Annotated in this window: 43 protein-coding genes and 2 pseudogenes; 28 read left to right on the top strand and 17 right to left on the bottom strand. The window is 72.2% G+C overall.

Annotation, left to right across the window (positions count from 1 at the left end; all coding sequences use genetic code 11):
* The 7 genes and pseudogenes from ACWCXX_RS31555 to mug form a co-directional block, all read left to right on the top strand.
* A pseudogene (locus tag ACWCXX_RS31555) lies at window positions 1-141 on the top strand (transglycosylase SLT domain-containing protein); the annotation flags it as partial.
* Window positions 142-208: 67 nt separating this feature from the next.
* On the top strand, window positions 209-646 hold the full coding sequence (locus tag ACWCXX_RS31550; protein WP_451133222.1) for a GNAT family N-acetyltransferase: 438 nt from the start codon (window positions 209-211) through the stop codon (window positions 644-646).
* Between the two features lie 173 nt (window positions 647-819).
* Window positions 820-2,157 (top strand): hemolysin family protein, encoded by a 1,338-nt coding sequence (locus ACWCXX_RS31545; protein WP_451133220.1) that lies wholly within the window; start codon window positions 820-822, stop codon window positions 2,155-2,157.
* Entirely contained in the window at window positions 2,154-3,173 is a 1,020-nt protein-coding gene (locus tag ACWCXX_RS31540; RefSeq protein WP_451133218.1) for a hemolysin family protein, read from the top strand. Before ACWCXX_RS31545 ends, ACWCXX_RS31540 begins: the two co-directional genes overlap by 4 nt.
* A gap of 169 nt (window positions 3,174-3,342) precedes the next feature.
* A complete protein-coding gene (locus ACWCXX_RS31535; RefSeq protein ID WP_451133216.1) occupies window positions 3,343-4,191 on the top strand; it encodes an SGNH/GDSL hydrolase family protein in 849 nt (282 codons plus the stop codon).
* Between the two features lie 59 nt (window positions 4,192-4,250).
* On the top strand, window positions 4,251-5,693 hold the full coding sequence (gene purB / locus ACWCXX_RS31530) for an adenylosuccinate lyase (protein WP_451133214.1): 1,443 nt from the start codon (window positions 4,251-4,253) through the stop codon (window positions 5,691-5,693).
* A gap of 30 nt (window positions 5,694-5,723) precedes the next feature.
* Window positions 5,724-6,299, top strand: a complete 576-nt coding sequence (gene mug / locus ACWCXX_RS31525; RefSeq protein WP_451133212.1) for a G/U mismatch-specific DNA glycosylase — start codon at window positions 5,724-5,726, stop codon at window positions 6,297-6,299.
* 325 nt (window positions 6,300-6,624) lie between these two features.
* Here mug and ACWCXX_RS31520 read toward each other — a convergent pair whose 3' ends face one another.
* A complete protein-coding gene (locus tag ACWCXX_RS31520) occupies window positions 6,625-7,362 on the bottom strand; it encodes an ABC transporter permease (protein ID WP_451133210.1) in 738 nt (245 codons plus the stop codon).
* Window positions 7,363-7,364: 2 nt separating this feature from the next.
* Entirely contained in the window at window positions 7,365-8,303 is a 939-nt protein-coding gene (locus ACWCXX_RS31515; protein ID WP_451133208.1) for an ATP-binding cassette domain-containing protein, read from the bottom strand.
* A 107-nt stretch (window positions 8,304-8,410) separates the two neighbouring features.
* Between ACWCXX_RS31515 and ACWCXX_RS31510 the strand changes: the two genes are divergently transcribed.
* From ACWCXX_RS31510 to ACWCXX_RS31500, 3 genes are all read left to right on the top strand, one after another.
* Window positions 8,411-9,583: a sensor histidine kinase gene (locus tag ACWCXX_RS31510; protein WP_451133206.1), complete on the top strand. Its 1,173-nt coding sequence runs from the start codon at window positions 8,411-8,413 to the stop codon at window positions 9,581-9,583.
* Window positions 9,584-9,587: 4 nt separating this feature from the next.
* On the top strand, window positions 9,588-10,238 hold the full coding sequence (locus ACWCXX_RS31505; RefSeq protein WP_451133204.1) for a response regulator transcription factor: 651 nt from the start codon (window positions 9,588-9,590) through the stop codon (window positions 10,236-10,238).
* A 98-nt stretch (window positions 10,239-10,336) separates the two neighbouring features.
* Complete coding sequence (locus tag ACWCXX_RS31500) at window positions 10,337-11,494, top strand: ROK family transcriptional regulator (RefSeq protein WP_451133202.1); 1,158 nt, start codon at window positions 10,337-10,339, stop codon at window positions 11,492-11,494.
* A gap of 216 nt (window positions 11,495-11,710) precedes the next feature.
* Here the strand turns inward: ACWCXX_RS31500 and ACWCXX_RS31495 are convergent, their stop codons facing one another.
* Together ACWCXX_RS31495 and sigJ are read right to left on the bottom strand one after the other, a co-directional pair.
* The gene (locus ACWCXX_RS31495; RefSeq protein ID WP_451133200.1) at window positions 11,711-12,478 is read right to left on the bottom strand and encodes a GntR family transcriptional regulator; all 768 of its coding nucleotides are present in this window, start codon (window positions 12,476-12,478) and stop codon (window positions 11,711-11,713) included.
* 305 nt (window positions 12,479-12,783) lie between these two features.
* Window positions 12,784-13,677, bottom strand: coding sequence for an RNA polymerase sigma factor SigJ (gene sigJ, locus ACWCXX_RS31490; protein WP_451133198.1), 894 nt, complete (start codon window positions 13,675-13,677; stop codon window positions 12,784-12,786).
* 153 nt (window positions 13,678-13,830) lie between these two features.
* Here sigJ and ACWCXX_RS31485 point away from each other — a divergent pair, with 153 nt between their 5' ends.
* A complete protein-coding gene (locus ACWCXX_RS31485) occupies window positions 13,831-14,661 on the top strand; it encodes an alpha/beta fold hydrolase (protein WP_451133196.1) in 831 nt (276 codons plus the stop codon).
* Between the two features lie 495 nt (window positions 14,662-15,156).
* Here the strand turns inward: ACWCXX_RS31485 and ACWCXX_RS31480 are convergent.
* Window positions 15,157-15,573, bottom strand: a pseudogene (locus ACWCXX_RS31480) (EamA family transporter); the annotation flags it as partial.
* A gap of 47 nt (window positions 15,574-15,620) precedes the next feature.
* On the opposite strand from ACWCXX_RS31480, the gene pdxR reads away from it, so the two are divergent.
* The 5 genes from pdxR (at window position 15,621) to ACWCXX_RS31455 (ending at window position 24,678) form a co-directional block, all read left to right on the top strand.
* On the top strand, window positions 15,621-17,114 hold the full coding sequence (gene pdxR / locus ACWCXX_RS31475) for a MocR-like pyridoxine biosynthesis transcription factor PdxR (protein ID WP_451133195.1): 1,494 nt from the start codon (window positions 15,621-15,623) through the stop codon (window positions 17,112-17,114).
* Between the two features lie 153 nt (window positions 17,115-17,267).
* The gene (locus ACWCXX_RS31470; protein ID WP_451133193.1) at window positions 17,268-18,848 is read left to right on the top strand and encodes an alkaline phosphatase D family protein; all 1,581 of its coding nucleotides are present in this window, start codon (window positions 17,268-17,270) and stop codon (window positions 18,846-18,848) included.
* Window positions 18,849-18,917: 69 nt separating this feature from the next.
* Window positions 18,918-20,291, top strand: a complete 1,374-nt coding sequence (locus ACWCXX_RS31465) for an SWIM zinc finger family protein (protein ID WP_451133191.1) — start codon at window positions 18,918-18,920, stop codon at window positions 20,289-20,291.
* Window positions 20,288-22,927 (top strand): DUF7825 domain-containing protein, encoded by a 2,640-nt coding sequence (locus ACWCXX_RS31460; RefSeq protein ID WP_451133189.1) that lies wholly within the window; start codon window positions 20,288-20,290, stop codon window positions 22,925-22,927. The genes ACWCXX_RS31465 and ACWCXX_RS31460 overlap by 4 nt, the downstream gene beginning before the upstream one ends.
* Before the next feature lie 269 nt (window positions 22,928-23,196).
* Window positions 23,197-24,678, top strand: coding sequence for a GNAT family N-acetyltransferase (locus ACWCXX_RS31455; RefSeq protein ID WP_451133187.1), 1,482 nt, complete (start codon window positions 23,197-23,199; stop codon window positions 24,676-24,678).
* 48 nt (window positions 24,679-24,726) lie between these two features.
* On the opposite strand, the gene ACWCXX_RS31450 is transcribed toward ACWCXX_RS31455, so the two are convergent.
* A complete protein-coding gene (locus ACWCXX_RS31450; RefSeq protein ID WP_451133185.1) occupies window positions 24,727-25,962 on the bottom strand; it encodes a trans-sulfuration enzyme family protein in 1,236 nt (411 codons plus the stop codon).
* A 59-nt stretch (window positions 25,963-26,021) separates the two neighbouring features.
* Here ACWCXX_RS31450 and ACWCXX_RS31445 point away from each other — a divergent pair, with 59 nt between their 5' ends.
* Complete coding sequence (locus tag ACWCXX_RS31445; protein ID WP_451133183.1) at window positions 26,022-26,519, top strand: Lrp/AsnC family transcriptional regulator; 498 nt, start codon at window positions 26,022-26,024, stop codon at window positions 26,517-26,519.
* A gap of 49 nt (window positions 26,520-26,568) precedes the next feature.
* Window positions 26,569-28,254 carry a DUF885 domain-containing protein gene (locus tag ACWCXX_RS31440; RefSeq protein WP_451133181.1) on the top strand — a complete coding sequence of 562 codons (1,686 nt, stop codon included), beginning with the start codon at window positions 26,569-26,571 and terminating at the stop codon, window positions 28,252-28,254.
* Between the two features lie 91 nt (window positions 28,255-28,345).
* Here the strand turns inward: ACWCXX_RS31440 and ACWCXX_RS31435 are convergent, their stop codons facing one another.
* Complete coding sequence (locus ACWCXX_RS31435) at window positions 28,346-28,831, bottom strand: rhodanese-like domain-containing protein (protein WP_451133179.1); 486 nt, start codon at window positions 28,829-28,831, stop codon at window positions 28,346-28,348.
* 93 nt (window positions 28,832-28,924) lie between these two features.
* Between ACWCXX_RS31435 and ACWCXX_RS31430 the strand changes: the two genes are divergently transcribed.
* Entirely contained in the window at window positions 28,925-29,371 is a 447-nt protein-coding gene (locus ACWCXX_RS31430; RefSeq protein WP_451133177.1) for an Lrp/AsnC family transcriptional regulator, read from the top strand.
* On the opposite strand, the gene ACWCXX_RS31425 is transcribed toward ACWCXX_RS31430, so the two are convergent.
* The 3 genes from ACWCXX_RS31425 to ACWCXX_RS31415 all read right to left on the bottom strand — a co-directional run bounded on the left by ACWCXX_RS31425 (window position 29,361) and on the right by ACWCXX_RS31415 (window position 34,430).
* A complete protein-coding gene (locus ACWCXX_RS31425) occupies window positions 29,361-32,411 on the bottom strand; it encodes an AAA family ATPase (protein ID WP_451133175.1) in 3,051 nt (1,016 codons plus the stop codon). The genes ACWCXX_RS31430 and ACWCXX_RS31425 overlap by 11 nt on opposite strands.
* Window positions 32,408-33,574, bottom strand: coding sequence for an exonuclease SbcCD subunit D (locus ACWCXX_RS31420; protein WP_451133173.1), 1,167 nt, complete (start codon window positions 33,572-33,574; stop codon window positions 32,408-32,410). Before ACWCXX_RS31420 ends, ACWCXX_RS31425 begins: the two co-directional genes overlap by 4 nt.
* Window positions 33,575-33,803: 229 nt before the next feature.
* Window positions 33,804-34,430: a YigZ family protein gene (locus ACWCXX_RS31415; RefSeq protein WP_451133171.1), complete on the bottom strand. Its 627-nt coding sequence runs from the start codon at window positions 34,428-34,430 to the stop codon at window positions 33,804-33,806.
* Between the two features lie 58 nt (window positions 34,431-34,488).
* On the opposite strand from ACWCXX_RS31415, the gene ACWCXX_RS31410 reads away from it, so the two are divergent.
* Both ACWCXX_RS31410 and ACWCXX_RS31405 read left to right on the top strand, forming a co-directional pair.
* Window positions 34,489-34,899, top strand: coding sequence for a CoA-binding protein (locus tag ACWCXX_RS31410; protein WP_451133169.1), 411 nt, complete (start codon window positions 34,489-34,491; stop codon window positions 34,897-34,899).
* A gap of 93 nt (window positions 34,900-34,992) precedes the next feature.
* Window positions 34,993-35,844, top strand: a complete 852-nt coding sequence (locus ACWCXX_RS31405) for an aminoglycoside N(3)-acetyltransferase (protein ID WP_451133167.1) — start codon at window positions 34,993-34,995, stop codon at window positions 35,842-35,844.
* Window positions 35,845-35,875: 31 nt separating this feature from the next.
* Here ACWCXX_RS31405 and ACWCXX_RS31400 read toward each other — a convergent pair whose 3' ends face one another.
* Both ACWCXX_RS31400 and ACWCXX_RS31395 read right to left on the bottom strand, forming a co-directional pair.
* Window positions 35,876-36,436 (bottom strand): YbaK/EbsC family protein, encoded by a 561-nt coding sequence (locus ACWCXX_RS31400; RefSeq protein WP_451133165.1) that lies wholly within the window; start codon window positions 36,434-36,436, stop codon window positions 35,876-35,878.
* Window positions 36,437-36,609: 173 nt separating this feature from the next.
* Window positions 36,610-37,365: an acyltransferase gene (locus ACWCXX_RS31395; protein WP_451133163.1), complete on the bottom strand. Its 756-nt coding sequence runs from the start codon at window positions 37,363-37,365 to the stop codon at window positions 36,610-36,612.
* 181 nt (window positions 37,366-37,546) lie between these two features.
* Between ACWCXX_RS31395 and ACWCXX_RS31390 the strand changes: the two genes are divergently transcribed.
* On the top strand, window positions 37,547-38,077 hold the full coding sequence (locus tag ACWCXX_RS31390) for a gamma carbonic anhydrase family protein (RefSeq protein WP_451133161.1): 531 nt from the start codon (window positions 37,547-37,549) through the stop codon (window positions 38,075-38,077).
* 125 nt (window positions 38,078-38,202) lie between these two features.
* Here the strand turns inward: ACWCXX_RS31390 and ACWCXX_RS31385 are convergent, their stop codons facing one another.
* Entirely contained in the window at window positions 38,203-38,862 is a 660-nt protein-coding gene (locus ACWCXX_RS31385; protein WP_451133159.1) for a DedA family protein, read from the bottom strand.
* A 158-nt stretch (window positions 38,863-39,020) separates the two neighbouring features.
* Complete coding sequence (locus ACWCXX_RS31380; protein ID WP_451133224.1) at window positions 39,021-39,458, bottom strand: DUF4442 domain-containing protein; 438 nt, start codon at window positions 39,456-39,458, stop codon at window positions 39,021-39,023.
* Window positions 39,459-39,601: 143 nt separating this feature from the next.
* Here ACWCXX_RS31380 and ACWCXX_RS31375 point away from each other — a divergent pair, with 143 nt between their 5' ends.
* Both ACWCXX_RS31375 and ACWCXX_RS31370 read left to right on the top strand, forming a co-directional pair.
* A complete protein-coding gene (locus ACWCXX_RS31375; RefSeq protein ID WP_451133157.1) occupies window positions 39,602-40,657 on the top strand; it encodes a hypothetical protein in 1,056 nt (351 codons plus the stop codon).
* Between the two features lie 61 nt (window positions 40,658-40,718).
* A complete protein-coding gene (locus ACWCXX_RS31370) occupies window positions 40,719-42,038 on the top strand; it encodes an MFS transporter (RefSeq protein WP_451133155.1) in 1,320 nt (439 codons plus the stop codon).
* On the opposite strand, the gene ACWCXX_RS31365 is transcribed toward ACWCXX_RS31370, so the two are convergent.
* The 3 genes from ACWCXX_RS31365 to tuf form a co-directional block, all read right to left on the bottom strand.
* Window positions 42,000-42,845, bottom strand: coding sequence for a spermidine synthase (locus tag ACWCXX_RS31365; RefSeq protein ID WP_451133153.1), 846 nt, complete (start codon window positions 42,843-42,845; stop codon window positions 42,000-42,002). The genes ACWCXX_RS31370 and ACWCXX_RS31365 overlap by 39 nt on opposite strands.
* Window positions 42,846-42,867: 22 nt before the next feature.
* Entirely contained in the window at window positions 42,868-43,713 is an 846-nt protein-coding gene (locus ACWCXX_RS31360; RefSeq protein ID WP_451133151.1) for a patatin-like phospholipase family protein, read from the bottom strand.
* Window positions 43,714-43,780: 67 nt separating this feature from the next.
* Entirely contained in the window at window positions 43,781-44,950 is a 1,170-nt protein-coding gene (gene tuf / locus ACWCXX_RS31355) for an elongation factor Tu (RefSeq protein WP_451133150.1), read from the bottom strand.
* Window positions 44,951-45,402: 452 nt separating this feature from the next.
* Here tuf and ACWCXX_RS31350 point away from each other — a divergent pair, with 452 nt between their 5' ends.
* The 4 genes from ACWCXX_RS31350 to ACWCXX_RS31335 form a co-directional block, all read left to right on the top strand.
* On the top strand, window positions 45,403-46,116 hold the full coding sequence (locus ACWCXX_RS31350) for a TVP38/TMEM64 family protein (RefSeq protein ID WP_451133149.1): 714 nt from the start codon (window positions 45,403-45,405) through the stop codon (window positions 46,114-46,116).
* A 233-nt stretch (window positions 46,117-46,349) separates the two neighbouring features.
* Window positions 46,350-47,222, top strand: a complete 873-nt coding sequence (locus ACWCXX_RS31345) for an undecaprenyl-diphosphate phosphatase (protein ID WP_451133147.1) — start codon at window positions 46,350-46,352, stop codon at window positions 47,220-47,222.
* 515 nt (window positions 47,223-47,737) lie between these two features.
* Complete coding sequence (locus tag ACWCXX_RS31340) at window positions 47,738-47,986, top strand: helix-turn-helix domain-containing protein (RefSeq protein ID WP_451133145.1); 249 nt, start codon at window positions 47,738-47,740, stop codon at window positions 47,984-47,986.
* 29 nt (window positions 47,987-48,015) lie between these two features.
* A partial coding sequence (locus tag ACWCXX_RS31335; RefSeq protein WP_451133143.1) for a helix-turn-helix domain-containing protein occupies window positions 48,016-48,318 on the top strand: 303 nt, incomplete at its 3' end.

Genomic DNA, 48,318 nt, shown 5'->3' with positions numbered 1-48,318 from the left:
GTGATCCAGCCGACCTTCGACGCCTACCACGTCGCCGGCACCGCCAACAGCCTCACCGACCCCGTCGCCAACATCACCGCGGCCGCCAACTACGCCGCCGACCGCTACGGCTCCATCGACAACGTCAACTCCGCCTACTGATCACGCTCCACCCCTCCCCCGGCACAAATCGATCGCGGGCGGACCGGCACTCTGCTTGGCTCGCCCGATGAACGATCACCGAAGTGACCTCCGCATCCGCCACGCCGACCTCCCGGACATCGACGCCGTACTGGGCTTCTGGAGCGAGGCGGCGGAGGGGACGAGCATCAGCGACGACCACGACGGGGTGGCCCGACTGCTGTCGAGGGACCCCGAGGCCCTGCTCCTGGCGGAGCGGGAAGGTCGGCTCGTCGGAACGGTCATAGCGGGTTTCGACGGCTGGCGGTGCTCCGCCTACCGCCTGGCCGTGCACCCGGACTCGCGCCGACAGGGCATCGCCGCGGCCCTGATGGCAGCGGCGGAGCAGAGGTTCACCGCTCTGGGTGGGCGTCGCGTTGACGCCATGGTCCTGGAGGCCAACGAGCAGGCACATCGCACATGGGCCGCGGGCGGCTATCACCGCGAGGATCACTGGCGACGCTGGGTGAAACCGCTCACGAAGTGAGACGATCACCGCAAGAGTGGGCGACTTTGCCGATCCTTTACGATGGATGTTCTTCTGCCCGCCCCTTCCGAAAGGTGTGAGCGTCCTTCCATGGGCGAACCTCCCAGTAGCCGTTCCTCCCGGCACCGAGCGATCCTCCTGCCCCTGCCCGATCATGGGACGGAGGTGAACCGATGACCGAAGTGCTTCTCCTGCTCGTGGCGGTGCTGCTCTCGCTCGCCTGTGGCGCCTTCGTCGCGGCGGAGTTCTCGCTGACGACGGTCGAGCGCGGACAGCTGGAGCGGGCCGTCGAGCGGGGCGAACGGGGTGCGGCGAGCGCCCTGAAGGCCGTTCGCAGCCTCACCTTCCAGCTCTCCGGCGCGCAGCTCGGCATCACCGTCACCAACCTGGTGGTCGGCATGCTCTCCGAACCGTCCATCGCGAAACTGATCCGCGGTCCGGTGGAGGCCGTCGGACTGTCCCCGGGCCTGGCGTCCTCCGTGGCCCTCGTCCTGGGAACCGCGCTGTCCACCGTCTTCCTGATGATCGTCGGCGAACTGGTCCCGAAGAACTGGGCGATCTCCTCCCCCCTCGCCGTGGCGAAGGCCGTGGCCACCCCTCAGCGGATCTTCACCGCGATCTTCCGGCCGTTCATCAGCCACCTCAACAACACCGCGAACCGGACCGTACGTCGCTTCGGCCTGGAACCGGCCGAGGAGCTCGCATCGGCGCGCAGCCCCCAGGAGCTGGCCGCGCTGGCACGGCACAGCGCGAAGGAGGGCGCGTTGGAGGCGGACACCGCGGAGCTGTTCGTCCGCACCCTCAACCTGGCGGAGCTCACGGCGGAGAACGTGATGACCCCCCGGGTCCAGGTCACCGCCCTCGAAGCGCAGGCGACGGCCGAGGACGTGGCGAACGCCACCCGTGCGACCGGCCTGTCCCGCTTCCCCGTCTACCGCGGCAGCCTCGACACCGTCGTGGGCGTCGCACACATCAAGGACGTGCTGGCGATCCCCGCCGGGCAGCGGCCCCGTACACGCGTCTCGGAGATGCTGCGCGAGCCCCTGCTCGTGCCGGAGACCCTCACCGTGGACCGGCTCCTGGACCGGTTGTCCGGCAGGCTCACGATGGCCGTCGTCATCGACGAGTACGGCGGTACGGCCGGAGTCGTGACGCTGGAGGACATCGTCGAGGAAGTGGTCGGTGAGGTGCGTGACGAACACGACCCGCACGAGACGCCGGACCTCGCACCGGCCGGCGAGGACGCCGACGGGCGGATCCTGTGGTCGGCCGACGGCGCCGCGCGCGTCGACCAGCTGAGGACGATCGGACTGCGGGTGCCCGACGGGCCGTACGAGACCCTCGCCGGACTGGTCGCCACCGAGGTGGGCCGCATTCCCGCCGTGGGTGACGCGATCGAGCTGGCGGGCTGGCGGATCGACGTGGTCGACGCGTCCGGACGCCGTGCCGCGCGGGCCCTGCTCCACGCGCCACCGGCCGGGAGCGACGAGCGGACGGAGGACGGGCGATGACCGCCGTTCAGCTCCTCATCGGATTGGCGACCCTGGTCGTCAACGCCTTCTTCGTCGGCGCGGAGTTCGCTCTGATCTCCGTGCGACGCAGCCAGATCGAGCCCGATGCCGAGGCCGGGAACCGGCGGGCGCGGAGCGTCGTCTGGGGCCTCGAACACGTATCGGCGCTGCTCGCTGCGGCGCAGCTGGGCATCACCCTGTGCACGCTGGTGCTCGGCATCGTCGCCGAACCGGCCATCGCGCACCTGCTGGAGCCCGTCTTCGACACGGTGGGGGTGCCGCACGGGCTGGTCCATCCGATCTCGTTCGTGATCGCGCTGTCCCTGGCGACGTATCTGCACATGCTGCTCGGCGAGATGGTCCCGAAGAACATCGCACTGGCCGAGCCCGTGCGGGTCGCGCTGCTGCTGGGACCGCCGCTGGTGGCGCTCGCCAGGGCGCTGCGCCCGGTGATCTTCGCGATCAACGCCTTCGCCAACGCCTTGCTCAAGATCCTGCGCGTCGAGGCGAAGGGCGAGGTGGCGGCGACCTTCTCCGACGACGAACTGGCCCGGCTGGTGAAGGACGCCGGCGACGCCGGGCTGGTCGACAACCGCTCGGCCGAGCGGCTGCACCACGCTCTCGAACTGGGCCGCCGCCCGGTGCGGGACGTGGTGATGCCAGTGGACCGCGTCGTGTACGCCAGGGCCGGGACCACGCCGGAGCAGCTGGAACAGCTCTCGTACGAAACCGGCTTCTCACGCTTCCCCGTGCTGGACGGCGAGGAACGGATCCTGGGCTACCTCCATGTGAAGGATGCCCTCGATGTCGTGCCGCGCGACGTCCCGTTCCCGGTGACGGCGATGCGGCCGATCGCCCGGGTCCGGGCCGACACCCCGCTCGACGACGTACTGACCGCGCTGCGGCGCAGTCGTACGCATCTGGCGGCGGTTCTCGACGAGGAGGACCGGCTGGCCGGAATGGTCACCATGGAGGACGTGCTCCGCGAACTGGTGGGTCGTCCCAAGGCCCGCTGATCCGCCGGTCCGACGCTCCGCGGCCCCGACGGGCCGGTGCCGCCTCCGCCCGGGGCGCCACCGGCCCGAGCCCGTCCCGCCCCGGCACGGCGGGGCCGAGAGCTCGGGAAGGGACCGGCTCCACGAACCCGGGGAGGGGCCGGATCCACCGCGATACGATCACATCGCCATGGAAATGAATGCCTCCTGCAACAGTCTCGTCGCGGTCGGCGACTCGTTCACCGAGGGCATGTCGGACCTGCTGCCCGACGGTTCCTACCGCGGCTGGGCCGATGTCCTCGCCGGACGGCTCGCCACCCGCGCTTCGGGGTTCCGCTACGCGAATCTCGCCGTGCGGGGCAAGCTGATCGGCCAGATAGTCGACGAGCAGGTCGACGCGGCAGCGGCCATGCGCGCGGATGTGGTCACCCTCGTCGGCGGGCTCAACGACACCCTGCGGCCCAAGTGCGACATGGGCATGGTGCGGGGGCGGCTCGAAGAGGCGGTGGAGCGTCTCGCTCCCTCCTGCAAGAAGCTCGTGCTCATGCGGAGCCCCGGCCGGAACGGCCCGGTGATGGAGCGTTTCCGTCCACGGATGGAGGAGCTGTTCTCCCTGGTCGACACGTTGGCGGACCGGCACGGGGCGGTGGTCGTCGATCTGTACGGGGCGCCGGCCCTGGGCGATCCCCGGTTGTGGGACGTGGACCGGCTGCATCTGACGGCCGACGGGCACCGCCGGGTCGCCGAGGCCGTCTGGCAGGCACTGGGACTGCCGCCGGAGAACGACTGGCGTACCCCGCTGCCGGCCGCGGTGCCGCCGAAGTGGGCGAAGCGGCGCGTCGACGACCTCCGTTTCGCCCGTGAGCACCTGATGCCGTGGATCGGCCGCCGGCTGACCGGCCGCTCGTCCGGAGACGGCCGGACCGGCGCCCAGTACAGCTCCGAACTGGGCAGAGCGTTCTGGGTCACCCCCGAGGACGCCCGTGACCCCGGGCCGGTGGCGGGGTGGCGCCCAGTGGACGCGGATTCGCTCTCGTAGCAACCCACAAACCGGACCGCGGCGCCGGCCTGCACAAATCGCCAGTAGAATCTGGCCACGTGACTGCTGTGTCTGCGAAGCCTCGCATCCCCAATGTCCTGGCCGGCCGCTACGCCTCCACGGAGCTGGCCGTCCTCTGGTCCCCCGAGCAGAAGGTGAAGCTGGAGCGCCGGCTGTGGCTGGCGGTGCTGCGCGCTCAGAAGGACCTCGGGATCGAGGTACCGGACGCCGCCCTCACCGATTACGAGCGTGTCGTCGACCAGGTCGACCTGGCCTCGATCGCAGAGCGCGAGAAGGTCACCCGTCACGACGTCAAGGCCCGGATCGAGGAGTTCAACGCCCTCGCCGGCCACGAGCAGGTCCACAAGGGCATGACCTCCCGGGACCTCACCGAGAACGTCGAGCAGCTGCAGATCCGGCTCTCCCTGGAGCTGATGCGCGACCGTACCGTGGCGGTTCTGGCCAGGCTCGGCAAGCTGGCGGGCGAGTACCGCGAGCTGGTCATGGCCGGGCGCTCCCACAACGTCGCCGCGCAGGCGACCACGCTCGGCAAGCGCTTCGCGACGGCCGCGGACGAACTCCTGGTGGCCTACGGACGACTCGAGGACCTGCTGGGCCGCTACCCGCTGCGCGGCGTCAAGGGCCCCGTGGGCACCGCGCAGGACATGCTCGACCTGCTGGGCGGCGACGCCGGGAAGCTCGCCGAGCTCGAACAGCGCATCGCCGCGCACCTCGGCTTCACCCAGGCCTTCACCTCGGTCGGCCAGGTCTACCCCCGCTCCCTCGACTACGACGTGGTGACCACCCTGGTCCAGCTGGCCGCGGCGCCCTCGTCGGTCGCGAAGACGATCCGTCTCATGGCCGGGCACGAGCTGGTGACCGAGGGCTTCAAGCCGGGCCAGGTCGGCTCGTCCGCGATGCCGCACAAGATGAACACCCGCTCCTGCGAGCGCGTCAACGGCCTGATGGTGATCCTGCGCGGCTACGCGTCGATGACCGGCGAGCTGGCGGGCGACCAGTGGAACGAGGGCGACGTCTCGTGTTCCGTGGTCCGTCGGGTGGCGCTCCCGGACGCCTTCTTCGCATTCGACGGCCTGCTGGAGACCTTCCTGACGGTGCTCGACGAATTCGGGGCGTTCCCGGCCGTCGTGGCCCGTGAGCTGGACCGCTACCTGCCGTTCCTCGCCACGACCAAGGTCCTGATGGGCGCGGTGCGTGCGGGGGTCGGCCGTGAGGTCGCCCACGAGGCGATCAAGGAGCACGCGGTCGCCTCGGCACTGGCCATGCGCGAGCAGGGCGCCGAGCGCAACGAGCTGCTCGACAAGCTGGCCGCCGACGAGCGCATTCCGCTGGACCGCACGGAGCTGGACGCGCTGATGGCCGACAAGCTCTCCTTCACCGGGGCCGCGGGCGACCAGGTCGCCTCGTTGGTCTCCCGCATCGAAGAGATCGTCAAGCAGCACCCCGAGGCTGCCGCCTACACGCCGGGCTCCATCCTGTGACGACCGCATCCGCAGCCGGATGAGACCCGGATGACACCCGAAGAGCTCCGGGCCGCCCGTGACCACACCGTTCCCGATGTGGTCGCGGGCGGTCTGCGTGTGCTGTTCTGCGGGATCAACCCGAGCCTGACGACCGGCGCCACGGGACACCATTTCGCCCACCCCGGCAACCGTTTCTGGCCCGTCCTCCACCAATCCGGCTTCACCCCACGTCAGTTGAAGCCGGCCGAGCAGACCGAACTGCTGCGCTACGGGCTCGGCATCACCAACGTGGTCGCTCGGGCCACCGCTCGGGCGGACGAGCTGTCCGCCGAGGAGTTCCGCGAGGGCGGCCGGATTCTGGCGGCCAAGGCCGAGCGGTTGGGACCGCGGTGGCTGGCGGTCGTAGGGGTCACGGCGTACCGCACCGCCTTCAACCGGCGCACCGCCCGGATCGGCCCGCAGGACCACGTCATCGGCGGCGCCCGGGTCTGGGCCCTGCCCAACCCCAGCGGCCTGAACGCCCACTGGACCACCCTGACGATGGCGGAGGAGTACGCACGTCTCCGCGCCGCCGTCGACCGTGACGGACCCCATCCCCGTCCCTTTCCCGTCGAAGATCCCTGACCCTGCCGTCTTCGCCCGGGGCCCCCACGGCTCCGGGCCCGCGCCTCCGGCATCTCCTCATCGGCGGCCGCCCCTTCCTGCACGCTCCACGGGCCGACTCTTCACGGCCCGCCCCACCGGCCGGTGAGCGACATCGGCAGCGCACCGTGCCCCGCGAGGTAGCGCACCGTGCCCCACGAGGTACTGTGCTCTGCGCTCCGGCGGAGGCGATGTGCGGTGGTCATGCCGCCAGTGCGCCTCCCGGCGCCGACAAGCCGCCCCATGCCGGGCGTTGCGCGATGGCCTTCGGCCGCACGAGGTTCCGTGTGGGAGGGCCGGCAGCGGGTCACGCGTCCCGGCGTCTGATCGCCCACCAGCCGGCCAGCACCGCAGCCGCCGCCCAGGCCGCTGCCACCGCGAGCCCGCCCCACGGGCCGAGACTGCCTTCGGGGTTCTGGTGGAGCACCAGCTGTCCCGCACGGTCCGGCAGATACTGCGCGACGCTGCCCGCGACGTCTCCGACCACGAAGGAGACGATGAGGATGAACGGTATGAGCAGGCTGAGTACGGCGACGGCGCTGCGCAGTACCACTGCCAGTCCAGCGGCGAGCAGAGCCATCAGGGCCAGGTACGTCCCGCCTCCGAGGACCGCTCGCAGGGCTCCCGGCTCGCCGAGGCCGATCGCGTACTTCCCCATGAACATCTGGCCCACCAGGAAGGAACTGAAGCTGGTGGTCAGACCGACGACGAGGGCCACTGCTCCGATGAGCGCAAACTTGACGGCGTAGAAGAGGTTGCGACGCGGCACGGCGGCGAGCGATATCCGCAGAGCCCCGTTGAGGTACTCGGACGAGATCGCGGTCGCGCCGAAACTGATGGCCGCGATCTGACCGAAGTTCAGCGCGTAGAAGGCGTTGAAGACCGGATCGGCGCCCGGGTTGTCCGCTTCGGCCTGACCGACAGTGGCAAAGGCCAGCACGGTGACGGCGAGCGTCACGAGAAGGACTGCGGCCAGGGATCCCGCGACGGACCGCACCGATCTGATCTTGATCCACTCGGAGTGCAGCACTGCGATGGTCGACATGGTCAGCGCTCCCGACGGTCAGCGGTTGAGGTGGACACCGATGCAAATTCCGTGGCATCGGCGGTGAGATCGAGGTAGGCCTGTTCCAACGTGACCTGTTCGTCGACGAGTTCGAGAACCGCGATGCCTTCGGCTGCGGCCAACGCGCCTATCTCCCCGGCCTTCGCGCCCTCCACAGTCCAGCGGCCGTCGCCGTCCTGCGTCGGCTCATGTCCCTTGCGGAGCAATATGTCGCGCAGCCGGGTGGGCTCGGTCGTGCGCACCCGCACCCGGGGCCGGCTGCGGGACTCCAGGAATTCCTGCATCGGCAGGTCGGCGAGGAGTCGGCCCCGGCCGAGCACCACCAAGTGGTCGGCGAACGAGGAGGTCTCGTTCATCAGATGGCTGGAGACCAGGACCGTCCGGCCCTCCCGGGCGAGTCGCTTCATCAGCTCCCGGATCCAGATGATGCCTTCCGGGTCCAGACCGTTCGACGGCTCGTCCAGCATCACGGTCTCCGGATCGCCCAACAGGGTAGCCGCTATGCCCAGCCGCTGGCGCATGCCGAGCGAGAAGGTCTTGATCCGCGCTCCGCCGACCTCGCCGAGCCCCGCCTCCTCCAGAACCTCCTCGACCCTGCGCGCGCCCAGGCCGTTGCTGACCGCGAGGGCCAGCAGGTGGTTCCGGGCGGTGCGCGAGCCATGGGCGGCCTGGGCGTCGAGCAGGGCGCCCACACGGCGCAGCGGGTTGTCGAGCGTGGTGTAGAGCTGCCCGCCGATCGTGGCCCTGCCGGCAGTGGGCCGGTCGAGACCGAGGACGAGTCGCATGGTGGTGGACTTGCCGGCGCCGTTGGGGCCGAGGAAACCGGTGACGCGTCCGGGTCTCACACTGAACGTGAGACCGTCCACGGCACGGTTCGCACCGTATTCCTTGGTGAGTTGCTGGACGTCGATGTTGGTCATGTCCTCAGCCTCGCGGCCACGCCTCGGCCCTCACCTCCCCCGCCGGTGGGGATGATCTCCCTCGCTCGGGGGAGCCGCCCGGTGGCGCGGGCTGACACGATGGCGGCATGTTCCGTCTTCTCCACCCGCTCGCCTCGTCCGTCACCTACACCCGATGGCTGCATCTCGTCCTCCCCGGTGCGGTCTACAGCGTGTGGGTGTTCATCTCACCGGACACGCCGTGGGTGCCCATGGTCTTCGCCGTTCCGGTCGGGATGCTGCCCGGGATGCGGCTCGCCGAGGGGGTTCAGGCACAGCTTCTGCTCACCCCCGGCGAGCGGGGCAGAGCCGATGCCTCGATCTCCGCGAGTCCTGCGACCACGTGGGCGGATCGCTGGAGAACCGTGGTGTGGCTGGAGGCACGGCTGGTGTTCGCCGCTGTCGTGTGGATGGCCACCGTGTGGCTGCCCGCGACCGCGGTCGACCTCGCCGTGGCCGCTTCCGGCTCCCGCCCGAGCGGCGATTGGCTGGTCCGAGGAGCGGAGCCGCACTGGTGGTACGCCCTGCTCATCCCTGTTCCCCTGCTGGCTCTGCTCGCCTTCGTCGTGGTGAGCGGCCGGTTGGTCACCACGACCGCCCGATGGCTTCTCGGTCTCTCGCCGGTGCAGCGGCTGACCGCGTTGGAGGAGCGCACGGAGCAGCTGCTGGAACGCAACCGCATCGCCCGTGAGCTGCACGACTCGATCGGGCACGCGTTGACGGTCGCGGTCGTGCAGGCGGGCGCGGCCCGAGCTGCGCAGAACCCGGAGTTCACCGAACGGGCGCTGACCGCGATCGAGGAGACCGGTCGCGACGCGCTCGACGACCTGGAGCGGGTCCTGCGGGTGCTGCGTGAATCGGGAGGACCGGTGGGTCAACGGCCGACGCTGGTGGAAGCGGATCGGCTGCTGGACTCCGCACGCGGTTCGGGCGCGAAAGTCGACGCGGAGGTGTCCGGCCCTCTGGAGCAGCTTCCGGGGGCGGTCTCCCGCGAGGGATACCGCATCCTCCAGGAGTCCCTCACCAACGTGCTGCGCCACTCGGGGGCGGTTTCCGTTCGGGTGCGGATCAGCATCACGAACGGGCGGCTGGAGTTGGAGGTCACCAATCCACTCACGGATTCGACGCGCAAGCCGGGCAGGGGGAGCGGGCTGCGGGGGATCCGGGAACGGGCCGCGTTGCTGGGCGGGAAGGCCAAGACGGGGCCGCACGGGGACGAGTGGCGGGTGCACGCGAGTCTTCCGTTGAACGGGCTGGGGTGATCCGATGCCGATCCGTGTTCTTCTGGTCGACGACGAACCCCTTGTCCGGGCGGGGCTGCGTGCGGTCCTCGACGCCCAGCCCGACATCGAAGTGGTGGGCGAGGTGGGCGACGGTGCCGCCGTGATTCCGTTGCTGCGTCAGCTGCGCCCCGACGTGGTCGCCATGGACGTCAGGATGCCGCTGATGGACGGCATCGAAGCCACGCGGGTGGTGCTGCGCACGGTGCCGGACCCGCCGAAGATCCTGGTGGTCACCACCTTCGAGAACGACGAGTACGTCTACGAGGCGTTGCGTGCCGGTGCGGACGGTTTCCTCCTCAAACGTTCCCGTCCCGCCGAGATCGTGCACGCGGTGCGTCTGGTGGCCGAGGGCGAGTCGTTGCTGTTCCCGGCGGCGGTCCGGCAGCTCGCCGCCGAGTACGGCACCAGCAAGGCACGGGCGGTCATGGACCGGGCGGCTCTCACCGATCGGGAGTCCGCTGTCCTGCGCCTGATGGCCCGCGGCCTGTCGAACGCGGAGATCGCCGCCAAACTCGTGGTCGGGGTCGAGACGGTGAAGACCCATGTGAGCGCCGTACTCACCAAGTTGGGGGCGCGGGACCGTACCCAGGCGGTGATCGCGGCCTACGAATCCGGGTTCGTGGCTCCGGGGTGACGGCCCCGCTCCGGGTATCCGTCGCGGCCCGCGGTCGCCCCGCACCCGGCCAGCGAGTACCATCCGCCTGACATGCGCTCGAGCAGGGAGGACACACCGTGGGCCGGCTGACCGGTGGGGATCCGTCACTGTTGCGGCGCATCAATTCCGCAGTGGTGCTGCACGCTCTCCGGGGCGCCGACTCCCCCACGCTCACGGACCTGACCCGTATCACGGGCCTGTCCCGGCCGACGGTCGAGGGCGTGATGGAGGGGCTCTTCGAGGCCGGGCTGGTCGTCGAGTCGGTGCCCGACGGGGCCGGGGCCCGACGGCAGGGCCGACCGGCCCGCCGGTTCCGGTTCCACGCCGAGGCCGGGCACCTGCTCGGCGTCGAGATCGGCCCACACCGGGTGTCCGCCCTGCTGTCCGGGCTGGACGGCCGGATCATCGGCTCCGGCTCGCGCGAGGTGTCGGAGACCGCGAGCGCCGACGAGCGGCTCGACAAGGTCAGGGCCGTCGTGGCCGACCTCCTGCGGCGGACGGGGGTGGCCCGGAGCAGTCTGCGGGCGGTGGGGGTCGGCAGTCCCGGCATCGTGGAGGCCGACGGGACGGTACGGCTCGGCACCGCGCTGCCGGGCTGGACGGGGCTGGCGCTGGGCGAGCGGCTGAGACGGTCCTTCCGCTGTCCGGTCCTCGTGGAGAACGACGCCAATGCGGCGGCGGTGGCGGAGCACTGGAAGGGTTCCGCCACCGAGTCCGACGACATCGTCTTCGTCCTGGCGGGGCTGAGCCCCGGTGCCGGGTCCTTGATCGGCGGGCGGCTGCACCGCGGTTTCGGCGGTGCGGCCGGCGAGATCGGCGCACTGCATCTGCTGGGTCGCGAAGTCACCCCGGAACGGCTGCTGTCCACGACGGACACACCGCTGGATCCGTTGGACGAACCCGCCGTGGCCGATGTGTTCGCGAAGGCCCGCCAGGGCGATCTCCGGGCCCAGGCGGCGGTCGAGCGGTTCATCCAGCGCCTGGTGCACGATGTCGCGGCACTGGTGCTGGCGCTGGACCCGGAGCTGGTGGTGGTGGGCGGCTGGGCCACCGGACTGGACGACGTGCTGGAACCGCTCCGCCACGAGCTGGCCCGCTACTGCCTCCGGCCGCCCCGGGTCACGCTGTCGTTGCTCGGGGAGGCGGCGGTGGCCACCGGTGCGCTGCGGCTGGCTCTCGACCATGTGGAGGAGCAGCTCTTCGCGGTGGAGGGAACGGTGACGGCCCGCCGCTGAGTGCGACGGGCCGTGCGTATCGGCGTACCGGTGAGGGGCGCCGGCAAAGCCTGCTGTCTCCGGGAGTCCGGCATGCGCTTCAGGACTCCCGGGGCTCCCGGGACGGCAGCCCGTCCCCGGGGGCGGGGCCGCGGGACGTCCAGTGCCCCTGGGCAATGTCCGGTACCCCTGGGCAGAGGTACCGGTCGTCCGACGCTCCCGGGCCCGAGCGGGGGCTCAGGAGGCCTGGCGCTGCTGGGCGTGGTGGCTGATCTCCAGGTCGCCCGAGTCGCCGAAGGTGAGCCGGCAGGTGTCCGCCCGGTACGTGGCGACGGAGAGCGCGGCGGTGCCTCCTGCGGCGAGGTAGCGGGTGGTGACGACGAGCACGGGGGCGCCGGGGAGCCGGTCGAGTTCCTTGGCGTCGTCCACCCGCGCCGATCCGAGCTCCACCGACCGGTCCTGGCCCTCGAGGCGGAGGCGGTGCAGTTCGCGCAGGACGCCGCGGGCCCGGACGGCGCCGGAGGGGGTGTCGATCGCAGAAAGTTCGGGCACGGACGAGGCCGGGACGTAGAGGAGTTCCGCCGCGACCGCCTGTCCGTGGGTCACCCGGATCCGGCGCACGATGTGCACCGGCTCGTCGGCGTCCACGTCGAGCGCAGCCGACACCGATGCCGGTGCCACGGCCGTCGTGCAGTCCACCGGCTGCCACGCCTCGGCCGTACCGCCGCCGGACCAGTCCCGCTGCGCGGTGGAGACGGCGACCCCGACGCGCGGCGGGGCGACGGTGGTCCCGACACCGCGGCGGCGCTGCAGCCTTCCTTCGAGTTCGAGCTGTTCCAGAGCCTGCCGGAGCGTGGCTCGGGCGACTCCGAACCGGGCGGCGAGCTCACGCTCGTTGGGCAGGATCTCGCCCACCGCAAAGTCCGAGTCGAGTGCCTCACTGAGCACGGTCTTGAGGTGCCAGTACTTCGGCTCCTGCACCGATTCCAGCTGCGTGGTCCCCACCCTGTCCTCCGCAATCGCCCAGCGGCTTTTCCGCGACGTTATTTATTAAAGGTTCCTGTCTTAACGGTGAGACCATAGGACGGGACACCCCCTTGGTCAAGACCAATCCTCGGGCGGTCACGCAGCGGAACGGGGCTCTGCCGCAGAGCGTTCACAGGATGTTCGTGACCCCGTGAGCCGGGCACAGCAAGAAGCCCCACGCCGACGGGGGCGTGGGGCTTCGCGCAGGGGGTGAGGGTGCCGGAGGGGCGGCCGGGTCCGTAGGGACCGACCGAACGGGCAGTGACCGGGGAGGGCCGGGCCCGCTACTCCGTCGCGAGAGCGGAGAGGTGGGCGACCTTGTCAGGGTTGCGCACGATGTACACGCACTGGACGAGTCCGTCCCTGACGTCCACCTGAAGAACCGAGTCGGCCTTTCCGCCCAGGAGCACCAGCAGGCCCGGCCCGCCGTTGAACTCCAGGAATCTGACGTCGGAGCCCGGCGCCTGGTCACGGGCGACGGCGACGAGGAACCGGCCCACCTTGTCGGCGCTCTCGATGATCCGCAGCGGGGCCCTGGACTTCCCGCCGCTGTCGCCGACGAGCCGCACGTCGGGCGCTAGCAGGGCCAGCAGCCCCTCGATGTCACCGCCCGCCGCTGCGGCGAGGAACCGTTCCGTGAGGTCGCGGCGGTGTGCCGGATCGACGTCGTAGCGAGGTTTGCGCTCCTCCACGTGGTGCCGCGCACGCCCCGCGAGCTGGCGCACCGCGGCCTCGCTCCGGTCCAGGGCGGCGGCGATCTCCGCGTACGGGAAGCCGAACGCCTCGCGGAGCACGAAGACGGCCCGTTCCAGCGGGGAGAGGGATTCCAGGACGACGAGTACGGCGATCGACACGGAGTCGGCCAGAACGGCCCGTTCCGCCGTGTCGGGCACGGCCGGGCCGAAGTCGGTGACCACGGGTTCCGGCAGCCACGGGCCGACGTACGCCTCGCGGCGCGACTGCACCTGTCGCAGCCGGTCGATGGCGAGGCGGGTGACGATCCTGACGAGGAAGGCGCGCGGTTCGCGCACGTCCGCGCGGGATGCGGACGACCAGCGCAGCCATGCCTCCTGCACCACGTCCTCGGCGTCGGCAATCCTGCCCAGCATGCGGTAGGCGACCCCGGTGAGCACGGGGCGGTGGTCCTCGAAGACGTCGGTCACGGTGTCGGCTGTCACCGCTCCATCCCAGCCCACCCGTCGCACCCTGTCCAGCGCGAATCGCCCAGCCCCTTGAACCGCGGGCTACTGAACGGTAATTGTTGTTGACAAGACGTCTAATTCGCCTTCAGGCATGGCTCTTTCATGCCGGATCACCCGGGGAGCAGCAGCATGGCCACCACGGTCTCGTTCAGTGTCGAATCACCACAGGGGCCCCGGACCGTGTCCGTGGAGTACGAACGGACCGGCACCGGCGAACCGTTGCTCCTGCTCCACGGCATAGGCCACCACCGGCAGGCCTGGGACCCGGTGCTGCCCCTCCTGGCCGTGGAACGGGACGTGACAGCCGTGGATCTCCCCGGCTTCGGCGTCTCCCCCGCACTGCCCGACGGTCTGTCGTACGACTTGCCGACCGTGGTCACGGTGCTCGGCGCGTTCTGCGAGGCGATCGGCGTGGACCGGCCGCACGTGGCGGGCAATTCGCTCGGCGGTCTGCTGGCGCTGGGGCTCGGCCGGGAGAAGCTCGTCCGGTCGGTGACGGCGCTGTCGCCCGCCGGTTTCTGGACCCCGGGCGAGCGGCGCTACGCGTTCGGAACGCTGCGGGCCATGCGGCGGGCCGCCCTGGCGATGCCGATGCCGCTGATCGAGCGGCTGTCGCGCAGCGCGGCCGGACGCACGACGCTGACCAGCACCATCTACGCCCGGCCCGGCCGCCGTTCACCCGGTGCCGTGGTCGCCGAGACCGTCGCCCTGCGTGAGGCGACCGGATTTCACCGGACGCTCGACGCCGGCCGGGACGTGCTGTTCACCGACGACGTGCCGGGGCTGCCCGTGACCGTCGCCTGGGGCAGCCGGGACCGGATCCTGCTGCGCCGGCAGGGAGTCCGGGCCAAGCGCATCGTTCCCGACGCCCGGCTGGTCCGGCTTCCGGGATGCGGTCATGTACCGATGAACGACGATCCGGCGCTGGTGTCCCGGGTGATCCTCGACACCGGCCGCTGAGCCCGCGCCGCCGGTCCCCACCGCCGCTTTTCGGGACAGGACACCCGATCCGAGGGCGACCCCGAGCCCCACCAGAAGGCTGCCGCCGGCCTGTGCGACCCCGTACGAACCGGCGCCGACCCACGGTGCGGTGAGCGCGGCGGAGACCGGGATCAGGCCGGAGAAGAGGGTGGCGCGCTCGGCACCGATGCGCTGCATGCCCATGTACCAGCAGACGAAGCCGACAACGGTGACCACCGCCGCCTGCCACACCAGCGCGGCGGCCTCCGCCGTCGTGGGCCTCCGCAGCGCACCGCCGCCGTCCAGGACGACGCCCAGCAGTGCCGACTCGATGGCGGCGACGGCGCAGACCGCGGCGGACAGCAGCCTCGGCCCGAGCGGTCGCAGCACGGGTACGGCGAGGACGGCGAATCCGACCTCGCCCGCCAGGGCCCCGGCCGAGCAGAGGACGCCCGCCAGGTCCGTACGGCCCCAGCCCTGCACCGTGAAGGCCCCGGCGGCGACGAGCCCGGACGCGTACAGCACCGGGCGCGCAGGCCGACGGCCGTCCAGCAGGGGTACGAGAACGGCGACCAGGATCGGGGCACAGCCGACGAACACCCCCGGAACAGCGGGTTCCGCGGATTGTTCCGCGGCGAGGACGGCCAGGTTGAAGCCCACCATGCCGACGGCTGCCAGCAGTGCGAGCCGCCCCCACTGCCGCGGGGTGAGGGCGCGCAGCGCGGTGGCCGTCCGGGCCCTGCCGTCGCGGGCCAGGACGGGTACGAGCAGCAGTGCCGCGAGCCCGTAGCGCAGCGCCTGGCCGCCCGCGTACGGGTAGTCCCCCAGGACGCTGTTGGCGGTGAAGGAAGCGCCCACGAGGACGCAGGCGAGGGCCGCGAGAAGCGCCCCGCGCAGAGAAGTGGCGTTCATGCGACCGACGCTAGGCAGCCGGGCGGACCGGTTTAAGGTCCACTTCCATGACGTCTTCGAGGACCAATCCGCCGCCGGGCCGCGCGGCCGGTACGGATTTCGGCTCCGCCGCCTGGGAGTTGCTGCTGCCGGCCGTCGAGGAGCCGGCCCGTCGGCGCGGTCGCGCGCTGCAGTCGGCGCTGCGCGAGGCCGTGCGCTCGGGCCGTCTCGTTCCGGGGACGCGGCTGCCGTCCAGCCGTGCGCTCGCGGCCGATCTGCGGGTGTCGCGCGGTCTGGTCACCGAGGCGTACGAGCAGCTCACCGCCGAGGGGTATCTGCGCAGCGGGCGCGGGGCGGGCACCTGGGTGGGCGAAGCGGTCCGGGCCGCCGCGCCGGCGGCCCGTGATCTCGCTCCGCGCGCGCCCGGCGTACGCGTGGACTTCCGGCCGGGCACGCCGGATCTGTCGCTGTTCCCGCGGGCCGCCTGGGCCACCGCACACCGTTCGGTGCTCGGCCGGCTGCCGCACGGCGTGCTCGGCTACCCCGACCCCCGCGGGCTGCCCGTGCTGCGGGAGGCCCTGGCCGCCATGCTGACGCGGCGCCGCGGGGTGGTCGCCGACCCGGAGCGCCTGGTGGTGTGCTCCGGCGTGGCACAGGCGACGACGCTGCTGGGGTTCGTCCTGCACGGGCGCGGGATACGGACCCTCGGCGTCGAGGATCCCGGGAGCCACGAACACTCCGCGCTGTTCGCCTCCGCGGGGCTCGCCGCCGTCGGTCTGCCGCTCGACGACGAGGGGCTGGCGGTCGCGCCCCTCGTACGCTCGGGCGTGCGCGCGGTCGTGACCACTCCCGCGCACCAGTTCCCCACCGGAATCGCCTACTCCGCCGCCCGTCGCAGCCGACTGCTGGACTGGGCTCGCGCCATGGACGGGCTGATCGTGGAGGACGACTACGACGGCGACTTCCGCTACGACCGCGCACCCGTCGGCGCGCTGCAGGGGCTCGACCCGCAGCATGTCGCGTACACCGGTTCGGTGAGCAAGTCGCTGGCTCCCGGGCTGCGGCTGGGCTGGCTCCTGGCGCCGGCGGACATGACGGACGAGATCGTCGCCCGCAAACGGACCATGGATCTGGGCAACCCGTCCGTCGATCAGGCGGTCCTCGCCGATTTCATCACCCGGGGCGGTTACGACCGGCAGCTGCGACGCTGCCAGCGCGCCTACCGCGAACGCCGCGACACGCTCATGTCGATGCTGGAGGAGTGTTTTCCCGGCACCGGAGTGAGCGGGATCGCCGCGGGACTCCACGTCATCGCCGAACTGCCCGGACGGTACGGGCCCGAGCCGGTGTTCTTGGCGCGCGCGGCCGCTGCCGGGGTGGCCCTGCGGCCGCTCGCCGCCGCCGGAACCGCCGGGTCCGGGAACCGTGCGGTGAACCTGGTCCTCGGCTACGCGCATCTGGCCCCTGCCGAGATCGAGCGAGGTGTGCGGCTGCTGGCGGCGGCCCTGCGGGACACGGGCGGGCCGGACGCCCCGGAGGGCCGGGGCCGGGTGTTCACCTGAGGTTGGTGTGCGCGCCGCCGACGGGTACGAGGGTGGCACCGGCCGACCGGCCGCCCTCGGGGCCGCCTGTCCGGATCGCGCCGGTCGCATGTCCGGTGCCCGGCACGGACGGGGGTTCCGAGCCCCACCGACCAGTGCCCCGGAGGCGCCTCGATGTCGTACCGTCCGCATGTTCCGTCCCCCGACCGCCGCAGTGTGCTGCGCGGTTCGCTCGCCGCGTCCGCCGCGCTCACGCTCCCCGTGGTGGGTGCCTCGGCCCCCGCGTTCGCGCTCTCCGGCCGGCCGAGCGCGGCGTGGGGTGTGCAGGTGGGCGATGTCACCTCGTCCTCCGCGCTGGTCTGGGTCCGGTCGGACCGCCCGGCCCGGATGGTCGTGGAGACCTCCGCGACGGAGTCCTTCCGCCGGGCGCGTACCTGGCACGGGCCGCTCCTCGGCCCCGGTGGCGACTTCACGGGGACGACACCGCTGTACGGGCTGCCGCCGGGCGAGCAGGTGCACTACCGGGTGACGCTCTGCGATCCCCAGGACCCCCGCCGGACCGGGAAGCCGGTGCACGGAACCTTCCGGACGGCGCCCGCCCGACGTCGGGACGGGGTGCGCTTCCTGTGGTCGGGGGACATCGCGGGACAGGGGTGGGGCATCAATCCGGACATCGGCGGCTACGTGGTGTACGACGAGATGCGCCGCCTCGACCCGGACTTCTTCCTCTGCAGCGGCGACAACATCTACGCGGACGGCGTCATCGAGCCGAGCGTGCCCCTGCCCGACGGGCGGATCTGGCGCAACGTCACCACCGAGGAGAAGGCGAAGGTCGCCGAGACCCTCGCCGAGTACCGCGGGAACTTCCGTTACAACCTGCTCGACCACAACCTCCGCGAGTTCAACGCGCAGGTGCCCTCGATCGTCCAGTGGGACGACCACGAGGTGCGCAACAACTGGTACCCCGGACAGATCCTCGAGGACGCCCGGTACACCGAGAAGGACGTAAACGTGCTGGCGGCCCGTTCGATGCGGGCGTTTCGCGAGTACTTCCCCGTGTCCACGCCGCACGGCCCGTCCGGGGAGGGCCGGATGCACCGGGTGGTGCGGCACGGTCCGCTGCTCGACGTGTTCGTCCTCGACATGCGGTCCTTCCGCAACGCCAACTCGCCCGGACGGCAGGCCGACGACACGACGGGCATTCTCGGTGCCGAGCAGCTGAGGTGGCTCAAGCACGAGCTCTCCCGGTCCCGCGCGGTGTGGAAGGTGATCGCTGCGGACATGCCGCTGGGGCTGGTGGTCACCGACGGCGCGACGGACTTCGAGGCGGTCGCCCAGGGCGATCCGGGGGCTCCGCTCGGGCGTGAGCTGCAGATCGCGGAGCTGCTGCGGTTCGTCAAGCACCGGCGGATCACCGGCACGGTCTGGCTGACGGCCGATGTGCACTACACGTCGGCGCAGCACTACGCGCCCGAGCGTGCGGCGTTCAAGGACTTCGCACCGTTCTGGGAGTTCGTGTCGGGGCCGCTGGCCGCCGGCCAGTTCCCGGCCAACGCCCTCGACGCGACGTTCGGCCCCGAACGGGTCTTCGTGCAGGCGCCCGACCGGGCGAACGTGTCGCCGATGGAGGCGCCGCAGTACTTCGGGCAGGTCGACATCGACGGTGACAGCGGCGAACTGACCGTGCGGCTGCGGGCGCAGGGCGGGTCCGTGCTGTTCAGCAAGGTGCTGCGGCCGGGGCGCGTCGGGCAGTGAACACGCTGGCGATCGGCTCCCGGTGGCGGCCGGGGGCCGATTGTCAGTGGTGGGTTCTACGGTTTTTCCATGACCCGATCCGTTCAGGCATTGGCCTACGCCCGCCCGTCCGCCCTGGAGTCCGCGCAGACGGGACGGCTCCTCGGGCTGGAGACCTCCGGCGGCCTCACACCGCGGGGCGCCGAGCTCCATCCCCGGTTCTTCTCCGGTTTCCTCACCTCGCCGAGGATCGCGGCCCAGGGCCTGCTGGCCGTGGCGGACGTGGCGTCCACGCGCTACTACCAGCGCACCCTGCCCGCCTCGCTCGACCCGGTGGTGACGGGCAACGGCGACCGGTTGCGTTTTGAGTCGTTCTCCGGCTGCTGCGGTGTGTACGCGCGCCTCGATGTGCTGCAGGAGGGTCTGGACGGGGAGCGGACGGGTCACGGCACCACGAACGTGGACGTCAACAATCCGCTGCGGGAGGCGCTTTCGCGGCTGACCGGGGGCGATCCGCTGCATCTGCGGGTGGGCCCGGACGAGATGGCCGTCACCACACTGGACGGTCCGGTCGTGGAGAAGAAGGTGCCGCTGCCCGACCGGTGGCTGCGTGGCTTCGCCGAGGCGCAGGTGATATCCGCCGGTTTCGATCTGCGGGCCGAGCTGCCGGCCGCCGAGGCCGTCCGGTTCCTGCGTTCGCTGCCGCGTTCGTCGGGCAATGCCTCGCGGGGCGCCCGCTGGGTGATTCCTGCCGGGAAGACGCTTCGGCCGACGACCCGGCCGGTGGCGGGGGCGATATGCCTGCCGGGGCCCGAGCGGCTGGCCGCACTCCAGCGGGTGCTGCGTCATGCCACGTCGCTACGGGTGTACGGACCGGTCACCGACGGGGCGGCGACCGCGAGCGCCTGGGAGGTCGTGCTGCCGGGCATGCGCCTCACCCTGACGCTCTCGCCCGATGCCGCGCGGGGTTTCTCGGGCGAGGGCGGGGTGCTCGACGCGCTGGCCACCGACGACGCGGCGGCCGACGCCGAGCTGGTGTCCGTGCTGCTGGCCTGGGAGCCCCGGATCGACACGGCCGATCTGGCGGAGCAGTCCGGTCTCGCGGTGGAGCGGGTACGGGCTGCGCTCACCCGGCTGGGTACGGCGGGCCGGGTCGGCTACGACCTCGCCGACGCGGCCTACTTCCACCGCGAGCTGCCGTACGACGCCGATCGGGCCGAGCGGCACAATCCGCGCCTGGTGGCCGCCCGGGAACTGGCCGGTTCGGGGGCGGTCGTGCTTGATGGAGACGTGGCGGCCGTGGCCTCGGGGGAACGCCGCTACCAGGTGAGGGAGAAGGACGGAATGCTGAGCTGTACCTGCCAGTGGTGGGCCGACTACCGGGGACTGCGGGGGCCGTGCAAGCACGCCCTGGCCGTCCGGATGGTCCGCCGCGGTGCGCCGGTCGCCGGGGGTGCGCGATGAAGGAGCTCCTCACCGCCGTACGGGAATCGCCCGCGCATCACGTGCCGGACCTGCTGGCCGGGATGGACCGGGCGGAGCGCAGAGCGGCACTGACCGAGCTGAAGGCGCTCCGGAAGGAGGTGCGGGGCTGGGAGTGGGAGAAGCAGGGCAAGGTCCGCAGGTCTCTGCTGGTGGCCGGTGCGGGCTGTCACACGGGCGCCGCGGGGTGCGCCGCCTGGCTCGGCGGCCGGGACCTGATCGGCTGGGACCGTCCGCCCGTCCCCCTGGTCCTCGCGGTCCTGGCGGACCGTGATCCGGAGTGGCTCGGTGATCTCGCGCACCGGCTGGCGGCCCGGACCGCGACGGCGGAGGCGTCGTACGAGCTGATCTCCGCGCTGGTGAAGAAGGCGCAGTGCCCCGTGCCCACGACGGAGGGTTTCGTGCGGGGCTGGGTCAGCGCGGTCTCGAGGGCGCAGTGGCAGCAGCACCGGAGGAAACCGCTCGTCGAGGTGTTGCGTGCCGATCCGTACACGGCTGTTCTCCTCCCGCGGATCTTCGAGCTGACGGAACTGCCTCCGGAGATGCCCTGGAGCGACGGCCCGGACGACCCGTGCCGGTGGGGCGCCACACTGGCCTCGCTCCCGGAGGAGGGCCTGCTGGAGCGGTCGGTGGTCGTCGACGGCTGTGTGGCCCGACTGCTGCGCGGCGGCAATTCCAGCGAGATGCGTTTCTTCCTGACCGTTCTGCGCGAGCTCGGTCCGACCGAGCAGGAGGAGACGGAGCGGATCCCGGACTGGGCCGGGATGGCTGCGGACGGCATCTCCACCGTGGCCGGTTACGCCCAGGGGGTACTGACCCGGCTGGACGAGCGCGGCGAGCTTTCCGTGCGAACCCTGGCGGACGTCTCGGAGTCGGTGTTGTTCCGCACCGAGAAGAAACTGGTCCGGGCCCAGCTCGTGCTGCTCGGCAAGGTGCTGCGCCGCGATCCGTCGGCGGTCGACGAACTGCTGCCCACCGTCGGGGGCGCCTTCGAGCACGAGGACATCGACATCCAGGAGCGGGCGCTCAAGCTCGTGGCCCGGTACCTGCCGGCCGCCGGGGCCGGGGTACGGGAGGAGCTCGCCCTGTCGGCCGCGCTGCTGGGGCCGGCGCACCGCACGAGGGTGGCCGAGGTGTTCGGCGGTTCCGTGGCCGAGCAGCCGGGGACGGAGGAGTACGAGGAACTGCTGCCTCCGGTGCCGGTTCCGCAGCCACTCGAGCCGGCGCCTGCGACGCTGCCCGAACTGGTCGAGGAGGTGGTGACCCTGGTCAGATCGGCGGCACCGGATGTCACCGCCTTCGAGCGGACGCTGGACGGGCTGGTGCGCCATGCCCACACCGACCGGTCGGCGTTGACCGACGCGTTGCGCGACGCGCTGGCGGGTGAGTGGTGGCTCGACGAACCGCAGGCGCGGCTCCAGCGGCAGCTCCACTCGGAAGTGAACCTCAGGATCGTCGTGGCCGCGCTGCTCGGACGGGTGTCGATGCAGGCCGTGCGGTTGGAGCGTGCCTCCTGGACCGGCACCGGGACCTGCGCCCACGCCGCGCTGCAGGGGGTCCTGAAGGCCCGGCTGTGGGAAGCGGCCCACGCGATGCTGACCGGCGACGTTCCGTTCCTGCTGGCCGTCCCCACCTGGCACACCGGATCGCTCGAGCCGGCCGTGCTGGTCGAGCGGCTGCGTGCGTACCAGCGGCTCGAAATCCGGCCCGGCGAGGCCGACTTCGCCCAGGCCCTGCTGCGTGTGCGGCGCGGCGGCCGACACGAGGACGCCGAGGCGGCCGTCCTGCTCGGTACCCCTGAGGGCGACCGGCTGGCGGCATGGCTGCGGGCCGACGAACCGCTCGCGCAGGTGTACCGGTTCGATCTGGAGCAGAAGACCCGGGTGGGTCAGTCGGTCGTCCGCTCGCACCGCATCCTGATGGCCAGTCGGGAACGCTCGTTCGTCCTGGAGGAGTTCCCGCGTTCCTTCCACTGTCTGGGCCAACCGCAGATCCCTGCGCATCATCCCTGTTACCACTGGGGGGAGCAGCCGGAGTACTGGACCGCCACCCTGCCCGAGGACGCCGAGACACTGGCCGCCTGGCTGCTGCCGAACCTCGCAACCGGCGTGATCGACGAGGTGAAGGACACCGTCCGGCCGCTGCTGCTGCTCGCCGAACTCGACTCGCCCGCGGGCGAGGCCGTTCATCTGACGGCGGCGTACGGGCTGGGCTCCCGGTACCCGGAGGACCGGCTGACGGCGGTGGACGCCCTGCTGATGCTCGCCACCCGGCAGCAGCTCGACGCGGCGCTGCTCGGCGAACAGCTGGCGATCCTTCTCGGACACGGTCTGATCAAGCCCAACCGCCTCGCGGATTCCGCCCGTACCGCAGCCGTCACCGGCGCGTACCGGACGGTGCTGTCCGTGCTGACCGGTGTTCTGCCGGGGCTGCTGGCGCACGAGAAGGCACCTCGCGGACTGAGCGATCTGCTCTCCGTGGCCGCCGAGTGCGTCGAGCACTGCGGCGCGACGGGGGCCGAGCCGATACCCGGGCTCGCCGAGACGGCCGCGCGCGGCGGAACGTCGCAACTGGTGCGTCAGGCGGCACGGCTGAAGGACGCCTGGGAACGGGGGTGACGGCCGGCCCCGGCCCGTTCCCGCCGGGTGGTCGCGGCGGTCCGGGGCCGCGGGAGCGCCCCGTGGTCCGACAACGTGGGCCCGCATGACGCGGCCCCCGGAGCGCGGGGCGGGCCGCGCCGCTCGGGCCCGCACCGAGGCCGAGGCAGATGGGGTCCTGACCGAGATACCGATGACTGAAAGCGGAAGGAAAGGGATCAGATTCGCACTTAACCCATCGGTCACAGGGTGTTCGCGATCAGGCAACAACGCTCGGTCAGAGTGAGTGCATGACCGATGTGACCTCCGCGAAGACCGACCGCCGCTCCCGCCGTCGGCGGGACGTGACCGGGCCGGCCGCGCTGTTCACCGCGGTGGCGGTGGCGGCGGCCGACGTCCTCGCTCGCCTGCTCGGGCACCAGCCGGGCGGGCCGTTCCTGCTGATCGCCTCGGCCGTGGTTCTGGCGGTGACGGCCGGTTTCCGCACCTGGTGGGCACGGCGGCACAGCCACGCCCCGGCGCCGGCCGGCGCCGGCCGCCCCGGTGGGGGCGCCGCGGAAGCCTCCCACCACACCGATACCGGCACCGGCACCGGCACCGGCACCGACGGGAACGCGCCCGTGGGAATGGCCGCCGCCGGAGGCCATGCGTCGGCCCCGGCCCCGGCTCCGTCCACCGAGGACACAGTGCTGTGGCGGATGCGCACCACCGTGCGGGACGCCCCCGGCAGTCTGGCAGCGCTGTGCGGCGCGCTCGCCCGGCACCGGGTCGACATCCTCACCCTGCAGACGCACCCGCTGTCACGGGGCACGGTCGACGAGTTCCTGCTGCGCGCCCCTGCCCGGCTCCCGGCCCAGCAGCTGAGCCGGGCGGTCTCCGCGGCAGGTGGCAGCTCGACCTGGATCGAGCGGGCCGACGCGCACGACCTGGTGGACGCCCCGACGCGCGTTCTGGGCCTCGCCACCCGCACGGCTCTGGACGCGGCCGAACTACCCCTTGCACTACGGCAGTTGCTCGGCCGTTGCACCATCCACTCGTTGCCCGCCGTCTCGGTCACCGGCCGCTCGACCGGTGGGACCGCACCGGTCGAAGGGGTGCTGGAGGAGACCGTGATGCGGCTGCGCGACCCCTCCGGCGGCGTTCTCACCGTCGAGCGGCCCCATCTCCCGTTCACTCCGGCCGAGTTCGCCCGAGCCCGTGCGCTGGTCGAGCTCGATGCCCGGCTCGGCCCCCGCGTCCCGCGCGGCGAGCACGTCCTCACCCTCCCCGAGGGCAACGAGATCACCGTCCGCCGCGCGGACCGCGACGACCTGCCGGCGGCCCGCGCGATGCACGACCGCTGTTCCGAGCGGACGCTGCGACTGCGCTACCACGGCCCGGTCCAGGACGCCGACCGGTACCTCGGCCATCTGCTGAGTCCGCGTTTCGGCCGCACCCTGGCGGCGCAGACGACGTCCGGCCGGCTGGTCGCCCTCGGCCACCTCCTCTGGGACGGCGACGAGACCGAGGTGGCCCTCCTCGTCGAGGACGAATGGCAGCGCCGGGGCATCGGCTCCGAACTGCTCGGCCGCCTGGTGGCGCTCGCCGTCGAGACCGGATGCGAGAGCGTCTACGCCGTCACCCAGGCGTCCAACACCGGCATGGTCGCCGCGATGCGCTCGCTGTCCCTGCCGCTGGACTACCAGATCGAGGAGGGCACCCTGGTCGTCACCGCCCGGCCGGACGCCGCCGCGGCCCGTTCACTGCCGCCGCGCGAGCAGGCCGGGCGCTGACACCGCCCGGCCACGGGGCGCCCTCTCCGGCGACCGCCACGGGACGCCCTACCCGGCGACCTCCTCGGGCAGGACGTCCCGGCGGACGCTTCCACCGGCGTGAACCTCCCTCGGCGCGCCGTCCGCCGGCGAGTCCAGCGCCTGGCACAGGTCGGCCCACAGGTCCTCGACGTCCTCCAGGCCGACCGACATGCGCAGCAGTCGGTCCCCGACGCCGGCCGCCTGCCGGTCCCCCTCCTCCACGATGCGGTGGCTGATGGAGGCCGGGTGCTGGATCAGGGTGTCCACGCTGCCGAGGCTGACCGCGGGCGTGATGAGCCGTACGGCCGAGATCACCCGGTGCGGGTCCCCGTGGACCTCGAACGAGACCATCGCGCCGCCCACCTTCGGGTAGTGGACCCTGGCGACGCGCGGATCGGCGTTCAGTCTGCGGGCCAGCTCGGCGGCGCTCGCGGAAGCCGCCCGCACCCGCACCGGGAGCGTGGCGAGGCCGCGCAGCAGCAGGTATCCGGCCATCGGGTGCAGCACCCCGCCGGTGGCGAAGCGTATCTGCCGCAGCCCGGCGGCGAACTCCTCGTCGCAGGCGACGACCCCGCCCATCACGTCGCCGTGGCCGCCCAGGTACTTGGTGGCGCTGTGCAGCACGATCCGCGCGCCGTCCTCGACGGGCCGCTGGAGCACGGGGGTGGCGAAGGTGTTGTCGACGAGCAGCGGAACGGAGCCGCAGGAGTGCGCGATCGCGCGGATGTCGACCTCGGCGAGTGTCGGGTTGGCGGGCGTCTCCACCATCACCAGGCCGGTGTCAGGGCGGATCGCGTCGGCGATTCCCGCCGGGTCGGTCCAGGTCACCTCCGTGCCCAGCAGGCCGGCGCCGAGCAGGTGGTCGCTGCATCCGTAGAGCGGCCGGACGGCGACCACGTGACGCAGTCCCGCGCTCGCCCGGACCAGCAGCACGGCGGTGAGCGCCGCCATTCCGCTGGCGAACGCCACGGCGCTCTCGGTCCCTTCGAGGCGGGCGAGAGCGGTCTCGAACCGGGCCGTCGTCGGGTTGTCCAGCCGTGCGTAGACCGGCGGCCCTTCGAGTCTGGCGCCGGTGGCGGCGAAGGTGTCGATCCGCTCGGCCTCGCCCCTGGCGTCGTACGAGGGGTAGGTGGTGGACAGATCGATCGGCGGGGCGTGCAGTCCGAGGGCCGCGAGGTCGTCGCGGCCCGCGTGCACGGCTTCGGTGGCCAGCGCCCTGGACCGGGTTGCCGTCGGGGGCGCCATCGAGGTTTCAGTGTCCATGCCATCACTCTGAATATTCACCGGGTACATGCGGGCATACCCCGTGCTACGTTCGCCCAATGGCCGATTCAGTCGTTCTCGATCCGGTGGATCTGCACATTCTGCGACTGTTGCAGAACGATGCCCGGACCACTTACCGCGAGCTGGCCGCCGAGGTGGGCGTCGCGCCGTCGACCTGTCTGGACCGGGTGGCCAGGCTGCGGCGCACCGGTGTCATCCTCGGCCACCAGCTGCGGCTGGACCCCGCGCGGCTGGGCCGCGGCCTGGAGGCGCTGCTCTCCGTGCAGGTCCGTCCGCACCGCAGGGAGCTCATCGGCCCGTTCGTCGAACGCATCAGGTCGTTGCCGGAGTCCCGTGCGCTCTTCCATCTGACCGGCCCGGACGACTATCTGGTCCATGTGGCGGTCACGGGCACGGCCGATCTGCAACGTCTCGTGCTCGACGAGTTCACCTCGCGCCGTGAAGTGGCCCGGGTCGAGACCCGGTTGATCTTCCAGCAGTGGGAGTGCGGGCCGTTGCTGCCGCCGTCCGCGGAATCGGCGGAGTCCGGCCGCTGAAGCCGAATGGCGATGGCGCGAAAGCCCCCTGCCGTACGAGGATGGCCACATGCCAGACACTTCCAGCAGCGCGCTGCCCCGTCAGGTCGCCGACGCCTACGTCGACGCCTACATCGAACTCGACCCGATCGCCGGTACGTACCTGGGGGTCGCGGAGAGTTCGCGCCGTCTCCCCGACTTCTCCCCCGCCGGACAGGAGGCTCTCGCCGAACTGGCCCGCACCACCCTGGCGAAGCTCGACGCCGCGGAGCGGCTGCCCGGCGCGGACGACGATGCCGAGCGCCGCTGCGGTCGTCTTCTGCGCGAGCGCCTCATGGCGGAACTCGCCGTCCACGAAGCCGACGAGGGGCTGCGCGCGGTCTCCAACCTGTCCTCCCCCGCGCACAGCCTCCGTGAGGTGTTCACGGTGACACCGACCGGGACCGACGAGGAGTGGGCGGCGGTCGTGGACCGGCTGCGCGCGGTTCCCGCCGCGCTGGAGGGCTACCGCGAGTCGCTCGCGCTCGGCCTGGAACGCAAGTTGTACGGCGGGCCGCGCGCCACCGCCACCTTCGTCGGTCAGCTCGACGAGTGGGCCGGTGGCGACGGGGCGGGCTTCTTCCAGGACTTCGTGGCCGCCGGTCCGGCGGGGCTCCGTGCCGAGCTGGACGAGGGCGCCCGGCGGGCCGAGGAGTCGGTCGCCGCGCTCCGCGACTGGATGCGCGACGTGTACGCCCCCGCGGTGGAGGGTGCGCCGGACACGGTGGGCCGCGAGCGGTACGCCCGCTGGTCGCGCTACTACAACGGCACCGACCTGGACCTCGACGAGGCGTACGCGTACGGCTGGTCCGAGTACCACCGGCTGCTCGCCGAGATGCGGGCCGAGGCCGAGAAGGTGCTGCCCGGGGCCGGTCCCTGGGAGGCGCTCGCCCACCTCGACGTGCACGGGACGCACATCGAGGGGGTGGACGAGGTCCGGGCGTGGCTCCAGGGCCTGATGGACGAGGCGATCGAGGCGCTCGACGGCACGCACTTCGAACTCGCCGAGCGGGTGCGGAAGGTGGAGTCGCACATCGCCCCGCCCGGCGGTGCCGCCGCGCCGTACTACACCGGTCCGTCCGAGGACTTCTCGCGCCCCGGCCGCACCTGGCTGCCCACGATGGGCGAGACCCGCTTCCCGGTGTACGACCTGGTGTCCACCTGGTACCACGAGGGTGTGCCCGGCCACCATCTGCAGATCGCCCAGTGGACGCACGTGGCCGACAGCCTGTCCCGCTACCAGGCGTCGATCGGCGGGGTCAGCGCCAACTGCGAGGGCTGGGCGCTCTACGCGGAGCGGCTCATGGACGAGCTGGGATTCCTGCCCGACGCGGAGCGCCGCCTCGGCTATCTGGACGCGCAGATGATGCGGGCCTGCCGGGTGATCGTGGACATCGGCATGCACGCGGAGATGGAGATTCCGGCGGACTCCCCGTTCCACCCCGGTGAGCGGTGGACCCCCGATCTGGCACAGGAGTTCTTCGGCAACCACAGCGGCCGTCCCGCCGACTTCGTGGAGAGCGAACTGACCCGTTATCTGTCCATGCCGGGGCAGGCCATCGGCTACAAGCTGGGCGAGCGCGCCTGGCTGCTGGGCCGGGAGAACGCCCGCAAGGCGCACGGCGACGCGTTCGACGCCAAGTCCTGGCACATGGCCGCCCTGTCCCAGGGGCCGCTCGGGCTCGACGACCTCGTGGACGAGCTGTCCAGGCTCTGACCGGTCGTCCGACGAGAGGACCGAGGAGCGCCGTTCCCGGCCGCCGCGGCATTCCGCGCGGTGGCCGGGAACGGCGCTCGCGGGGGTGGTGTCAGCAGCCGCAGGCCGATCCGACCGGCGCGGTGAGCGGGTCCGCCGCCCGCCGCTCGCGCCCCTGCCCGGTCTCGAACTCGAAGCCCTCGCGCACCCAGTACTCGAAGCCGCCGAGCATCTCCTTGACCCGGTAGCCGAGTCCGGCGAGGGCGAGCGCGGCCCGGACCCCACCGTTGCAGCCGGGGCCCCAGCAGTACGTGACCACGGGGACGGCCGGGTCGAGAAGGGTCCGGGCCCGCTCGGGAACGAGGGCGGTCGGCAGATGGACCGCGCCGGGCACGTGCCCCTGGTCCCATGCCTCGATGGAGCGCGAGTCCAGCAGCACGAAGCCCGGGTCCCCGTCCGCCGCGAGCGCTGCGGCCACGTCGGAGACGTCGGCGTGGAAGGCGAGCGAGGCGCCGAAGTGGGCGACGGCCGCCGCCGGGGAGGCCGGCGGGACGCGGAGGACGGGGTTGGCCGTTGCTGCGGCGGTCTGCGTTGTCATGACCGAAAATCTACGGTCGGCACCCCGCTCCCGGAAGATGAGATCCCCGGCACATCTCTTGATCTGCCAGGGATTTCCCTGTTGGCTCCGGGCATGACCGACTATTCCCCGGACGCCACCGACTGGCGCATCCTCGATGTCCTGCAACGTGACGGCCGCGCGACCTTCGCCGAGCTGGCGCGGGCGGTGGCGATGTCCCCGAGCGCGGTGACCGAACGGGTGCGCAGGCTGGAGGAGGCCGGGGTGATCAGCGGCTACGCCGCCGTGGTCGACCCGGAACGGCTCGGGTTGCCGATCCTCGCCCTCGTACGGCTGCGCTACCCGAACGGCCATTACAAGCCGTTCCATGATCTGCTCGACACGACTCCGGAGATCGTGGAGGCCCATCACGTCACCGGCGACGACTGCTTCGTGCTGAAGGTCACCGCCCGTTCGATGCGGCACCTGGAGGAGGTCTCGGGCAGGATCGGCACCCTCGGCTCCGTGACCACCAGCGTCGTCTACTCCTCGCCGCTCCCCCGGCGCCCCGTCAGCCGCTGAGCGCGTCGGCGCCGCGGTGCCGGACCGCCGATCCGTGCCGCTCCTTCACCACTTCGAGCTGTGCGGGAATGCGGCGGCGCAGGTCGGCGACATGGCTGACGATGCCGACGCTGCGGTCCCGCTCGCGCAACGAGTCCAGTACGTCGAGCACTTCGTCGAGGGTCTGGTCGTCCAGGCTGCCGAAGCCCTCGTCGATGAAGAGGGTGTCCAGCCGTACGCCGCCCGCCTCGTCGGTGACGACGTCGGCGAGGCCGAGCGCGAGGGCGAGCGAGGCGAAGAACGTCTCGCCGCCCGAGAGCGTGGCCGTGTCGCGCTCGCGGCCGGTCCAGGCGTCGACGACGTGCAGTCCGAGCCCCGCCCTGCGGCCCCCGGTGCGGGCGTCGGAGTGGACCAGCGTGTACCGGCCGGACGACATGCGCTGCAACCGGGCGGTGGCCGCGGCGGCGACCTGTTCGAGCCGGGCGGCGAGCACGTACGACTCCAGCCGCATCTTGCGTTCGTTGTCGGCGGAGGTTCCGGCGGTGAGCCCCGCCAGCCGTGCCACCCGGTCGTACTCCTCGCGCAGCGGACCGAGCCCGCGCACCTCCCGCTCGGCCTCCCGCGAGAGCCGCCCGAGTTCGGCGCAGCGCTCGCGCGCGGCGGCCACCGCGGCGGAGGCGTTCCGCAGCAGTCCTTCGGCCGTGTCGTACGCGGTCTGCGCGGCGGCCACCGCGGCCGGCGGGCGCTGTGCGGCGTCCCGGGTCTCCGTCTCGGCGAGCCGGTCGGCCACGGCCGCCGCCTCGGACTGCCAGTCGTCGACGAGGTACTGGAGTTCGCGCTGCGCGGTCTCGGTGAGCAGGTTCTGCGCCGCGGCCCGCGGGGTGTCGAACCCGGCCCGGAACGCGGCATCCGCGAGCCGGTCGTCGGCCTCCTTGCGGCGCTGTGCGGCCTCCTCCTCCGCGCGCACCGCCCCGGCGGCCTCGGCGAGCAGACCGACCCGGCGCTCCAGCAGTCCGGCGTGCTCGGCCACGGTGCCGGACGCGCCGCGGACGGCCACCAACCCGGCCTCCAGCGCCGCCTGTTCACGGTCCAGGCCCTCCCGCTGCGAGGTGCGGGCGGCGGCCCGGCGCTCGGCCCGCTGCCGGGCGTCGAGCCGCTCGGCATGCTCCCGCTCGGCGGCCGCGAGGGCCTCGCGCGCCGCGTGCATACCGGCCGCGGTGCGGTGCGCCTCGGCGTGCGCGCTCGTCAACCGGTCGACGAGCGCGCCGAGTTCGAAGACGGTGGGATCGGGGGCGACGGGCTCCGGCCCGTCCCCCGGCCGGGGCTCCGCCGTGCGGGCGGCCGTGCGCGCGGCCGCGTGCTGTTCGCGCACGACGCCCAGTTCCCGGTCCGCCGCGGTGCGCGCCTCCTCGGCGCGCCGGTACGCGTCGAGGGCCCGTTCCTCGGTGGCCCGGTCGACGTGTCCGTCGGCGGCGCGGGCCGGTCTGGGGTGGTCGGCCGAGCCGCAGACCTTGCAGTCCTCGCCGTCCACCAGTTCCGCCGCGAGTTCCGCCGCGATGTCGCGCAGCCGTCGCTCGCGCAGCTCCAGCCAGGATTCGTGGGCGTCGGCGGCGTGTTCGCGGGCCCCGGCCAGCCGCTCGGCCGCGGCCGAGACCCGGAGGGCGAGCGCGTCACGACGGCGGGCCGCCTCCAGCCGCGTGCGGGCGGGCTCCAGCCGGCCGGCGAGCTGTTCGGCCAGGGTGGCGGCCTCCTGGGCCTCCTCGATGCGGGCCCGCAGGCCGTTCCGGGTGTCCTCCCAGCCGGCCAGCCAGCCGTCCGCCTCGCGGATCAGCTCGTCGTCGTCCCTGGCCTGGCGTTCCAGTGCGGCGCGCTCGACGTCGATCTCGGCACTGCGCCGCTCGGCACCGCGCGCGGCGTCGAGGCCGCCGAGCTCCTGCCTCAGCCGCCCCTCCAGTTCCGCCAGTTGTTCGGCACCGGCGTCGGCCAGGGTGTCCGGCAGCGACGCGCGGGCCCGGTCGCGGGCCGCCAGGGCCGCGTGGTACGCGCGCTCGGCCTCGTCGCGCAGGTCCAGGGCGGGCGCGACGAGGTCCGCCTTGCGGGCGCGGGCGAGCCGGTCGCGGTTCTCCTCGTGGCCGGGGCGGCGGGCCTCGACCGCGGCGGAGCGGCGCAGCGTCTCCTCGTGGCGCCGCTGGAGCGCCGCGAGTTCGCGTGTCCGCTCGAGGTCTTCCAGGGCGGCCGCCCGCCGGGTTTCGGCCATGGTCAGTGCGGACGTGGCGATGTCGAGCCGTTCGCGGGCGCCGCTGCGTGCCGTCGCGGCCCATTCCAGGACGCCGTCGGCGAGGCCGGGTTCTCCGGGCCGGATGTCGGGGAGCGGCGTCCCGGCGACCGGTCCGGCAGCCTGGGCGATCCGCTGGGCCGTCCCGACGATGCGTTCGTCACCGGCCCTGACCTGGGCCTCGGCGGTACGGCGCAGTTCCGCCAGGCGCTCCTCCACGGCGGCGAAACGGCGGGTGTCGAAGAGCCTGCCGAGCAGTTTGCCGCGGGCCTCGGCGTCGGCGCGCAGGAAGCGCGCGAAGTCGCCCTGCGGCAGGAGCACCACCTGGCAGAACTGTTCCCTGCTCATCCCGATGAGCTGGGTGATCTCCTCGCCGATCTCCTGGTGGGAGCGGCTGAGCGGCTGCCAGCCCTTGTCCGGGCGGTGTTCCCGCAGCCCGCTCCAGGCCTTCTCCGTCGTGAAGCCGCTGCCCTTCCGCTTGGGGCGGGGCTGGGCCGGGCGGCGGGTGATTTCGAGGCGTCTGCCGCCGACGGTCAGCTCCAGCCGGACCTCGGTGGCGACGTCCACCGGGGCGTGGTCGCTGCGCAGGGAGGTGCCGGGACTCTGTCTCGCCCCGGGCACCGCCCCGTACAGGGCGTAGCAGACGGCGTCGAGGACCGAGGTCTTCCCGGCGCCGGTCGGCCCGTGCAGCAGGAAGAGCCCGGCCGAGGAGAGCGCGTCGAAGTCGATGTCCTGGGTGGTTCCGAACGGCCCGAAGGCGGTGATGGCGAGCCGGTGGAGCCTCAACGGTTCACCTCGCGCACGCCGTCGTCCACCCGTACGTGGTCGAAGGCGCCGCGCAGCACCGTCCGTTCCTGTTCGTCGGCCGCCGATCCGCCCCGCACATGTGCCACGAAATCCTCCGCGATCTGCTGGTCGTCGCGCCCCTTGAGGCGCTGTGCGTACGAGGCGAGCGGGTCCTCGGGGGCCCGGTCGGGTTCGAACACGAGGCTGAGCGTGTGCGGGAACCGCTCGGCGAGCCGGGCCATCGGCTCGGCCGGGCGCACCGGGTCGGTGAGGGTGGCCTCGATCCAGGAGTCCCGGTGCCGTTCCAGCGCGGGGTCCTCGACGAGGTCGTCGAGGCGGCCCCGGAGCCGGGCGAGCGGGCGGGGCACGGGGCAGTCGACGCGTTCGGCGACGATCGTGCCGGGGGCGTCGAGGTCGACCAGCCACATGGTCTTGCGGTGGTCGGCCTCGGAGAAGGAGTACGCGAGCGGCGAACCCGAGTAGCGGACCCGCTCGGTGACGGTCTGACAGCCGTGCAGATGGCCGAGCGCCACGTAGTCGACGCCGTCGAAGATCCCCGAGGGGACGGCGGCCACTCCGCCGACGGTGATGTCGCGCTCGCTTTCGCTGGGTTCGCCACCGGCGACGAAGGCGTGGGCGAGCACCACGGAGCGGGTGCCGCGGGGGCGGTTCGCGAGGTCGGCGCGCACCTGTTCCATGGCCGCGCCGAGCACCGCCTCGTGCCCGGCACGCCCGGCCCCGAGGACATCCTTGACCAGGGCGGGTTCCAGGTAGGGCAGCCCGTAGAACGCCACGCCGCCGTGCCGGTCGGACAGGACGAGGGGGGTGGCGCAGTCGGCGGGATCGGTGCGCAGGTGGATTCCGGCCCGCTCGATCAGTCCCGCGCCGACGCCCAGCCTGCGGGCCGAGTCGTGGTTCCCGGAGATCATCACGGTGGGCACTTCGGCGGCGGCGAGCCGGTGCAGCGCGTCGTCGAAGAGTTCCACGGCGGACAGGGGCGGAACGGCTCTGTCGTACACGTCACCCGCGACGAGCACGACGTCCACCTCGCGCTCGCGCACCGTCGCCACCAGGTGGTCCAGGTAGGCGGCCTGGGCCTCGAGCAGGGGAACCCGGTGGAACGACCGTCCGAGGTGCCAGTCCGACGTGTGCAGAATTCTCAAGAGCCGGCTCCGACCTTCATCGTTCTCTCCCTCGCCCCCGGGCCCGCGGCGGCCGCTACCGTGCCGGGCCCGCCCCGTGCCCCCGTCGGCGGCAACGGCCCCTCCTCGTCCGCCGCCGACAGTCTTCCATCACCGCCGGTCTCCTCGGGCGGGAAGATCGATCTGCCCTCTCACCGAAGAGCCGTCACGTCCCTTTCGCGCCGTATGACGGGTTAATCCTCATGGTGGTTCAGGCGTCCCCGTACGCCTCGCCGCCCAGTTCGAGTTCCGCCTCGCCCGCCGTCACGTCGGCCAGCCAGCCGCGGAACGCTTCGACGTCCGCGTCCGGCAGCCCGATCTCGATGACGACGGCGTCCGTGTAGCGGACCTCGCGCACGCTGCGGCCGGTGGCGCGGAGGTCGTTCTCCAGCTTGCCCGCGCGCTGGTGGCCGACGGTGATCGTGGCGAGGCGGAACCGGCGGCGGGTGAGGGTGCCGAGCGCGTCGAGGGCTTCGCCGACCACTCCCCCGTAGGCCCTGATCAGCCCGCCCGCGCCGAGTTTGACGCCGCCGTAGTAGCGGGTGACGACGGCGACGACGTACCGCATCTCGCGGCGCGTCAGCATCTGGAGCATGGGCACCCCGGCGGTGCCGCCGGGTTCCCCGTCGTCGCTCGCCTTCTGCACCGAGGCGTCGGCGCCGATCACGTAGGCGAAGCAGTTGTGGGTGGCGGTGGGGTGCTCCTTGCGGACGCGCGCGACGAAGTCCTGCGCCTCCTGTTCGGTGGCGACGGGGGCGAGCGCGCAGATGAAACGCGATCGGTTGATCTCGGTCTCGTGCACACCCGCTCGGGCGACTGTCCGGTACTGCTCCTGCATCCGGCCAGCCTATGCCCCGTACGGGAATGGTCCGGGGCCGCCGTCCGTTGTCCGGATCATGTACGCAGACGAAGAGACGATCCGCAGGATTCTCCGCGACGGCGGCGACACCTGGGCGGTGGTGGGACTGTCCGACAACCGGTCCCGCGCGGCCTACCGCGTGGCCGAGGTGCTGCAGCGCTTCGGCAAGCGGGTGGTTCCGGTGCATCCGAAGGCGGAGCGGGTCCACGGCGAGGAGGGCTACGCCTCGCTGGCCGACATACCGTTCCCGGTCGACGTGGTGGACGTCTTCGTCAACAGCGACCTGGCCGGTGCGGTGGCCGACGAGGCGGTCGCGGTGGGTGCCGGGGCCGTCTGGTTCCAACTCGGCGTGATCGACACGAAGGCGTACGACCGTACGCGCGCCGCCGGGCTCGACATGGTGATGGACCGGTGCCCCGCCATCGAGATCCCGGCCCTTCCGGCCTGAATCCGACGGCCGGAATCCGGGTGTGCCACCTCACCCTGGCGGCCGAATGTGCGTGGTGTCACGTCCGGCCCGCGGCTGGGAGAATGGCCCGCTGTGAGTACTACGACCGTGCGGTCCCTCCCCCATGCCCGCAGCGGGCTGGCCGGCCAGCTGTCCGAGCTCGGCGTGAAGCGCAACGGCGTCCTCCTGGTGCACGCGTCGATGCGCGCGGTCGGCTCGGTGAGCGGTGGTGTCCGCGCGATGGTCGACGCCCTGCGGGACGCGGTCGGGAACCACGGCACGCTCGTCGTCCCCGCCTTCACCCCGGAGAACTCCGACACCTCCCCGCACTACCTCGCCCGGGTGCGCGGTCTCACGGACCGGGCCCGGGAGGCGGTGCGGGCGAGCATGCCCCCCTTCGATCCGGCGATGACGGCGGCCCCGTCGATGGGGGCCCTCCCGGAGGCCGTGCGGCTCACCGACGGAGCGGTGCGCAGCCTGCACCCCCAGACGTCCTTCGCCGCGCTCGGTCCCCTGGCCCGATACCTGGTGGCGCGTCATTCCCCCGACTGCCACCTCGGCGAGGCCTCGCCGCTGGCCCGTCTCTACGACCGACGGGCCCATGTGCTCATGCTGGGCACCGGTTTCGACACCTGCACCGCCTTCCATCTCGGCGAGTACCGGGTACCGGCCCCGCCCCGGCGCAGCTATCGCTGTGTGGTGACCACCGGAGGGCGGCGCCAGTGGTGGGAGTACGAGGACGTCGCCCTGGACGACAGCGACTTCGCGGCTCTCGGGGCCGACTTCGTGCGGTCGGACCTGGGGGCGTCGGTCCGTACCGGAGTGGTGGGTTCGGCGACGAGCAGGCTCTTCCGCCTCGACGACGCCGTGGACTTCGCGACCCGCTGGCTGTCCTCGCACCGCACCGGCGCGCCGGTGCCGTCCCTCTGCCGCTCGCCCGGCTGAGCACGGGTTCCCGGTGGGGCGGCAGTCCTGTTCAGCCCCGGATGCCGAGCCCCTCGACGAGCGTCGCGCCCGGCAGTGCGGCCAGCGCCTTTCCCGGGACGATGAGCTTGCCGCGGCGGCTGCCGCTGCCGATCAGCACCCACTCCTCGTCGACGACGGCGGGATCGATCAGCAGCGGCCACGCGGCCGGGAGTCCGACCGGGGTGATGCCGCCGTACTCCATGCCGGTCTCGCCGACCGCCGTGTCCATGGCGGCGAAGGACGCCTTGCGGGCGCCCAGGTGTCTGCGGACCGCGCCGTTCACGTCGACGCGGGAGTGGGAGAGGACGAGGCAGGCCGCGAGCGTCACCTCGCCGCCGCGCCTGCCCGCCACCACGACGCAGTTGGCCGAGGTGTCGAGCAGTTCCGCCCCGTGGTGCTCGACGAAGACGGCCGTGTCGGCGACGGCCGGATCCGTGTCCACGTGGATGATCCGCTCGGCGGGGAACCCGCCCCAGCCCTCGGCCACGGCCGCGGCGACGGGCCCGGGGAGCAGGTCGAGGCGGTCGGCGGCCGGGCCGGCGTTGTCGAAGGATCCGATGGGGGCGCGCATGCGCGTCACGCTAACAACACCCCGGCGACCCCGGCGGACCGTCTCACCGTACGGGCGGAACGGAACCGCCGTGGCGGCTTTGGCCGGTCCGGGCGTGCGGGCGAGCGACGGCCTCGCCGGGCGTGCCCCGGCGGCTCCGGCCGGTCCTGGCACGCGGCCCCTCCCCCGTCCCGTCAGGCGTCGGACGGGTCCGGTGTCTCGCCCGGGTCCGCCAGGGCCAGCAGCTGTTCGGGCGTGACGCCTGCCGGGATCGGCACCGGGGCGGGGGTGCGCAGCGGCGGCTGCCAGCCCTTCTCCGGGTCCCAGCTGCGCACGACGCGGGCGGGGGCACCGGCCACCACCGCGTGGTCGGGCACCTCGCCCCGTACCACCGCGCCCGCGGCGACCACCACGTTGCGCCCGAGCGTGGCGCCGGGGAGTATCACCGCTCCGGTGCCGATCCAGCAGCCGGGTCCGATGGAGACGGGTTCCATGCGGGGCCACTGCCGGCCGACCGGCTCGTGCGGGTCGTCGTAGCTGTGGTTCGTGGACGTGATGTAGACGTACGGGCCGCAGTACGTGTCCGGGCCGATGGTCACCGTGGTGTCGGCGACCACATGGCTGCCCCGGCCGAGCACCACCCCGTCCCCCAGGGTCAGGATGGGATCGGGGCCGAGGTCCAGGTCGGGCATGAGGCCGGCCGTCAGCGTGACCTGCTCGCCGATGATGCAGTGCGCGCCGAGCTCGATCCACGGTTCGCCGAAGACCGTGCCCTGCGGGAAGGCCAGCCGGGTTCCGGCGCCGATCCGGCCGAAGCGCAGCCTGCCGGGGTGGTCCGCGGTGACCGCGCCCGCCTCCTGCACCCAGCGCCAGCCGCGGTGGACGGCCCGGGACAGGACACGCCGCCGCCAGGCGGCAAGAGATGAGAACGCGTTCCTGTTCTTCGGCACTCGCACACGGTAGTCGGCGGCGGACGACCCGATCACCGCGACGACCTGTGATGTTCACCCCACCGGGCAGCGGGCGGCCGACCGTCGCATACCGTTCCTCGGAAGCGGCCGAACGGCTGCGGCCGGCCGCCGGGACCGGGCGGTCCCGGCCGCACGACACCTGAGCACGGAGGAACGGGCGATGGCAGAGCGGGCGTTGATCATGCGAATGGGCGGCAAGGAGCCGGACGTCGACGCGGACGCCTTCACGGCGCCGACGTCGGTCGTCATCGGCGAGGTCACGATGGCCGCGGGCTCCAGCGTCTGGTACCAGGCCGTGCTGCGCGCCGACTGCGGCCCCATCGTCATCGGCGCCGACAGCAACATCCAGGACAACTGCAGCGTCCACGGCGACCCGGGATTCCCCGTCACGGTCGGCGAGCGCGTCTCGGTCGGGCACAACGCCGTGCTGCACGGCTGCACCGTCGAGGACGACGTCCTGGTCGGGATGGGCGCCACCGTCCTCAACGGCGCCCGCATCGGGGCCGGTTCGCTGATCGCGGCGCAGGCACTGGTCCCGCAGGGGATGCAGGTTCCTCCGGGCTCGCTCGTCGCGGGCGTCCCTGCCAGGGTCAAGAGGCAGCTGACCGAGGAGGAACTCGAAGGCATCAAATTCAACGCGGTGGGCTACGTGGAACTGGCCAGGGCCCACCGCCGGGCGCACGAGAGCTGAGAAACGGACGAGGAGGGCCCCGGCGGGAGCGGAGGCCGCCGGGGCGAGGCGTGGGACGGGTGGCCTGCCCGTCCTGCGGGCCGTACCCGCCACCGCCGCGCGGCGGTGGCGGCCCGTCCGGTCGGTCAGTCCGCGACCGGAACGATCCCCGCGTCGGACACGGGGACGGGAGAGGTGCGCGCCGCCGCCTTCTTGGCCCGGTTCTTCAGGATCAGCATCGAAGTCACGCCGACCAGCACCGCGGCCACGAGACCGAGGTAGGAGAACCGCTTGAGCCACGCCTCGGCGACGATGCCCACCGAGTAGATGACGGCCGTGGTGCCACCGGCCCAGACGATGCCGCCGAAGACGTTGGCGATCAGGAACTTCCAGTACGGCATGTGGAGCACGCCCGCCAGGGGGCCCGCAAAGATCCGCAGCAGTGCGACGAAGCGGCCGAAGAAGACCGCCCACATCCCCCACTTCTGGAACGACCGCTCCGCCAGCGCGATCTGGCTGTCGCCGAAGTGCTTGGGGAACTTCCCGCCGAGCCGGGCCAGCAGCGGCCGTCCGCCCTTGCGGCCGATGGCGTAGCCGATGGAGTCACCGATGATCGCGCCGGCCGAGGCGCAGGCGCCGAGGATCCAGGGGTTGATCCCGTCGTGTCCTGCGGCCAGCAGCGCCGCGCTGACCAGGACGATCTCGCCCGGCAGCGGAATACCGAGGCTCTCCAGTCCGATGACCACGCCCACCAGGGCGTACACGCTGATCGCGGGGACGGTCTCCAGCCATTCCTGGATGTGCAACGCCGGTTCCTTCCGTGCCGATGTCCCGTTGCCCGCCGGGCAACTCCTCGGCGCGCGGCGGGAAGCCTACCGGTACCGCCCTTCGTCCGGACAGCGCGAAGGGCCGCCACGCGCCCCCTTCCGGGAGGTGTGGCGGCCCCGTACGGAACCGGCCGGGATCAGGCGTTGGGACGCAGCGTCCAGACGACCGTCATCTCGCCGGTCACCGCGCCGTCCTCGCGCCGGATCTCGATGACCACGGGGAACTCCGGACGCCTGCCCTCGTCGAGTTCGGCGACGACGTCGGCCACCGGGCGGCCGAGGGTCGCCGTCGCGGTGACGACGCCCTTGGCCAGCTTCTTGTAGCCGATCTCCGCCTTCACCGCGAGCGGTACGGCACGCGACAGCTGGTCGCCGAAGGCGGCGATGACTATCGCGCCGCTCGCCGATTCCGCCAGTGTGAACATCGCCCCGGCGTGCGGTCCGCCGATGTGGTTGTGGTAGTCGGCCTGGTCCGGAAGCCGGACCACCGCGCGCTCGGCGGTCGTCTCCAGGAATTCGAGGTTGAGGGTCCGGGCCATCGGAACCGTCGCGACGAGCATCTCGCCGACGGACATCTGTGCAGCACTCATGGCCGGATGTTACTTGCGAGTAGAGCCTTTGGCCACCTCCGGCCCCTCCAACCGGAGCGCATCCTTCACCGTCCGCACACGGGGGCGGGCGTAGCAGACCGGCCACCGCCCCTCTATCGTTACTCGCCATGTGGCCAGGACAGCAGCCGCCCGGGGGCGAGCAAAACCCGCAGGACCAGAATCAGAACCCGTACCAGCAGCCGGGTTACCAGCAGCCGAATCCCTATCAGCAGCCGGGATATCAGCAGCAGGGCCAGCCCGGTCAGCAGCCGGGGTACCAGCAGCCCGGCTATCAGCAGCCGAACCCGTACCAGCAGCCGACCGTGGCGCAGTACCCGGTTCCCGGCCCGCCCGGCGCTCCGCAGCCCGGCGACAACGGCAGGAAGAAGACCACCGCGATCGCGATCGTCGCGGCCACCGCGGTCGTCGTGGCCGCCGTGGTGACCGGTGTCGTCGTGCTCAACAAGGACGACAAGAAGAAGGACGCCGCCGACGGCAAGAAGTCCTCGGCGCCGGCCGAGCCGTCCGACTCCGCCTCCTCCCCCGAGGCGAACCCGCGCGGTGAGGACGAGGACGCCAAGCCCCTCATTCCCGGCTGGAAGGTCGTCACCAACCCCAAGTGGGGCACCCGGTTCGACGTGCCCGGCGACTGGGAGGTCGGCACGCCCGGCACGTTCTCGTACTTCGAGGACGACAAGAAGGGTGACGGCTCGCCCCTCATCGGTTTCTCCGCGCCGTCGTACTACCAGAAGAAGTGGTGCGTGGACGACTCCGACAAGGACGGCAGCACGGAGGACATGAGCCTCGCGAGCGCCGGCACCAGGGGCGCCCAGGGCGCCACGGACGCCGCCAAGAACGCCCACAGCGAGGCCGGTACCTGGGCGTGGGCCGCCTACGCCCAGCACATGCCGCAGAGCACCATCAAGTTCACCCCCGCCAAGCAGTACACCACCAAGTCGGGTCTCACCGGCCAGGTCGTCACGGCCACCGCTCCCAACGTCACGAAGCGGAAGAAGTGCGACAGCGACGGCAAGGCCATCGCCTTCACCTTCAAGAACAAGAAGGGCGAGTTCGCCTCCTGGGTCCTCTACGGGGCCGACTCCGTCAAGGACGAGCTCCCGGACGCGACGATTCAGAAGATCCTCAGCACCGTGCGACTGGTGGAGGTCACGGAGGCCCCCTGACGTTCCCGCCCTCCCGGGAAACCAGTTGGCACGGTGGAGGCGCAGCGGCGATAGTCCCTGGGTGACCGCCGCTTCCGCCTCCGCCTCCACCGCCCCTCCGAGCCGTTCCGGCCGCAACTACCGTCTTCTGACCGCCGCCGCGATCATCACGGGCCTGGGTACCCATGGCGCGCTGATCGCGGCGGCGTTCGCCGTGCTGCAGGCGGGTGGAGACGGGGGCGACGTCGGTCTGGTGGCCGCGGCCAGGACCGTGCCGTTGGTGCTCTTCCTGCTGATCGGCGGGGCGATCGCGGACCGGCTGCCGCGCCACCGGGTGATGGTCGCGTCGAACACCGTCAACTGCCTCTCGCAGGCGGTCTTCGCCTGGCTGGTGCTGGCCGGTGATCCGAAGCTGTGGCAGATGATGCTGCTCACCGCGCTGTGCGGGACCGGGCAGGCGTTCTTCAACCCGGCGGCCGAGGGCATGCTGATGTCCAGCGTCAGCCATGAGCAGGCGAGCCGCGCCTTCGCGCTGTTCCGGATGGCCACGCAGGGCGCGACGATCGGCGGGGCGGCACTCGGCGGCGCCATGATCGCGGCGATGGACCCGGGCTGGGTGCTGGCCGTCGACGCCGCGGCCTTCGCGGTGGCGGGCGCGCTGCGCGCGTTCCTGGACGTCAGCCACATTCCCTCGCGCGCGCCGGGCGGCGGGCTGCTCGCCGACATGCGGGACGGCTGGCAGGAGTTCGTCGGCCGCCCCTGGCTGTGGAGCATCGTGGCGCAGTTCTCGGTGGTGGTCGCCGCGGTGGGCGCCGCCGAGTCGGTGTACGGGCCGCTGGTCGCCCGGGACGAGCTGGGCGGTGCCCGTCCGTGGGGCTTCGCGCTCGCCGCGTTCGGGGCCGGCACGCTGGGCGGGGCGCTCCTGATGACCCGCTGGAAGCCGCGGCGGATGCTGCTGGCCGGGACGCTCTGCGTCTTCCCGCTGGCCCTGCCCTCGGCGGGCCTCGCGGTGCCGTTGCCGGTGGCCTGGCTCTGCGTGGTGATGTTCGTCAGCGGCGTCGCCATCGAGGTGTTCGGGGTCGCGTGGATGACGGCCATGCACCAGGAGATCCCGGAGGAGAAGCTGTCGCGCGTCTCGGCGTACGACTGGTTCGGCTCGGTGGCGATGATGCCGGTGGCGACGGCGCTCGCGGGCCCGGTGGAGTCGCTGGTGGGACGCAGCCAGGCCCTGTGGGGCTGTGCGGGGCTGATCGTGCTGGTCACCGGGGCCGTGCTGTTCGTCCCCGAGGTGCGCAACCTGACCCGGCGCCCCGACTCCGCCGAAGTGGCGGCCAAGGCCCCGGGCCCGGTTCCCGATCCGGTCTCAGCCGATGCCGAAGGCCCCGTCGGGCGGCTCGGGTGAGGCGACCGCCTCGCCGTCCCCGACCGGCCGGGCGGATCCGGTGAGCCGGTCCAGCGCGGGGCCGTGCTCGACCCTGGCGGGAAAGGCGTCGGCGGCGCAGCGCCGGGTCAGGGCCGCGATGTCGACGGGGTGCCGGGACGCGACGAGGACGACGTTGCCGAAGCGCCGCCCGCGCAGCACCGCCGGTTCGGCGATCAGCGCGAGTTCCTCGAAGACGGCCGCGAAGGTGGCCAGTTGGGAGCGGAGGAAGTCGAAGGGCGCCCCGTCCGCGAGGTTGGCGGCGTAGATCCCGCCGTCGCGCAACGCCCTGCGGGCAGCTCGCGCGTACTCGACGGAGGTGAGGTGGGCGGGCACCCGCGAGCCGCCGAAGACGTCCCCGATCAGTACGTCGAGGGAGTCCGCCGCGGTCCGTTCCAGCAGGTCGCGGGCGTCCGTGCCGTGCACCGCGATCCCGCTGTCCCCGGGGAGGGGGAGCCGCTCGGCGACCAGTTCGAGCAGCCCGAGGTCGGCCTCGGCCACCTCCTGGCGGGAGCCCGGCCTGACCTCGGCCACGTAGCGGGGCAGGGTGAGCGCGCCGCCGCCGAGGTGGAGGACGTCCAGCGGCGCGCCCGGTGGTGCGGCGCAGTCGACGACACGGGCGAGCCGTCGCACGTACTCGAACTCCAGGTGGTCCGGAGCGTCGAGGTCCACGTACGACTGCGGCGCGCCGTCGACGGTGAGCAGCCAGGCCCTGTCCCGGTCCACGTCGGGGAGGAGTCTGGCGGTGCCCTGGTCCACGTCCCGGATCACGGGTATCGACTCGTTCACTCCCCCATTGTGGGGTGCCGGATCAGCTGCCGAGGACCGCGGCGACTGCTTCGACGTGCGCGGCCGCCTGGACGAGACCGGCTCGGGCCGCCTCGGCCCGTCGGCCCGGGTCGAGGGGGTTGCGGCCGAACGCCTTCTTCGACGCCGCGTCCGGGGTGACGACCTCGACGTGGGCGCCGTTCGCGACGAGTGCGGCCGCCTGCACGGCCGGCGAGACGATGGTTCTGCTGCCGCGCGCCGACGGGGCGATGACGACGACGCGCCGGTGACCGGCGGCGAGGTGGGCGTTGGCCGTGGAGTGCACCCCGCCGTCGATCCAGTCCCGTCCCCCGACCCGTGCGACGGGCCACACCCCGGGGACCGCCGAACTCGCGGTGACGGCGTCCACGAGGGGGACACCACTGTCCTTGTCGAACGTGTGGAGTTCGCCGGTGTCGGCGTCGACAGCGGTGATGCGCAGGGGGCGGTCGGGCCACTCCGGCGAGGGGAGACGCTCCGCGATCGCCGCGCGCCGCCCCTCCTCGTCGATGTCGGGTCGGGCGCCCCGCGCCAGTCGGCCCAGCCTCCGCCCGTACTCCTCGGCGGTACGGGCGAGGAGCACGGCCTTGGTGTAGCGCAGCAGGGTGAGTGCGCCGAGCCTGCCGCCCCTCATGCCCCGCGGGTCGGCGAGCTGGAGTTCGTAGAGTTCGGAAAGGCCGAGTGTCCCGGAGGCCAGCTGCGCGCCGACCGAGGCTCCGGCCGAGCTGCCGATGATCAGATCGGCAGTGGAGAGGTCCGCGCCCGCTTCCGCGAGTCCGTACAGGATCCCGGTCTCCCAGGCGCCGCCGACGACGCCGCCGGCACCGAGTACCAGTGCTGTGTCTGTCATACCGTCAGTCTTGCGCACGGCGCGGAGCCCGCCTCCCGCGGGGTACGGAGGAGGCGGGCCCCGGGCCTCAGAGAAGCCCGGTGACGGTGCCGGCGCCGACCGTGCGGCCGCCCTCGCGGATCGCGAAGCCGAGTCCGGTCTCCAGCGGGACGTCACGGCCCAGCTCGACGGTCAGGTCGACCGTGTCGCCGGGGCGCGCCACCGCCACCTCGCCGAGGTCCACGTCCCCGACGACGTCCGCCGTGCGGATGTAGAACTGTGGCCGGTAGCCGGTGGTGAGCGGCGTGGTGCGGCCGCCCTCCCGCGCCGACAGCACGTAGACCTGCGCGGTGAAGCGTCGGCTCGGCGTCACGCTGCCCGGCGCCGCGACCACGTGGCCGCGCCGGACCCGGTCGCGCTCCACACCGCGCAGCAGCAGGGCCACGTTGTCGCCGGCCTCGGCGGACTCCATCGGCTTCCCGAAGGTCTCCAGACCGGTGACGACCGTCTCGATGTCCGGTCCGAGCACCGACACCCGGTCGCCGAGGCGGACGGTGCCGCGCTCGACGGCTCCGGTGACGACGGTGCCCCGGCCGGTGATGGTCAGGACGTTCTCCACCGGGAGCAGGAACGGCGCGTCGGTGTAGCGGACCGGCATCGGCACGTACGTGTCGACGGCGTCCAGCAGCGCTTCCACGGCCGAGGTCCAGCGCGGGTCCCCCTCCAGGGCCTTCAGCCCCGAGACCCGCACGACGGGCACGCCGTCGCCCCCGTAGCCGTGTGCGGACAGCAGCTCGCGGACCTCCAGCTCGACCAGGTCGGTCAGCTCGGGGTCGCCCGCGTCCGCCTTGTTGAGGGCGACGACGATGTGGTCGACCCCCACCTGGCGGGCGAGCAGGACGTGCTCGGCGGTCTGCGGCATGATCCCGTCGAGCGCGGAGACGACGAGGATCGCCCCGTCGAGCTGGGCGGCGCCGGTGACCATGTTCTTGATGTAGTCGGCATGTCCCGGCATGTCCACGTGCGCGTAGTGACGGGTGTCGGTCTCGTACTCGACGTGCGCGATGTTGATGGTGATGCCGCGCTGCGTCTCCTCCGGGGCCCGGTCGATCCGGTCGAACGGGACGAACGTGCCGGTCCCCCGGTCGCTGAGGACCTTGGTGATGGCGGCGGTCAGGGTGGTCTTGCCGTGGTCGACGTGGCCCATGGTGCCGATGTTGAGGTGCGGCTTGGTGCGCACGTATGCCGTCTTGGGCATGGTTCATTCCTTGGAAGTCGAAGCTGTGACGAGGACCCCGGGGCCCGGCCGACCCTCCCCTTGCGGGGTCCGCCGGACTGTCGGGGGAGGGTCAGCTTCGGGCGCCGCCGATGGGCGCTGCGGCAGCGGTGGACGCCGCCGTGACGACTGCTGCGGTCGTGGGGCTCACGGCAGCCTTCGGCGCGTCCGCGACTGCGGACGACGCTGCGAGGGAGGCGTACCGGAACATGGGTCCGATGATGTCCGAGCCGTACCGTCCCGTCGAATGGTTTTCCCGGGGGACTCCCCGGGCCGGTACGGGAGTCGGGCACGCGCCCGCCGCCGGGGCCCGGCGCGCGGGGCGGGTGGGCGGCCGGTCGTACGGTGCGGCGCGGCGCGGGCCGTCTGTCGACCGGCCTCCCGCGCCGCGTGCATTGCGGCGTTCGTTCACCGGTGTCGGCTACTCTCCCGGCATGCTCGACCCCGTCCCCGCCGCCCGGCCCGCCACCGGCCTCGTCGTGCGCTGCACGAGGGCGCTGCTCTCGCCCTGGTCCCGGTTCTCGCTGCTCGTGGCGGTGCTGCTGGCCGCGGCGGTCGCGATGCTGTTCCTCGAACCCCAGCGGCTGCTCGCCACCGGCTGGCCCGCCCGGCTCGACGGGGGCGTCGTCGCGGTCGTCCTGTTCGGGGCCGCGTACGGCGCGTGCACCGTCGCCTTCGTGCCGCGTCCCCTGCTCAACCTCGCCGCGGGTGCGCTCTTCGGCACCCAGGCGGGGCTGGCCGCCGCCCTGGCGGGAACGGTGCTGGGCGCGGGCATCTCGTTCGGGCTGGGCCGGGTGCTCGGGCAGGACGCGCTGCGCCCGCTGCTGCGCGGGCGGTGGCTCAAGGCGGCGGACGGCCAGCTGAGCCGGCACGGATTCCGCTCGATGCTGGCGCTGCGGCTGTTCCCGGGCGTGCCGTTCGCGGCGGCCAACTACTGCGCGGCGGTGTCGCGCATGGGGTGTCCGCCCTTCCTGGTGGCCACCGGGCTCGGCTCGATCCCGAACACCGCGGCGTACGTGGTGGCGGGCAGCGAGGCGACGTCGCCGACGTCGCCCGCGTTCCTGGCCGCCATGGGCTTCATCGTGCTGACGGGGATCGGCGCGGCCTTCGTGGCCTGGCGCAAACGCCACCGGCTGCCCTCCGGGTGACGCTCTCCTCCTCCCGGTCCCCACGCCGGAACCGGGGGCAGGACCGGTGGCGGGGCGGCGGACGGCCCGGGGGTGTGCACGCCCCCGTTCATCCGGGGGAGATACCCTGCCCGCGACCGACCGAAGATCTGCGGGGCCTGCACGGCCCTGTTCTCCATTGACCGCTATACGCACACTGCCGACGGCTCCGCCGTCGGCCGATGCATGATCACCTCCAGGATGGCCAAAGCCCCATGAGCTGGTTCGAATCGTTCGTCCTGGGCCTCGTTCAGGGACTGACCGAGTTCCTGCCGATCTCCTCCAGCGCGCATCTGCGGCTCACCGCAGCGTTCGCCGGCTGGCACGATCCGGGGGCGGCGTTCACCGCCATCACCCAGATCGGCACGGAGGCGGCAGTCCTCATCTACTTCCGCAAGGACATCGTCCGGATCGTCTCGGCGTGGTTCCGTTCGCTGGTGGACCGGTCGATGCGCGGTGACCACGACGCCCAGATGGGCTGGCTGGTCATTGTGGGCTCCGTCCCCATCGGTGTGCTCGGTGTGACGCTCAAGGACCAGATCGAGGGCCCCTTCCGCGACCTGCGGCTGATCGCCACCACCCTGATCGTCATGGGCATCGTCCTCGGCATCGCCGACCGTCTCGCCGCGCGCGACGAGGCGGGCGGCAGGCACCGGGCCAGCAAGGAGCGCAAGACGCTCAAGGAGCTCGGTGTGAAGGACGGCCTGATCTTCGGCTGCTGCCAGGCGATGGCCCTGATCCCGGGCGTCTCCCGCTCCGGGGCCACCATCAGCGGCGGTCTGCTCATGGGGTACACCCGTGAGGCGGCGGCCCGGTACTCCTTCCTGCTCGCGATCCCCGCGGTGCTCGCCTCGGGCGTCTTCGAGCTGAAGGACGCGGGCGAGGGGCACGTGTCGTGGGGGCCGACGATCTTCGCGACCCTCATCGCGTTCGGTGTGGGTTACGCCGTCATCGCCTGGTTCATGAAGTTCATCACGACCAAGAGCTTCATGCCGTTCGTGATCTACCGGGTGCTGCTCGGTGTACTGCTGTTCGTGCTGGTGGCCGCAGGTGTGCTGAGTCCGCACGCGGGTGAGTCGGCGGGCTAGGCGGGGGGTTGGGCCCAATTTTGACACCCAACCCATTACCTGAAGCTGGAGATTCCTAGAGCAAGACAGAGGTGGTTCGAGCCTCCTCGACATGATCATCTCCCACCCGTCCCCCATTCGATCTCCCACATGAACGAACCAGGGCGAGGCCGCCACCTGGAGGGGTGGACCGCGACCTCGCCCTGGTCAGGCTGTTCAACGAATGACCGTGACACGTGACACGCACATGACCGTCATACGTTCGAGCGAATTTGAACAGGAGTGATCGAAAGAATTCCATGACCGTTCGCTCACCACTAAAGGGGTGCGCGGCAAGCGGACGGCTGCACAGGGAGACCCGGACTCGATGCCGAGTCGGCGGCCAGCGTCGCTTCGCCATTCAACCCGCGGTTCGCATATACCGAAAGGACACGCCGGGAAGTAATTCGAACTCATGTTCCCGGAAGCCCCGTCGTTGCAGCCATGCATGTAGCGACCATTTGGGCACTGACTCCTGATCGGTAGCCACAGACCGTTTGTCGAGTGCCACTCCGACCCCCCTCCCCGCCTGGGTTCTAACCCGCCGCTCAGCCCTTGGGCACCGCATAGCTGCGCTCCGCGGCGCGGCTGGACCGTCTCAGGACCAACTCGCCGATCGCGCAGACATGGAGCGGCGCAGCATTCAGCGGTACGAGGGCGCCGCCCGTGATCCCCGCTACAGCGACCTGCTCCTCATTGCCCGTGTCCTCGATGTCACCGTCGCCGACCTAAGGGTTGTCCCGTAACTACTGGTCACGGGTGAGATGATCTTGCTGTGTCTGGTGTGATCAGGGCGTCGGAGCCCTCCTGGATAGCCCCGTTCACCGGGTTGAGCCCGCGCCAGTTCGGCAAGCTGATCACCGCGCTCCGGCGTGAGGGTGCGGACCCGGTACGCAAGGGTCGGCCCTGGAGCCTGCCGCTGGAAGACCGCGTACTCCTGGTCGCCGCATACTGGCGAACGAACCTGACATTGCGCCAACTGGCCCCGCTTTTCGGGGTGTCCAAGTCGGCGGCCGACCGCATCATCGACCACCTCGGGCCGCGACTCGCGCTCCAGCAGCGCAAGCGGTTCCGCAAG

It is taken from the genome of Streptomyces sp. NPDC001732, assembly GCF_053596315.1.
Note: the sequence above shows the minus strand (reverse complement) of the source record. Positions and strands in the feature narration are given on the sequence as shown.

Excerpts from the sequence above, each read along its gene's own strand:
- ACWCXX_RS31375 (WP_451133157.1), top strand. The coding sequence starts at position 39,602 with ATGTGGCCAGGACAGCAGCCGCCCGGGGGCGAGCAAAACCCGCAGGAC.
- ACWCXX_RS31505 (WP_451133204.1), top strand. The coding sequence starts at position 9,588 with ATGCCGATCCGTGTTCTTCTGGTCGACGACGAACCCCTTGTCCGGGCG.
- ACWCXX_RS31515 (WP_451133208.1), bottom strand. The coding sequence starts at position 8,303 with ATGACCAACATCGACGTCCAGCAACTCACCAAGGAATACGGTGCGAAC.
- ACWCXX_RS31510 (WP_451133206.1), top strand. The coding sequence starts at position 8,411 with ATGTTCCGTCTTCTCCACCCGCTCGCCTCGTCCGTCACCTACACCCGA.
- tuf (WP_451133150.1), bottom strand. The coding sequence starts at position 44,950 with ATGCCCAAGACGGCATACGTGCGCACCAAGCCGCACCTCAACATCGGC.
- ACWCXX_RS31380 (WP_451133224.1), bottom strand. The coding sequence starts at position 39,458 with ATGTCCGTCGGCGAGATGCTCGTCGCGACGGTTCCGATGGCCCGGACC.
- ACWCXX_RS31440 (WP_451133181.1), top strand. The coding sequence starts at position 26,569 with ATGCCAGACACTTCCAGCAGCGCGCTGCCCCGTCAGGTCGCCGACGCC.
- ACWCXX_RS31460 (WP_451133189.1), top strand. The coding sequence starts at position 20,288 with ATGAAGGAGCTCCTCACCGCCGTACGGGAATCGCCCGCGCATCACGTG.
- ACWCXX_RS31545 (WP_451133220.1), top strand. The coding sequence starts at position 820 with ATGACCGAAGTGCTTCTCCTGCTCGTGGCGGTGCTGCTCTCGCTCGCC.
- ACWCXX_RS31540 (WP_451133218.1), top strand. The coding sequence starts at position 2,154 with ATGACCGCCGTTCAGCTCCTCATCGGATTGGCGACCCTGGTCGTCAAC.
- ACWCXX_RS31410 (WP_451133169.1), top strand. The coding sequence starts at position 34,489 with ATGTACGCAGACGAAGAGACGATCCGCAGGATTCTCCGCGACGGCGGC.
- ACWCXX_RS31430 (WP_451133177.1), top strand. The coding sequence starts at position 28,925 with ATGACCGACTATTCCCCGGACGCCACCGACTGGCGCATCCTCGATGTC.
- ACWCXX_RS31470 (WP_451133193.1), top strand. The coding sequence starts at position 17,268 with ATGTCGTACCGTCCGCATGTTCCGTCCCCCGACCGCCGCAGTGTGCTG.
- ACWCXX_RS31360 (WP_451133151.1), bottom strand. The coding sequence starts at position 43,713 with ATGACAGACACAGCACTGGTACTCGGTGCCGGCGGCGTCGTCGGCGGC.
- ACWCXX_RS31450 (WP_451133185.1), bottom strand. The coding sequence starts at position 25,962 with ATGGACACTGAAACCTCGATGGCGCCCCCGACGGCAACCCGGTCCAGG.
- ACWCXX_RS31445 (WP_451133183.1), top strand. The coding sequence starts at position 26,022 with ATGGCCGATTCAGTCGTTCTCGATCCGGTGGATCTGCACATTCTGCGA.
- ACWCXX_RS31345 (WP_451133147.1), top strand. The coding sequence starts at position 46,350 with ATGAGCTGGTTCGAATCGTTCGTCCTGGGCCTCGTTCAGGGACTGACC.
- ACWCXX_RS31435 (WP_451133179.1), bottom strand. The coding sequence starts at position 28,831 with ATGACAACGCAGACCGCCGCAGCAACGGCCAACCCCGTCCTCCGCGTC.
- ACWCXX_RS31455 (WP_451133187.1), top strand. The coding sequence starts at position 23,197 with ATGACCGATGTGACCTCCGCGAAGACCGACCGCCGCTCCCGCCGTCGG.
- ACWCXX_RS31520 (WP_451133210.1), bottom strand. The coding sequence starts at position 7,362 with ATGTCGACCATCGCAGTGCTGCACTCCGAGTGGATCAAGATCAGATCG.
- ACWCXX_RS31535 (WP_451133216.1), top strand. The coding sequence starts at position 3,343 with ATGGAAATGAATGCCTCCTGCAACAGTCTCGTCGCGGTCGGCGACTCG.
- ACWCXX_RS31465 (WP_451133191.1), top strand. The coding sequence starts at position 18,918 with ATGACCCGATCCGTTCAGGCATTGGCCTACGCCCGCCCGTCCGCCCTG.
- ACWCXX_RS31400 (WP_451133165.1), bottom strand. The coding sequence starts at position 36,436 with ATGCGCGCCCCCATCGGATCCTTCGACAACGCCGGCCCGGCCGCCGAC.
- mug (WP_451133212.1), top strand. The coding sequence starts at position 5,724 with ATGACACCCGAAGAGCTCCGGGCCGCCCGTGACCACACCGTTCCCGAT.
- ACWCXX_RS31550 (WP_451133222.1), top strand. The coding sequence starts at position 209 with ATGAACGATCACCGAAGTGACCTCCGCATCCGCCACGCCGACCTCCCG.
- ACWCXX_RS31485 (WP_451133196.1), top strand. The coding sequence starts at position 13,831 with ATGGCCACCACGGTCTCGTTCAGTGTCGAATCACCACAGGGGCCCCGG.
- ACWCXX_RS31350 (WP_451133149.1), top strand. The coding sequence starts at position 45,403 with ATGCTCGACCCCGTCCCCGCCGCCCGGCCCGCCACCGGCCTCGTCGTG.
- pdxR (WP_451133195.1), top strand. The coding sequence starts at position 15,621 with ATGACGTCTTCGAGGACCAATCCGCCGCCGGGCCGCGCGGCCGGTACG.
- ACWCXX_RS31390 (WP_451133161.1), top strand. The coding sequence starts at position 37,547 with ATGGCAGAGCGGGCGTTGATCATGCGAATGGGCGGCAAGGAGCCGGAC.
- ACWCXX_RS31415 (WP_451133171.1), bottom strand. The coding sequence starts at position 34,430 with ATGCAGGAGCAGTACCGGACAGTCGCCCGAGCGGGTGTGCACGAGACC.